The sequence below is a fragment of the Streptomyces sp. V3I8 genome, assembly GCF_030817535.1.
GTDB lineage: Bacteria > Actinomycetota > Actinomycetes > Streptomycetales > Streptomycetaceae > Streptomyces.
Genome location: NZ_JAUSZL010000001.1, coordinates 1 through 55,160, shown reverse-complemented (window position 1 = coordinate 55,160; position 55,160 = coordinate 1). Strand labels below are relative to the sequence as shown.

Below are 55,160 nucleotides of genomic sequence, written 5' to 3'. Positions count from 1 at the left end.
TTTCCGCTTACTGGGGAAAGGTTCGGATGAATTCAAATCCTGGCGGAAGGCAGAAGAAACTTTCACTGCGCAATCTACCGGGAACGGCATAGGAGCGCAGAGAAATCGCTTCAACCTGTGCACCCTTTGGTGCGCCCGTTCAGAATGGGAAAAGGCCACATCTGGATTACGTAATGAACTTTCCAAAAATCCACCTATGGGGCTGATTCGAGGCGCCTCGCTTGACCTGCGAGATATGCAGCGCACTCTAGCGCTCGACGAAGGCCGAACGATGATAATCCTGCGTATGCTGGAAACCTGCATGCCGACACCACCGGATAATGTCTGACCAGTTCACGCCGCGCCAAGCGCTGCTCGATTCACACAATAGCAAATTAAACAAATTCCATACGAAGCTATCGAGTCATACTGCGGCCGCATGCATCGAGGTAGGCGCTTTTCGGCGTTGGCAAGCGGCCTCTGTCAGGCGGCGAAGCCGATGTTGGTGACGTATTCGTACTGACCCCACTGACTGCCGAGGTCGACGACCTGGTCCACCCATGCCTCGTCCAGCTCCTGGTCGTTGCCGGCCACCCACGCGCCGACGATCCGGTCCCAGCGGCGGACGTTCATCGTGCGGAACTCCACTGCCCGCTGATGCGGCCGGTCGACGCGGGACTGGTTGACCGGGTGGACTTCCACGCGGGTGCCGCGGCCGTCACGGTTGAGGCGGGCGAGCAGGTAGCGGGCGACGTTCTCCCGCCGCACGGTCCGGTACGCCTGCTCGATCGCGGCGAGGTTCTTCCTCGAGGGCGTGCGGGTGCCGGCCTGCCAGGCGCGCAGGGTGCGGCCGGTGACCTTCAGGCCGGCGGCGCGGGCGGCATCGAGGGCGTGGGCGGTGCGGGTGAGGTAGTGCAGGCGTGCCTGCAGGCCGCGGCGTGCGGTGATGGGGGTGGCGATGTAGCCGGCGAGGTCGTCCAGCTGCCGGGCGACGGCTTCGTGGCCTTTGATGCCGTGGGCGCCGTACTTGCCGAACTCGATGTTCCGTTCAGGCATGGGCTCGGGGTCCTTGGGGTCGTGTGGATCTCTGTGCGGGCCGGTGGGGGCCGATCTTCCGACCCGGCGGGGGATTTACTGCCGGGACGGGCGTTCGGCGCTGTGTGGCGCTGCTGGGGGCGTCCTGGGGGACTGGTCAGGTCTGTGCCATGTCGACGAAGCGGGAGTAGTGCAGCTGTGAGGCGACGGTGATGGTGGCGGTGGGTCCGTTGCGGTGCTTGTCGAAGATGAGGTCGACTTCGCCGGCGCGGGGGGATTCGGCGGTGTAGGCGTCGTCGCGGTACAGCAGGATCACGATGTCGGCGTCCTGCTCGATGGATCCGGACTCGCGCAGGTCGGCCTTGGTGGGGCGTTTGTCGGTGCGGGATTCGGGGCCGCGGTTGAGTTGCGCGAGGGTGAGGATCGGTAGCTGGAGTTCCTTGGCCAGGCGCTTGAGGGAGGTGCTGATCTCGGAGACTTCCCGTTCGCGGGACTCGGGTCGCCGGCCGCTGATGGTGATGAGCTGCATGTAGTCGATGACGACCAGGCCGAGGCGGGGCTCGCGGGCTTTGAGGCGTCGCAGTTTGGCCTGGATGGCGCCGAGGGTGTTGGCGGAGTCGTTGATGTACAGCGGTGCGGCCTGGATGTCCGGCACGCGGCGCGCCATGCGTTCCCAGTCCTCGTCGGTGGTGCTTCCGGAGCGCAGGTGGTGCATGGCCACGCGGCTTTCGGCGGACAGCAGGCGCAGGTTGAGTTCGTCGATGCCCATCTCCAGCGAGAGGAAGGCGGCGGGGACGTTCTGCTCGATGGCGCAGGCGCGGGCCATGTCCATGGCCAGGGTGGATTTGCCCATGCCGGGACGGCCCGCGATGACGATCATCTGGCCGGGCTGGAGTCCGCTGGTGAGGGAGTCGATGTCGATGAACCCGGTGGACAGGCCGGTCAGGCCGCCGGTGCCGTTCTTGGCCCGGTCGATGATGTCCAGGGTGCCTTCGAGGGTGTCCTTGGGCAGCACGAAGTCGTGGTCCTGGTCGGAGCCTTCGACGACGTTGGCGATTTTCTGCGCGGCGCCGGCGACCAGTTCGTCGCTGTCGCCCTGCCCGGCGAAGGCGGCCTCGGTGATGGCCACGCCGGCTTCCGCCAGGCGGCGCAGCACGGCTTTTTCCTTGACGATCTGCGCGTGGTAGGGGCCGTTGGCGGGGGTGTCGACGGCCTGGATGAGGTCGTGCAGGTAGGTGGCGCCGCCGACCTTGGACAGCGCACCGCTCTTGGTGAGCGCGGCGGTCAGCGCGATGGGGTCGCTGGGCTCGTTCCTGCTGCGCAGGTCCAGGATCGCCTGGTGGATGATCTGGTGGCGCGGCACGAAATGGTCTTCGGGCCGCAGGATGTTCTGGCACTCGATGGCTGCCGCGTCGGACAGCATCATGCTGCCCAGGACGGACTGCTCCGCGGGCACCGCCTGCGGTGGTACCCGGCTGAATCCGGTGCCGGACTCCTCCGGCGCTAGAGTCGAGGTCATGGTCTCTCCTGAGATCTGCGGCGCCCGCACCCGGCCAAGGAACGTGGGCGCCGTTTTGATGTCTGCGGCCAGGGAGCAAGGCCTACAGGGCGGGCTGGTGCAGCAAGTCGAGCAGGTCGCGCAGGTTGCGGGTCGACGGCTGGGCACCGGAGGCCTCGGACGGGGCGGGCGGCTCACCGGGCGGGGCTGTCTGGGCGGGGACACCCGGGGCGTCCGGCTGGAGGTCGTGGCGGCACAGCGCGTACCGGCCGTCGATCTCGTACTGCCCCCAGGTGTCGCAGCGCGGGCAGGCATCGATGAGGTCCTGCTTGGGGGATGCGCCCGGGCGTGAGGGGCGGGCCGGGGCTGCCTTGCGGTAGGGCAGGCGGCCGATGCGGTGGGTTTCCAGCAGCAGCTCGTGGTTGTGGGCGCCGCCGGGGTTTTGCATGAGCTTGTCGCGCAGCTCCCCGTCGAACTTCCACCCGCGCTCGAGGGCCTTCGCCGCCAGGACGGGGGCCAGGCGCTGAGCGGACTCCGGGGACAGCTCCCACGGGCCCGTCAGCGACAGCAGCAGCTCGCGGGCCTTGACGACGGCCGCGGGGTCGAGCGGCTGCGCGGAGCCGGTTGCCTCGGGGCCGGGCGCAGGCGCCGGGGCGTCGGTGGCTTCGGGCAGCTGGGGCTGCCGGGGTGCTGGCGCACTGGCGGCGCGCGTGGCGGCATACCGGGGCAGGTCCTCGATGCGCTCGCGCAGCACCACCATCGGGTCCCTGCGGGCCCGGCGGGTCAGATGCGCGGCCAGGGCCCGGCCCAGCTCCCAGCCCTGCGCATCGGCTGCCTCCGCCAGCAGCGGCGCCAGCTCCCGCACCGTACGGCGCCCGCACGCCCACCGCCCGGGCAGAGTGGCCAGCAGCTCGGCTGCCACCGCGATGCGCGCGGGGTCGATGGCGACCAGTGCGCGCGCTGTTGCAGCGGAGGGGTTTGGGGAGGAGGAATCCTCCTCCTCCCTAAGGGGGGGAGTGGGGGGGGCGACACCGTGCACGTTGGAATCCAACGCATCAGCCTGACCTGCATAGACGTTGGAATGCAACGCGTCTGCCGCCGACGCGTTGGAAAGCGACGCGTCGGAATCCAACGCATCGGCCTGACCTGCATAGACGTTGGAATGCAACGCGTCGGAAACGAGTGACGGACGCCGATCCGTTGAAAATCCACGTGTCCTGCTGACCTGCGGTGATGCCGCAGGGCGGTCACGGTGCTCAGGGTTGTTCTGAGGGTTGCGGTAGACCGCGAACGCCCACCTGGGACGTCCGCTCTCGGAGTCGTAGCCGTCGCGGTCTCGGTGCACGTGCCCGGCTGCACGCAGACGCCGCATCACACCGCGCAGCCGGCTGTCGCCCATCTTCCAGCCCGATGCCTGGAACTCTTCGCTGAGAGCCTTGACGCTGGAGGGCTTCTCCGGATCACGCAGCAACAGACGGATCAGAACGCCGTAGTCCTCGGGTTGCAGCTGCGGCGAGTACGCCAGACCAGCTGGAACAACGACCTCTTCAGGAGGCTCCCAAGCCCGACGGATCGAGGAGGACGCAAAGTCTGCGTTGGACATCTTCATGCCGCCACCCCCAACGAGGATGGAGCGGCGCTGAACAGGCGGTGCAACTGGGTCATCTCCCCATATCGGGGAGTCGTGACCAGCAGATGTGACCTGGTAGTACACGCGGATAGTGGCGTAGCGCGAGATACCGCGCTTATCCTTGGGTACAGGTGACCACGCAGGCCTTCGGGCCTACGGGCATCACCCAGCGAGGTCACCTCGCTGATCACGACTCGGAGCTTTAACAGGGTGAGCGAGTCGACTGCTGGGAAGCGGCTTCCGTTGTGGCGACGGGGGCCGCTTCGGCGTTTACGGGGGCATCACGTCAGGCTCCCTGCGGAAACTTGGTGGCGAGAGCGTGCAGGAGCCGGGCGTACGTCTGACGGTGCGGCTGCCGGGGCTCGGCCCGCCCGGTCTCCCACCTGGCGACCTGAACGCGGTGAACACCAAGAGCGTCGGCTACTTCGGCCTGCGTCAGGTTTCCAGCCAGGCGTAGCCGAGCCCTTTCGGCAGGGCCAGGGAGTCCAACGGCCCGGTTCAGCAAGGACTCGATCGGCGTAGGCAGTTCTTGCGCGGTCGACATGTGCCTCCCCCAGTTGATTGGCATCCCGAACGCTACACGGAAGTGACGTGTTGTGTTCGGGATGGCATTCGAGTTGGTGGCGTGTCACTGAAATTCGAGCTCAACTCATTGACTCGCTGCACGCCGGGCCTGAATGACGTACGCGTACGCGGAACCAAGGTTCCCGTACTGCGCATTGCCCTCTGTAACGAGAGCAGCGTCGGCGGCATCGGCTGCTGTCCTCAGCTGGCGAGCGACGGCGGCTGGCATGGTCGAGGCCGCCGCGAACTCCTGCATCCGTGTGACTACCGCTTCCAGCGCTATCCCTCTGGGCAGACCGGCGGGTCCGCTGGAGCCTACGAGAGCGGGGATCCAACCGTTGTCCGCGTCAAGCGCGCTGCGGAGCTCTTCCACCAGTTCTTCAACAGTCAGGCGCTTTTCGGCGGTCATACGGGACTCAGTCTCCAGGAGTTCAAGAAGAGAGGCTCGCAGGTGCCCTGCCCCTGGCAGGGCACCTGCAGGGAACTAACGGACCTAGGCGAGCGGAACGGAGTACTGCAGCGTCCAGCCCTTCGCGAGTACGTGCTGGGTTACCTCCACAACCCGCCCGTCGGCCGTTGCACGACCAATGTGGTTGATGGTCAGCACGTCCGATCCCTCCGCCAGACCGAGGCGTGCTGCCTCGTCTGCCGTAGCCGGCCGCAATGCGACGTCCTCGGTGGCAGCGTCGCCCTGGTCGAAGCCTGCCTCCTTCATGCGGCTGATGATTCCGCCGATGCCTGTGTCCACCTGCTCAATCCCAGCGGCTTCAGCCACGTCGACCGGGATGAACGTAGTGGCGAGCTGTACCAGGCGGTCACCGGCGAACATCTGGCGATCGCGAACGACGACCTCGCCGTCAGTGCCCAACAGCTCGGCAACGTCGGCCGGAGCGGTAGCACGGCTGACGGAGACTTCGGAACGCGGCGCCAGGCCGCTCCGCTGCAGCTCAGCGTCGAAAGCGCCGCGCGCGCCGTTCTCCTCACGCTGAGCAGTGGCGTACCGGGTGCGGGCGTCGCGCACGATCGTGCCGGTCTCGTTGATCTCGTTGGTAGCCATGTGGCGCAGACTCCTAGCTCTTGTAGTCAATGGATATTCGGTCTGTCCAAGCAGGGCGCAAGTTCCTACTGGTCACGCAGGTTCCGCGGTGTCGATGACCCACTCGTAAGCCAGCCTCCACTTCGACCGAGGCAGGACGTGCAGGCCGATCTCAACGACGCGGCCCTCTGTAGTCAACCCCTTATGCGTGATCTCCATTACAGCCTGTTCAGCCGGGATGCCGAGCGCCTTCGCCTCCGCCGCGGTTGGAGATCTGACCTCGATCTCCTCTCGGAGCCGGACCTGCTTGAATCCGGCCTCTGCCATGCGGGACTTGCTGCCTCCTGTACCCGTGTTCTCCACAGCAAGTGCTGGGCAGGCGTCCACTACGTCGGGAGGGAACCACGACGTGGCAACCTGAACGACTTCCTCTGCCTCATCGTTGCCTGGCATTCCCACGGGCATGATCCGTTCTCGCTTGAGCGTCTTCGCTCGATGGTGCATCCCGAAGGTCTCGGCGACCTTTCTGGGCGGCACGTCCTTAGCGATGGTGAGGATCACCGGAAGCGGCTCGAACCCCATCGCTCGCATCTCTGCTTCAAATGCTCCGACCGCTCCGCCAGCCTCCCTCAACTTCGGGAGGTAGCGCTGGTTTCGCTCAGACACGATCTTGGCGAGCACCAAGGAGACATAGGTGCCCTTTCCCTGCCGAGAGAACAGCAGGCCTTCGCTCTCCAGCAGGCCGTAGATGTCGCGGGCCGTCTGGTACGCGATGCCGTGCTCCCTCTGGAGTTGAGGCACGCCAGGCAGTCGCGACCCAGGCGCGAGTACACCCCGCGCGATCTTGTCCCGGATCTCGGACGCGATTCGTTCGACCTTCCCGGGCTCCTTCTGCTTAGCGGCCACTGCTCCCCCTCTCGTGCGCATCGTGTGGCTAACGGATCTCGCTATCCAACCCGCACAGCATCGCATGTCTAGTTGTCTCCTGAAAGTCGAGACTCGATCACGTTTAATCTGCACGCTAAAGTTGCAGGTCAGATGGCATGTAGCAAACTACTTAGCTAGACAGGTTGACCTAGGGTGGATAGCAGAGTTCTAATCGAGGTGCCCCGACAAGCGGTGAGTAGCCGGATGCGGGGCGTAGCCGGTCGTGTGTCCGCACACTCCAGGACCTTCGGCCGGCCGAAAGACCGCAGGACGTCGTCCGCCTCGCAAGAGGGGGCCGGGATGTGGCACCACCAAACTCCCGGGATCTCGACTCCCTGCTTGCACATGCAGCGCCATGCGCTGTCCGTCCTCCAGGACGCCGATATTCGGCGCCTGGCGGGCGGAGAGAGCACCGCGCGCAGCCCCATCCCGCCGCACACAGGAGAATCCATATGACCATCACGTCCGCGATGCCCAAAGCCGTTGAGCGGAAGCGCCGGACCCGCACGAAGCGGGTCAGCAGCCTCCCCGCGATCAAGCTCAGCGATCTCCTGCCGTCCCACATCGACTTACGGGATCCGCTGCAGGCTGTTCTCGTCTGCCCGTCCTGCACGACCTGGTGTCCGATCACCGGTACGCCGGGCAAGATCCAGAAACTAGTTCCGCACCACACCGGCAAGGCCGGTGAGGCCGACGCGATCCGCTGCCGTAGCAGCAACCGCCTCATCGACTTCGACGTGACGATCACCGGCTGGTACCAGGCCCTGACCGACGCCAGCACCGAAGCCTCCAGTCGCCAGGCCACCACGGTGCTCCCCAAGGCCTTCAGCCCGGCGACCGACCGGACCCTGCGGGCCCGCGCGCAGCGCACACCGGCCGGCCGCACGGCGGACTGGAACACGGCACTGCGCAATGTGGTGGCCACCGACGCGATGCGCCGGTCGGTGCCTGCCGGAGATGCACCGGCTGAGGCTCCGGCCGTGCCACTGACTCCGCTTCACCCTCAGCGCTCTGCGCGCTGAGCCGGCCCGCACGAACGACCACGGCCCCGGCCACCCCAACTCGTGGGGTGGCCGGGGCCGTGGCTGCTCGTACGACAGCCGCCCTGCCGCACTGACGAACCCCCAGGGATTGCGCCCCTGGGGGGTTCTTGGTGCGGCGGGCACCCTTCCAGCGAAAGGGACCACCACATGCCCAGCATGACCGACGCCCCCGTGGCCGTCACCGCCGCTACCCGCCCGCAGCTGCCGAAGCGGCCGATCCCGCACGAGAAGACCCCGGACCGCCCCAACCCGGGCAGCCCGCGCCCTCACGCGCGCACCGTCGTGGACCGTGAGGTCGGCCCCCGGCGCCCCGGCGCGATCTACCAGAACGTCGACGGGCGCTTCGAGGTCCTGGTGCTCGTCACCGACCCGGGTGAGGCCGCGCAGATGCTGCGCCGCAAGTGCGCGCGGTGGGCGCTGATCGTCCGCGACACCTTGCGTGCCGACGGACAGCCCTTCGTGGTGGGAACGGTGTGGACGGATTCGGATCACTTGGTCCGTGAAGGCCACACCGCGTACGCGCCGGCTGCCTGACGATCCGCCACGGTCCCTCTCCCACCCCGCGCACCGGACGGGTGTGGGAGGCGGGCCGTGGTTGGCCGTCCGGCCCGCCACGGCGACAGCCCCGGAGTTGCTGCTCCGGGGCTGTCTGGTCACCAGGAATGAGGCTCCCTATGACCGCTCAGATCATCGCACGCACCCGCCCCGCCACGGCAGACACCGACGCCGCGAACCGCAAGCTCGGGCAGCACCTGCTGGACGTCGTCCGCCGCCAGGACGCCGCGATCCCCGCCGACCGGCGCGCCCCGCGCACGCTCGCGGACATGCGGGCCCGGCTCGCCGCGGCCAGCGCCGCGCAGGAGGACGTGTGCCCGATGTGCGAGTACTGGCAGTGCCGCTGCGGGACGGCCACCACGGTCCCCACCGGCCCGGCGGCCACGGCCCGGTGCTGACGTGAGCAGCTGCGGACACCCGCCGAAGCTGATCACCGTCAACTGCACCGGCGCGGACGGCAAGTCGTTCCAGTCCGTGCGGCACGAGCCGTGCACGTGCGGAGGGAAGAAGTAGCCGCCCGTGCATCCGATACGCCGTGCCCGGACCGCGCAGCACCGCGCGGTCCGGGCCATCGCGCAGCGCGGCCTGGCCCATCCCGGCAGCCGCGCCCTGCTCGCCGCGGCCGCCCTGGCGGCCACGGCCGCGTGGGAGGCCGGCCACCGCGTCGCCGACCTCCACACGCTCCTGTCCCACGATCACGAAAGCCGCTCGCGTGACTGCTGAAGACCTGTACGAGCGCTACCAGACCGCATCCACCGCACACCGCACCCACCACGGCACCTGCACCACGTGCACGGACACCGAACGCTGCCCGGCCGGGCAGCGGCTGTTCGAGTCGTTCACGCGTCTGCAGGACGCCTACCTCAACCGTCAGCGCGCGCAACGGCGCTGACCTTCGCACAGTTCGGCACCGCCACCTCTGCCGACTGCCTGACCCGCCCGGCCCGGCCCGGCCCGGCCCCGCCCCCGTCGGCGGCCGGTCCGGGCGCGGTCCAGGGGAGCCGCGCAGCCACGCGACCTCACCCCACGCCGACCTTCCGGAGGTTTTGATGCGCACCCTCACCCCGCCGGCCGCTCCGGCCCGCCAGCCGCGCAGCCTGTGCACGCACCGCCCGGCCTGCCCCACCGTCGATGCCTCCGACCGAGACGCCGCGGTCGTGGTCGCAGCCCACCCCGAGCAGGGCTGGAGCCTGCTGTCCAACGGCGTCGTGCTCTTCGACGACACCGGTGAACTGCTCCCCGACGGCCGGGTCGTCGCGCCGCACCGCCCTCTCGCCTCGGTCTGACGGCCGCCCGTCACCGCCCGCCTCTCACCCGCCCGTTCACCACGGCGGCTGGAGTCGGGCGATGGCGGACGGCCGGACAGCCCGGCCCAGAGGGAGGACCGCATGCCCATCCAGACCGCAGCTCAGCAGAGCACCATGTTCCGCAACGGTGACTTCGTGCTCTACCGCGATCCGGTCAGGTTCTGGCGCGGCGAGCCGAACCACACGTTCGTCTGCCGGATCGACAACGTCCTCGACTACACGAGCGGCCAGACCCGCTACCGGCTGACCCCCTTGACCGGTGAGCGCGGGGCGATCCGCGAGGTCTGCGGCGAGTACATGCGGCTGCTGCCGCCGGTCGACGCGATGCGCGACATCGACACCGCGCCGCTCAACACCGACCTGGTCGCCGACGACATGACCCCGGCCGCCGTCGCCTGGCTCACCCAGCAGCACGCCACCGCCAACCGGGCGCCCCAACTGCCCGCGCACGACTGACCCGCCCCCGCACAGCGCACGGCCCCGGCCTTATCGGTGCGGGACCGCGCGCCGATCTGGAAGGACCGCCGCCGTGGCCGCCACCCGAACCCGCAGCAAGCGGGCCCCCGCCCGCAAGAAGCCGACCACCCCGCCTCCGGCCGCTTCCGCTGCCGCCCCGGCCCCTGTCGCCGAACCGGCCGGCCACGACGTCACCACCCCCGAGGTCCCGGCCTCGTTCACGGACGCCCGGGACCGGGCCGCGGACGTCGTCGACCTCGTCCGCGAGCAGGCCGCCGTCCTGCAGACGCAGGCCGAACACGATGCGGCGCGCACCATCGCCGACACCCACGACCAGGTCACCGCGCTGCTGTCCCAGGCGCAGACGCGCGCCGCGGGCATCACCGCCGACGCCGACCAGGACGCCGCCGCCCGCCGCGCGCGGGCCGACGAGCACCTGGCGGCCGCGCGGGGTGAGGCCGACCAGCTGCTGGCCGACGCCCGTGAACGCGCCGCGGCTCTGCTTGCCGAGGCCCGTGTGCGGGTGGCTGAGTTGACCGAGCTGGCCGCCGCCGACCACCAGGCCACCGGCCGCGCGGTCGCCGAACTGCGCCGCCTCGCGGAAACCGACCTCGCCGACCTCGCTGCTCTGGTCGACCGGCGGCGCACCGAGGCCGGCGCCATCCTGTCCCGCGCCCGCGAGGAGGCCGACCTCCTGGTGGCCGCCGCGCGCGGCGAGGTCGAGCAGGCACGTGAGCGGGCCGGCCAGCTGTCCCGCACCGCGGCCGCCGCCTACGACGCCCGCCGCGCGGAAGCCGAGACCCTCTACACCGACACCCTCGCCGCGGCCGATGCCCGCCGGCGCGAGGCCGACCAGGCCGTCGCCGCCGCGCAGAGCGAAGCCGAAGAAGCCCGCACCACACTGCGCGAGCAGCTGCGCGAGATGGGCGAGGCCTTCGACCGCCAGGCCGCCGACAAGCGCGCCGCCCTGGACGCCGACCTGGTCAAGCTGCGCGCCGCGTGCGAGCAGCAGCGCGAGCGGATCACCCGCGAGGCCGCCCCCCTCGCCGCGTCCCTGAAAGGAGCCGCGCAGACGGAGGCCGCGCGGATCGTCAGCGACGCGGAGAAGAAGGCCAAGGGCATCACTGAACGGGCGCAGGCCGATGAGGCCCGGGCCCGCCGGCTGCTGGACGAAGCCCGCGAGGCCAAGAAGGCCAACTCGCGCTGGCACGGCTGGCAGAGCAGGGTCGGCCGCAAGGCATGGACGCTCGCACCGTGGGTCGCGCTCGCGGCCGGCGTCGGGCTCGCCGCGTCCGGTGAGTACTCGCTGGCCACCATGGTCGGCATCAGCCCCTACGTCGCCCCGCTGCTGCCGGTGTCGCTGGACATCTACTGCATCACCGCCTTCCGCGCCAAGAGGGACATCCCCTACGCGCTCGCGCTGATGGCGTCCGCGAACGTGATCTACCACCTGTGCGAGCAGGCCCACGTCGTCAAGGAAGGACAGGCGGCGCCGTGGCAGCTGACCACGTTCGTCGTGCTGATCTTCGTGGCCGTCATCTGGCGCGTCCACGCACTCATGCACGGAACCGGTACGGACGGACACGACGGTACGGACACGGCGCCCGGTACGCACGGGCGTACCGGTACGGACAACGGAAACGGAACGCCCGCCCGTACAGGTACACCCCGCCGTACAGACGGTACGCACGCCACATCGTCCACCCGTACAGGGTCCGCCGGAGGCGACCTGTACGCCGCGCACGACTCGGTACGGCCGGGCGGGACGGGCACCGGACACGACGGCAGGGACCCTGTACGCGCCGCCTCCCACCCGCCGCACGACAGCGACACGAATGCGGCGGCGACCAGGGCGAACAGTGGGCGTACAGGCGGCGTACATACCGCCCCTGACGGGGGCTCGCGTACAGGTACACCGGCTGCCAGGCGTACAGGTACGGCCGGTGCGGCTGTACAGGGGCGTACCGGTTCGGTCAGCGCCCGTACACAGTCCGGCCGTACCGGCGTACCGACGGCCCGTACAGGTACGGCCGCCGCACCCTCTCCCGCAACCGGAACCGCCGGTACGGCGGGCGCGGACCGTACCGGTACGGCTGTACGGACGGACGCCGAACTGCTGCCGCTCGTACAGGACCTGCCGCGCGACGCGGACGGCTTCGTCACCCTCTACCAGGCCCGCACCAAGCTCAGCGTCAACCAGCCCCGCGCGATCCGGCTGCTGAAGGAGGCCGGCCTGCTGCGCCCCGAGGACGCGGACAAGTACCTCGGCTGATCCACCGTCCGGCACACATCAGTGAAGGCCAGCAGCCCAATCGACGTGGGCTGCTGGCCTTCGCTGCGACTGCCGGAAGCAGTCACAGAACCCCCAGTACACCAGGAGGAATCCCCACCGTGAACAGCACCGACCCGACTCACTCGCCGCTGCGCGATGTCGCTGCGTCCCCGGCGGCCACCGCCCACTACCTGGCCAACGTCCAGCGGGTCCTGCTGGACATCAGCAAGAACCTGGAGACCCTCGCCCACGAGACCCGCGTGCATCTGCGCGACACCCACGTGGACGGGGACCGCTGGTACCACGCCCGGCTGCGCGCCCGGCCCGTCGAAACGGCCCTCGGGGACGTCCTCAAAAGCCTGAACAGCCTGACGGAGGGTCTGGAAAAGACTGCTTACAAGCGCCGCGCGCACGACGAGAAAGTCGTGAATACGACGCGGGAAAGGAAAGCGAAAGTGCTGGAAAAGGAGCGTAAGAAGCACCCGCAGATTCCGGCCGCCCCGAATTATGCTCCGCAGGAGGGTGGACAGCAGGCGCCGGGTGCTGGTTACAGTGCTCCGGGGTCGATTTACGACCTCGGGCAGCGCCGGGAATCCGCGTGAATCGCCCCCTGAGCAGTGTGGAACGCTCCATTCGCGGGCGTAACACCTGGCTGCAGGAAGAAGAACGCAAAGCGATCGAATCCCGTGGTGAAACGGGCCGGATGGAATTTTGGCTCCGCGTCACCCGGTCCCGGATCGCCAAGGACGTCAAAGCCGGGCGCACGGACGTCATCGCCGGATTCACCAGCGTGTGCCGCCTGTTCCGGCTCGCGGTCGACAAGCGGGCCGAAGGCGATGCTCGGCTGTGGAACCACCTCATGCAGTACGCGCAGCAGGTGCTGGACCAGCACGGCCCGCGTCACTGAACGTCACCAGCGAAGGCCCCGCCGGGCTCCGGCGGGGCCTCGCGCGCGTAAAGCGTGCACACGTGCACGTGCACACGCGTGCACACAAGAGATCACGTTCTGTCAAGCCCTCTTGGAGGGAGGTGCACCGTGTCCGACACCGACAACGACTCCCGCACCAACCTGGTCCGCGGCCCCTGGAGCGGTGATTCCTCATACGCCCCGCCCCCCACCCCCGACTTCGCCGACACCCTTCCCCCGGCAGACGAAAACCCCGACGCGCCGCCGGAATCGCCGGAAGAAACCACCATGGAACTCCCCGCGATTCCGGCCGCGCCCGACCCCCGCTCGTCTCTTCGGTCGGAAGGCGTAACGGCCCCCAATCCGCAGTCCGACAGTTCCGAGGAAGGAGAGAGTGCATATCAGCAGTCCCGCTCTCTCGCTGACCGCCTCGGTGACTGGCTCGAATACCGGATCGAACTCGCCCGGTCCCGCATGGAAGGCGATTCGGCATTTCGTGAGGCGGAAATCGCGCGGAAAGTCGCCCTGCTGGAAGCGCAGACCGAGCGGGAAACCGGACTGCTGGAAGCGCAGAACAAACTGCGCCAGGCCCAGACGAAGGCGAAGGCGGACCGTACGGCGGCGCGCGGTAAATCCGACGCGTCGGCGGCCGGCTTCGGCGCGGACAAGGGCCGCGGCAAGGGCTCCGGCGGTGGCCGCTCCGGCGGCTCCGGCTCCGGTGGCGGCCGCGGTCCGGGTTCGGGTTCGGGTGGTGACGCAGGGCGCGGGTCCGGCAGTAGCCGCACCGGTGGGGGCGGGGCGAAGAACTCCCCGAACAGCGCCGGAAAGGGCGCTGATCGCTCTTCTGGTGGCCGTAGGAATCCCGGCGCCAAGAACGAGTCCGCCGCCGGTCCCAAGGGCCGTCAGAACCGCTCTGACGGCGCCGGTAAGGGCCAGCGAAACGGTTCCGGAAAGGACAGCGGAGGCAGCTCCGGCAAGGGCAACGGCTCCGGCTCCGGCTCCGGGAAGGAGTCAGGCAAGGGCGGTGCGAAGGACAACGGCCGCAAGGACCGCAAGCAGTCCCCGCCGGCTGATGCCCGCTCCGAGCGGTCCCGTGGTCGCCAGGAGCGGGCCGCGGCCCGCCAGGCGGCCCGTCAGCAGCACCGCGGCGCCAACCAGGCCGCCCACCTCGCGGACCGCAGCAAGGACCGCGACCAGGCCCGCGCCGACAAGCAGGCTGCGCGGGAGCGGAAAGCGGAGCGGAAGGCCGCGCGCAGGGACAAGCAGACCGTCGCCAAGCGCACGGGGCCGGAGCGCATCACCCTGGGCAGGGCCGTCGCCGACACCGTGCAGGAGCGCTGGGACAGGCGCCGCGCCGCTGCCGAGGACAAGAAGACCAAGGCCAAGGACAAGGACGACAAGGGCAGGAAGAACGAGGACAGCAAGAAGAACGACGGCAGCGAAGGCAAGGACAAGGACGCCGGCGCCAAGGAGGCGCCCAAGGACACCGCTGGTGACTGGTCCGAGGGCGACGCCGACCAGCTGCGCAAACGCATCGCGGAGGAACGGGCCCGCCGCGCCGCCCAGGCCGCCAAGGACGGATCCGAGAAAGACAACAAGGGCGGATCCGGCAAGGACGCCAAGGACGGAGCCGACGACCCGCACTGGTTCTCCGAGGACGACCAGGAAACGCGCGACCGGTTTGCCGAGGCACAGGCCCGCCGCCGGGCCGCGGAAGCCGAAGCCGCGAAGGACCAGGCCGCGAAGGGCGATGCCGGCGCCGTGCCGGGCAAGGACGGCGCGGCGACATCTGACGCTGATGCCGCCAAACCCGACGCCTCCACGAAGGACAGCGGCGCTGACACGGGCGGGTCCGACGGCAGCTCCGATGTCTGGGACGACTGGACGTATGACCACGTCCACCGCTTCGCCCAGACACGCGAGCGGGAGCAAGCGGTGCGGGAGGAAACCCGGCGCGCGGAGGAAGCCCGGCAGGCGGAGGAAACCGCGGCGCGGGCATGGCAGGACACCGCCACCGGTACCCCCACCCCCGATTTCCCGGGCCGTCCTGCCCGGCCGCCCAAGCGGCCTGAGCAGCACGACGACATCCACGACGGGGATTTCAGGGAGGCGGCAGAGGGGTGGGCGCTTCCGCCCGCGCCACAGCAGCACACCTCGCGTCCTGGAACCACCCGACCCCACCCCATAGAAGGAGACGGCGTGTCCGAGCCCGTCCGTACCCCGTCCGCGGCGGGCGGCCTGGCCGCCCAGCACCAGACGGACATCACCTTCGACGAGTACCTGATGCGCATGGCGCGCATCGCCCTGAAGGCAGCCTCCAACCAGGAGCGCGCGGAAGCCCTGATGCAGGTACTGGGCAGGGTCGCCGACGCGCTGCGGGACATGGCCGCCGACCTGGTCGGTGACCACAACATCTCCACCGACGTCACCAACCTGATCACGGACCTCGCCGACTCCGCGGACCGCATGAAGCAGCAGGCGCAGCGGTGCGCGCAGCAGTGCGCGCTGGCGAATGAGTCCGCCCGCCTGGCCGCGGTTCAGGTCGCCCGCGTGTACGGCCAGGACATGGCCGCCAAGGAAGACGCCGGCCTCACCTACACATCCGCCGCCGCCCACCACGACTGACCTCGAAGGGACATCTGCCGATGAGCAGTGAACTCGAGCCCCGCGCCAACAGCGGATCACCCGCCCCGGCCGATGGCGACAACCGCTACAAGGCCGTCCAGCGCAAGCTGCTGGATCTGAGCCGGGCGCTGGACGACGCCACCTTCGAACTCGCATCCCTGCGGCGCAGCATGAAGTCCAACGCCGGCCAGACCGAGGACACCGCCCGCGACATCGCCGACGCCGACCTGGACGTGCGGTTCGTGGAGCTGACGAACCTGGTTGCGGTCTCCCTGGGAGGCGCCGCGGTGGAGGTGCGCAAGCTGCACGACAGCGCGCAGGAGACCGCTGAACTTGCCCATGTGACCCTGCGCTCCCACGAGCAGCTGTACGGGGCGCTGGACGACATCCGTTCCAACCGGCGGGAGAAGACGCCCAAGCCCGCGTTCTTCAACCGCTGACCCCAGCTCACCCCTCCCCCACCACACCCTCTTACGGCGGCCCCGCGACCTTCGCGGGGCCGCCCGTCCTGCTTCCCCTGCTCCCGAAGGAGACCCTCGCCGTGTCCACGCCGCGCAGTGTCGCGCTCGAACGCCTCGCCTACACGCTCGCCGCGCCCGTGCTGGCCGTGGCCCCCAACATCACCCCCGACAGTCCCGTCAACCAGGTCGTGCAGCTGGCCGGCGCCGCCGGGGTCGGCGGCTGGTTCCTCGCCTGCCGCGACGGCGGGCAGGGCTCCGGCCGCAAGATCCTGCGCTGGTCCCCGCTCGTGCTCGCCGCCGCGGTCGACGTCGCCGCCAAGTCGACGACCGGGTGGGGGCCGTGGTGGCTGGACGGCCTGCTCGCCGCCTCATGGGCGGCCGCCGGCCTGGTCGTGCTGCCGTTCTCCCGGCACGCCCGCACCCGCCACCGCCCCGCCCTCGGTATCCCCGCCGCGCAGCTGCAGCCCGCCCCGACGGGACCGCCCCCGGCACCGGACGGCGCGGACCTGCTCACCCGCGACGCCCGGCTGCTGTGGGAGGCCGCGGGGATGCCCGCCCGCACCCACATCGTCAGTGCCACCCGCCACCCCCACATGCAGCACGACCTCACCATCGTGCTGCGCGCCTCGGAGACCGGGCGGCCTATCACCGGCCTGACCGAGGCGATCGTGGGCGCTGCATTCGGTGTCTCTGCGCATGACGTCACTCTCGCGGAGGTGGCGATCCAGCCCGGCCGCAAGGGCGGGCCCGGCTGGATGGAAGCCCACATCACCCCGGACGCCAATCAGCGGCGCCGCAAGAAGCCGACCGATCAGGAACGCTGGACGGACAAGGTCGCCGGACCCAAGGGCGGCGCGCCCGGCTCGGTCCTGGTCCACAAGAGCCGTGACACGGTGCGCGGGGTGACGTTCTACCGGGCGAAGATGGCCGACCCCACGGAGACGCCGCGCATCGACCTGAGCAAGGTCTGCCGCGGGCTGGAACTGCCTGAGGACGACTCGTGCGTGTTCGTCCTCATCGACGGCACCGAGTTCCTGATCAGCGCCTTCGACAAGCCGCCGCTGTCGCAGATCTTCACTGCCACCCGCGAGCTGCTGACCCCGGACGCCAAGGGCATGTACGTGTGCGGGTTCACCATCACCGGCCAGCCGGTCAAGACCATGGTGTACCAGCACGACAAGAACGCCGCCGCCCACGGCCTGATCCTCGGGGTCAGCCGCTCGGGCAAGACGCAGTACTTCGCGATCAACATGGCCGCTCAGTCCCTCAACGGCCAGGTGGTGTGGCTGTCCACCGTCCGCAAGGACGAAAAGACCACCGTGCTGGGCAAGTACATCGACCGCCAGGGCTCGAATGCCCTGTGGATGGCCCGCCAGCTGCGCGCGGCGAACGCCCTGTGCGAGATCCGCGCGGAGATGCCCTGGCCGCACGACGGCCAGCCGCACGACTACAAGCCCGGCGATGCACGCTGCCCCTACCGGCAGCTGAACATCTACGCGGATGAATTCATGACCGCAGCCCAGGACGCCCTGTTCGGCGAGTTCATCCAAAAAGACGGCGACGACCTGACCGTCACCGGCCTGAAGTACGGCATCGGCTTCAACCCCGCCGGACAGTCCCCGTTCGCGCACAACGGGTTCTCCACCGAGATGAAGGACAACCTGCGCCAGAACAGCCGGCCCATCACCTTCAACATGGGATCCCCCGGCGCCACCCGCAAGGCCGTCGAAGGCACCATGGAAAACGCCTTCGACGTGCCGACCATCCCGGCCCGCTACTCCCGCCAGGAGGGATCCGCGATCGAGCGGGCCATGAAGGGCGAAGCCGCCCCGGAGAACGGCGTCTCCACCGGCGGCGTCGCGGTCATGGTCCTGGACAACGGCCGCGCCGTGCTCATGCGGTCGCTGTACGCGGACTTCGACACCGACCTCGCCGGCCTGTTCCCCGACGAGGTCAACCGGCTCACCGACCACGAAATCCGGGAGCTGGAAAAGCGCGGCCTGTGGTTCGACTGGAACGAACCGGTGCGGCCCGGCGAGTTCTGGCCTGCCAAGAAGGACGACGACGAGGGCGAGAGCGACAGCGAGGACCGGCCCCGCCGACGCGGTGCGAGCGGCGGCAAACGGCGTATCAAGTCCGGCGGCCGCCGTGCCGAACCACAGGTCACCTCACCCCGCCAGGCACTCGAAGCGATCAAGAACCTCACCAACACCTGACCCCGACCCGCTCGCGCGCCGCGCCCCGACCTCCCCGGGGCGCGGCGCCCTGCATTTGGGAGCTCCCGTGACCGCGCCAGCGTCCCTGTCCCCCACCATTCCCGGGCCCACGACGACCGCCGGCCCCGCCCGCGACACCGCCCTGAGCCTGGAGGCGCGGCTGGCGGCCACGGACGCGGCGATGACCGTACGGCTGGACGAAGCCAAGGTCGCCTACGAGGTCAACACCGCCCGCCCCGACACGGTCGTCGACCTGGCCGACGTCGTCACCGTCCCGCTCACCCCCACCCTCCAACCCACCCCGGCCCCGGCCGACGACCTCTCGCCCGTCGGCGTCGCCGGGCTCCTCGAGCGCGCCCACCACCGCATGCAGACCAGCGGATGGTGCGCGGGCTCCCTCACCGACGAGAACGGCGCGGTCTGCCTGCTCGGAGCCATCCGCAAAGAAGCCGGCGGCAACCGCGGCCTGGAAGCCGACGCCGCGGCGGTGGTGCTGGACGCGATCCGCCGCCAGTTCGGCGACGACGTCGACTCCGTGCCCGCCTTCAACGACGCCCACGGCAGCGACCGCGCCCCGATGCGCATCCTCGCCGACGCCGCCCGCCTGGCCGACACCCGCGGCCTGTAAAGCGCCCACACCCCACTCCCCGCCCCGACCCCATGCAACGACGTCGGCGGCGCATCCGTAGTGCCCCGCACAGCCACATCCGCGAGCGCCGCGACCGACCAGGACGCGGCGCGACTTCGATGCGAACGGAAACCCTGATGAAGAAGAAGCTGCAGCCCAACGAGTTGTGGACCGGCACCTACCACGGCCGCCACGACGGACGCTCCGTCACGGTCACCGCCACCCGCGACGACACCCGCCCCGAGCCCTACGCCTGGACGTGCACCTGCGGTGCCTCCCAGACCTTCCCCGCCGAGGACGGCGTGGACCGCACCGCCTGGCGGCACACCCACCCCACCCTCTGGGACCAGGTGCGCCAGCGCATCACCCGGCTGCTCCCCACCCGCTGAGACCTGACGCCCTGCCCGGCCCTCGCCCGCCCCACACACGGGGGCGAGGGCCGGACAGGCCGCCTGGCCGAACGCACCACCTGCTGCGCCCCGCCGACACCAGCACCACATCGGCGGGGCGCAGCGCTGTCCCCGACGCCCGGAGGAACTGCCCATGCTCATTCCCCGCCCGCGCCGCCGGATCGGCCGGCCCCGCCCCTTTCGCCCGGGCCCCCGCTACCCGCACCGCCCCGCCCGGCTGCCCGGCTCCTGGATCCGGTGATGCGCCAGCACACGCGTCCTCGCGGCTGCCCGCAGATACGCACACCCCGCGGGGCCGCCGGGCTGCCGGAGTACGACCGCGGCCGCGACTGTCCCGACCACCTCCTCACCCGCCGCCAGCTTCGGGAGCGCAACGTCAGCCCCGGCCGGGGCGGTGTGGTGGGCATCCTGCGCTGCACGCGCTGCCGCTACACCCCGCAGTGGTCCTGCCTGCCCGGGCACCGCGGCCGCGCCTGGCTCTACGACGTCCACCTGGCCCGGCCCAAGCGGGTGCCGACGCTCGCTCAGGAGTGGGCGCTGGACCGGGCGATGGCCGCCAGGTCCACCTGTCCCCTCTGCCGTCGCCGGTACATGTTCTGTCTTCCGCTGCGCACCCTCGGCAGCTGCCTGGAATGCGCGGAGGGCATCCCCGCCGACCCGGCCACCTACACCCTCCCGGCCAGCCCCGCCCACTACCTCGCCGCCTGACTCAAGGAGAGCCGCCATGGCCCTGCCCGCCCTGACCCTTCCCGACCACTCCAGCGCCCACACCGACCGCAACCTGGACGCGGCCTGCGCCCACGTCAGCATGGAGATCGCCCGCACCGACGGAAAATCCAGCCTGCTGCTCGCGTTCACCGGCGCGGTCCTGGCCGGCCTCGCCTCGCTCGCAGGCCAACCGCTGCCCCTCTTCACACAGGCCTGCGTCATGGCGGCCGTCCTGGCACTGATGGCGGCCTCCGTGCTGCTGCTCATGGTCGTGCGCCCCCGGTTACACGGTGGCGGCCCGGAGTCGTTCCCGGCCTGGGCACGCATGAGCGAAACCGACATCCGCGAGGTGCTGCACGGCGACATCCGCGCCGCCCGCATCCGCATCCTGTCCACGATCGCCGTGCGCAAGTTCGGCCACCTGCAGTGGGCGGTCGACCTGATCCTCACCGCCCTCACCCTGCTCCTGCTCGCCGTGATCGGCGCCCTGGTCTGACGCTCCTGCGCCGGGCCCCGCACCCTCGCCGACATCCCGGCGGCCGGTGCGGGGCCCGGCGCAGGACCGGACAGCCCGGCCCGAGCACGACCTGCCCCGGACAGGAGAGCCGATGACCCACACCCTGAACACTCCGGCCTGCCCGTACGAGCCGGACTCCCCGCTGGCACACCTGATGGAGATCGCCGCCGCAGCGGTCGGCGAGGCGTCCGAGGACGAAGAGCGCGACGCAGCCGAGACGACGGCCGCACACCTGATCTTCAACACGTACACGTACACACTCGAACAGGCCGTCGACCCCGACATCTGGCACGGCTACCCGTCCGTGCGCGAGCGCGGAACCCGCCGCTTGGAGTCCGCTGCGGTGGCGTCCTTGGGCGGGGGCCTGTGGCTGCACCACACGCTGCGCATCTCGGAGTCCGACGGGGCGAGCGACGTACTGACGCTGATCGCGCCGTGCACCTGCGGGCGCGGCTACACCGACATCGTCCTCGACACGGAAGAGCACCTCATCGACATCCTCGCGGAGCTCCGGCCAACCCACGGCCGCTCCCCGCACGACCCGCTCACGCCGGACTGCCACAGCATCCAGCCGGTACCCGCGCTGAGCGGATGGCCCCGGGGCGCCCGCAGCATCGACTAAGAGGCAGGCCGGCCACCCCGGGGAATCGCTCCCGTCCCCGTCACAAGACGCAAGCACCTTCCAGCATGCCCGACCGCAGGTCAGGCCGGAAACCAAAAGATCCAAAAGCAAGAAGGTGCACCAGTCCTGAACAGCCGAGGCGCGCCTTTCAGCTACGGCGGGTGAAAACAACCGCTCTTCACTGCCCGAAGTACGGTTCGCAGGCCACCCCGTCGCCATCGCGGTCCAGGTGCGGTCCATAGCCGGGATCCCCCTGGTACACCGGGGCTGCGCCGGCGTCTCGAGCCGCGTCGCAATTCTCGTAGTACACATCCGCAGTCGGCGGTGGCTCTTCACGACTCGGCTCCGCCGTGGTCTCCTCGCGACCTGGTTCCGTGACCGTTGTGTCGGATTCCGCAGGACGTGAGGGAGGCGTGACGGCTGGGCTGCTCGGCACCGACTCGGAAGGTGTCTCCACGGCAGTTACGTCGCCGGTGGGCGTGGGCGTTCGGGTGGGGCCGTCAGAGGTGGCCGGTTCTGAGGACACAGCGGGAGTGCTGGACGGGACAGGCATCTGAGGCTCGTCCTCCCCCGCGCCGCATGCGCTGAGGATGCCACCCAGAGCGAGGAACAGCACAAGGAGACCCACAACGGCGGCGATGACAGCCGTGACGATCCGGCCGAACAGTCCCATGGCGGCCCACCGCCGCCGCGCGCGCCATACCCGCCCCCGCTTTGGCTGCCTGCCGGTGCTGGCCATGGCCACTCCTATGGAACCGCGTCAACAGCTCACCTCAGTGCAGCACGCGTCTTCACCAAGCGCACGATGACCTTGTCCCTCTGATCACACCTACACAGCAAGAGGCGCACCCCCTACGCCGTGGAAAGCCGGGGTGCGCCTCTCTCGTACCCGCCCCCGCGAGGGGGCGAGATCTGGAGACCATCATGCCCGGATCCGCAGTCTTACGGCTGCCGACCCGCACATTCGCTCTCGCCGCGGCTGCCGTGCCGCTCGCCCTGGCCGCCGTCGTCGACGACGTGAGGGTGCGCCGCCAGCTGCACACCGCCCGCCGCGACCCCCTCACCGGCCTGCCCGGCCGCGACCTCCTGATGGAGCGCATCGACCGCACCCGCCGTGAGGCGCTGCACGTGCTGGTCGCCGACGCCGACGGACTCAAGGCCGTCAACGACAGCCTCGGGCACGCGGCCGGCGACGTGCTGATCGCCGCGATCGGCCGCCGACTGAGCGTGTGGGCGGCTGCCCGCAGCGGGCTCGCCGCGCGCCTGGGCGGTGACGAGTTCGGCGTTGCACTGCTGCTGCCCCCGGCCGTAGCGGTCCGCGAGGTCCTCGCCCTGCGCGAGGTTCTGGCGCAGCCCGTCCCGTACGACGGGCAGCTGCTGCGCGACCCTGCCGGGCAGATCGTGCGCCCGGTGGTGTCCATCGGTATCGCCCGCGCCGCCGACCTGCCGGACGCGGCTGGCGCCTCAAGGCTTTTGCGGGGCGCGGACATGGCGATGTACCGCGTCAAGAGCGGCCAGGAGCCGCTCGGCTACATGGCGACCCGCCAGGACGCGTATGCGCCCGCAGTCCACGGACGCCGCCCCGGCCGCCCCGGCACCCACCTGCCGCTCGGATGAAGGCCCGGGCCCGCAAGAAACCGCTGTGGGAGCCGGGCCTGATCCCCGCACCCGGCGAACTCCTGGACTGGCGCGACGCCCGACACTTCGAGCGCTGGCAGGACCTGCCCTGTGTGCTGTGCGGGCGGGACACCCCGATGCGCTCTCACCACGGCGAGCCCGTCCACAAGGTCTGCGCGGAGAACTGGATCACAGCCGATCCGGTGAAAGCCCGCCAGGGCCGGTTCGCCTCCGACGTGCAGCCCAAGCGCGGCAAGGCCTACGGCGACCACGCCTGAGGCCGCGTCGTCCCTCCGCTCTTCCCTCTTCTTCGACCACTGTGCAAGGAGAGCTCATCCATGCGCACGAACGCATCCATCTTCGAGGCCGATCCCCGCATCCCCTTCCCCCACGCCAACACGACGCTGGCCTGCCGCGTCGATCCGGCGCTGTTCGTCCACGAGTACGGCCACCACAGCAGCAAGGCCGCGCAGGAACGCATCGAGGGCGCCCGCGCGGCGTGCCGCCGCTGCCCGATCGCGGCCGGCTGCCTCAAATGGGCGCTCGCCAATCCGGAGCTGACCCCCACCGGCATCTGGGCTGCAACCATCCCCCGCGAGCGCAAGGTGCTGCGCCGTCGCCTGCAGGAGCGCCACGGACTCGACTGGGTCGGTGTCGTCGCCGCGGCCGACCGCGCCCGCGCCCTGCGCAACCAGTCCCGGCCGTCGGCCCCCGACCCGGCCCCGGCCGCGAGCGCCATGTGGGCCCGCCCGTACGAGCCATGGCGCGAGCCCCGCACCCCCGACCGGCAGCAGCGCAACCGCGAACTCCTCAACCAGACCTGAGCCCAGGTCTGCACCCCGATGCGGCCCGGGGCAGCTGTCGACTTCGCGTCCGGCTGCCCCGGCTGCCCTCCCCATTGATCTGACGTGGGGCGTGCACGGGGGGCAAAGCTGCACGCCCCACTGCCCCCGCCCCGGGGGTGACGGAGGTTCCACGAGATGACCACGAACGGTGCCGGGGCGACAAGCCACTTACCGGCACTCCTGCGCATCGCCGAAGACGAACTGCAGCACCTGCGCGGCCAGTTGGCCGCCACCGCCGCCTTCATCCACGACCCCGCCCACGACCTGTCCGCCCGCCAGGCGCTCGCGCAGCTGCTGAAGCTGCCCCACCCGGCCCCCGCACCCGTCGGCCGCGCCGAACGTGCGGCCCACCCCGTGCCCGAACCCGCATCACCAGCCGCCCCGCACCACCGCCCTCGAGGAAGGACCGCCCCATGCCCGCCGTCGACCAGCTCATCGGCCCCGAGCGCACCGCCCGCGTCATCAACCCCCTCGTACGCGAGCTGATGCGCGAAGACCTGCTGCCCGAGGCGACCGCGTACCAGATCGTCTGCGAGGGCGTCCTGGCCGGCGACCCGTGGTGGCTGGCCGAACCCGGCCAGGCCTGGCAGCGCAGGGCCGACGCCGATCCCGCCTGTGGCCCGCAGCTGCTGTTCATCGCCCACCGAGACCGCGACCAGCTCAGTGTCGAACTCGAAGACGACGACGCGACGCGCATGCACCTGCCGCTGTGCACGCTCACCTCCTACGAGCTGACGTCGTGGTGGTGGATGCGCGACGACGACAACCCCCGTCCCACGTCCTAACCCCCGCTGCACACCTCACCGCCCGGGTGGGGCCGCCCACACCCACGGGCGGCCCCACCCGGGCCCGACCCCTTCATCACCGAGCAGGAGGCTTCCTTGCACACTCCGGCTGATCTCATTCGGCTACCTGCACCTGCCCACCGGCCCGGACAACTCCCCCGTCCCGCCCGCCGCGGACCGGATCGAAGACGTCCGCGACTGCCTGCGCGACCCGGCCGCCGCCCGCGACATCCTCGACCTCGACGGCCTCAACCCCCGTGTCCAGGACGTTGTCCTCGCCACGCCCGGCGCCCGCGAACTGTTCGCCAACCTCACCCACTACGCGACGCTGCCCGCCGGCCCCCGCCGCATCGCCATTGGGTGCGCAGGCGGGAAGCGCAGAGTCGTTGACCGGACTACGGAAGGACACGCCGGGCGGGTACGCATCGCCCGCTGGTCTAGTCGGTAGACGTTGCGCACCCCGACGACGAAGGAGCGCAACGGAGTTGAACGAGCAATCCCGTGACGTCCGCGCCATCCATCTCCCGAGCTGAGGGCGGGTGGCAACGGACCCAGGTGTCGTGCGCGGCGGCGGCCCGGAGGTGTGGGCCCGTAAGTCGCGGTTGGGCCTTGCGTTCCGACCAGCTTGCGCAATGTGCTGACGCCCGAGCTGGAGGTGGGCATTCTTTTGATCTATGCCGACGACCGATGCAGAACAGCAGCCCGCTCCGGACAAAGGGCCCGCAACCAAGGTTCTCGCATGGTTGGACGCGGTCATTCTCGTATGTACTGGCCTGGTGATCTTCTCGTCGCCCGCCGTAGTGCTCACCGCTGATCACACTGGGTCCATACCGGTTGGTGCGGCGCTTGGTATCGGCTCGGTCGTGGCGGCAAGCTTCGCTGTCGGGATTCGGTCATCGCTCCAGAGGCGCGCAGAGCGCCAGACCGTGGGCGAGAGCCGTCAGCGGCTGACTCGCGCGGAGAGCCGTTTGGAGACTGCTCTCCGTGGTGACGCTAAGTTCCACTTCAACGCGTCGACCGGTCGGTTTGAAGTGGTCTCGGGCCCCCGCTCGGAGCAGGGTCAGCAGCATAACGATGAGGCTGTCGCTCGCGCTCAGCGTGCGCTGACATTGGCAGAGTTGTGGGAGACCACACACGCACGACTGGGCTTGTATCACGACATCGCGACCGGGCAGGCGAAGGTGTCTTTCCGGAACGCGCAGGTATCGATGGTGATCGGGTTTGTGCTGCTGGTGTTCTTCGTTCTTCTCGCGCTGAATGCAAGCACGACGGCGGGTGTGATCGTCGCCGGTGGGTTGGGGGCAGTGTCGGCGGCCCTGGCCGGGTTCGTGAGCAAAACGTTCATCAGATCTCAGGAGGCGGCTGCGACTCACCTCCGCTCGTACTTCGATCAGCCGTTGGAGCTGTCGCGGTATCTGGCTGCGGAGCGGCTGATCTCGGGCGGCGATCTGTCGCAGGAGCAGCGCGCTGAGGTGCTGTCGGCTCTCGTGCAAGCCATGGTCGCTCCCCCGGCCCCGCCGACGGCCGGGGGCCCTGCTGCTGGGCAGTAGGCGAGCGCTTGGCCGAACAGGGAGGGCGGGCGTGCGCAGGGACACGAATCGGCCGTCTCATCCAGTCCGGTCAAGTCGAAGTCTGGCGCGGCCCCGCACGCTCGCGTCAGTCGCACCACCCCGGTGTGCGAGCCCCACCCGACACCGTGACGGAGACCCTCGCCTTGGTCGCCACCGGACCCGGTAGTCCAGTAAAGGGCATCCGCGCTCACCGAACTCCTTGCGCAACAAGTCCGCGCCCGCGGTGTCCAGGCCGACGTCGACTACCTGCACGTCCATCTGCCGCGCGTCCTTTGAAGTACAGCAGGGGCGCTGGATACCCCGGATGATCCCCACCCCTCTACTGATGTCCGCCGTCCACGAAGGGACCCCGTGCGTCAGCACACCTCCGACGACACCACTGACCCGGTCGGCTCCCGCCCGCCGATCGTCGTCCTGTGCGGATCGACCCGCTACTGGGAGCAGATCGCCGAAGCCGCCCTGTACGAGACCGCGGCCGGCCGCATCGTCCTCGCCCCCGGCTGCAACCTCAAGCAGCCCCACCCCCTATGGGCGCAACCCGCGCAAGCCGAGCGCCTCAAGCAGCTCCTGGACGGCCTCCACCTGTGGAAGATCGACCTCGCCGACGACGTCCTGGTCGTCAACCCGCACGGCTACATCGGTGAGAGCACGAGCCGTGAAATCGCCTACGCCCGCAGCCTCGGCAAACCCATCCGCTACACCCACCCCGCCTGACACGAGCACAGCGAAGCGCCCTTCCCACGGGAGAGGGGCGCTTTTTTGCGTTTCGGGCCGCTCACATCTTCAGGACCAGCATCAGCGCCGTGAACGCCGCCAGGGCCACCCCGAGCACCGGCAGGAGCGCGGGTGCGACCACCACGGCGACGCCGGCCACAGCGGCGCCGATGGCAGCCACCGTGATGATCAAGGTGCGGTCGTTGGACGGCATGGATGTCTCCTCAGTCTCCAGGAAAAGGTGTCCCCTCCGGACACCCCGCACTGTCGGGGAGGCGGGGGGTAGCCGCGCAACTGCCTTCTGCGGCCGGGCTGTCGCTAGGAAGCCCCTTCAGGCAGCCAGGCCACAGCAAGAGAAACCGTTGCCGGCACGGGAACGCCAACAGCAGAGAGAAGTCCTTCGGGAGCCGGGCCTGTCACACCTCTGAAGTGCACCGTGCTGCCAGAGAACACTGCTCCCCGGAAGTTCACTGTGCCGCCGGAGAACACCGCGTCGCGAAAGTGGACCGTCCCGCTGGAGAACACTGCCCCGCGAAAGTACACCGCGCCGCCAGGGAACATCGCGTCGCGGAAGTGCACCGCGCTACCGGAGAACACGACATCGCTGAAGTGCACCACACCGCTGGAGAAGATGGCGTCGCTGAAGTGCACCGTGCCGCCGGAAAAGGCTGCCCCGCTGAAGTACACCGTGCCGCCGGAGAACATCGCGTCGCTGAAGTACACCGCGCTGCCGGAGAACGTCGCCCCGCTGAAGTACACCGCGCTGCCAGAAAATACCGCTCCGCTGAAGTGGATCGTGCCGTCGGAGAACACTGCATGGTTGAGGTGCAGCGCGCCGCTAGGGAACATCGCTCCGCTGAAGTTCAGCGTGCCGCCGGAGAAGACCGCGCCGCTGAGGTCCATGTCGCAGTCGATGGTGACGCCGCTGAGGTCGAGGTCGCAGCCCTGCCAGGATCGGTGGGTTCCGGCGGGGCGCCGGTAGTGGTCGCTGATGATGTGCAGGATCGTGTGCCGCACTTTGCGCAGGGCTAGATAGTGGTGGTGCTTCTCCTGGTGCGTCGGGCTGCTGTCGCCGGGATCAGGAGTGAAGGGGAGTTGGAGATAGGCGCACAGCACGTCGATGCAGGTCTGGCGGAGGTGTTGTGTAGGGGCATCGTCGGCCAGGCCTGCTAAGGCGTGGACGCCGCCAAGTCGGACTGCGGGCGAGTCTGATCCGAGCTTGTCGACGGCTTGGGAGAAGCGTTCGGCGTGCAAGCGGGTGGCTTCACGGTGGGCGCCGGCCTCGTCGACGCGCTGACGACGGTAGGCGACGACCAGGGCGACGAGCGCGCCGGCCCCGGCGACCACGCCGAAGGAAAGTTTCACCAGGTCGAAGAGCGTGCTGGCGTCGAGGTCAGCACTGGTGTCGATCTCTTTGAAGCCGAGCAGGATCACCAGCCCGTAGAAGATGCCTCCGGAGATCATGACTGCAGCGGCGAAGGTCCAGGTCAGTGCCCGGCCGACCCTCCATAGCCGCAACTCCCGATCGTTCGAGGTCGGCTGTGACCTCCGATTGGCTGCCATGACAATGAAGACAGGGCGCGGAAGCCGGTGGTTGCGGAGAGCGCCAGAGCCCGTTGCGCGTGCCGGGCTGCGGATCCTCCCACGCGCCCTGAAACGAGGCCGCTCCCCCTGCGAGCTCCGCCGATGGCTTCGTGGCTGCGCACATCCCGTCGGGCAGGGGCTGCTCGGCGCACGTGGCAGGGGCCGCAGCATCCCGGCTTGCCGGAGACCTGCGGCCCTCTGCTGTGCAGTCCGATGTCGCGCCAACACGCCAGGTCAGAATTTCTGACCTGGCGCTCCAGGGTCGGCCTCGAGGTCAGAATTTCTGACCTGGTCCTCTTAAGCGCCCGCGGTCCCCTCGGCAAACGCGACGGCGCGCTGAGCCGCCGTCAGCCGCTTCGCGACGCGCTGCAGCTCGGCCTCCAGCTCTGTCACGCTTGCATGCGCTGCTGCAGGGTCGGCGTCCACGGCAGCCCGCACCGCGGCCGGCGCCAGTGCCGGGTACACCCGCTCCTTGAGCGAAGTGATCGCGCGTTCCAGGGACGCAATCGCGGTGGCAGGTGCGGAAGGCGCCGCCGACGACGGCGAGGCTCCCGACCGCTTCTCCTGCTGATGCGGGATGGGCGGTCCGGTCAGTTCCTTTGCGATCGAGGCGAGCAGGGAGGCGGTCGGCCGCTTCAGGCCCTGCTGCGTGGCCTGGGCCACGCCCTCGGTCATCACGACCTGCGCTGCGTCCAGGCCCTGCGTGGCGATGACGTCCGCCATCACCTTGCGTGCCGAGGCGCGCGTGAGGTGCTGCGTCAGATCAGGTCCCAGCTCGCTGACGGCCCGGATGCGCGCTGCGTCATTCAGCAGCTCGAACACGTACTTCGGCTGGATACCCAGCACGCCCGCTGCCCACAGCGAGAAGTTGTTCTCGCCGGCCACCACGTGGAGCTCGCGCTCCCGGGCCACTTCCAGGAGGACCGCCTTGTTCAGGACGATGAAGTCTTCGGCGCGCTTGCCTGCGTCGTCGATTTCCAAGAGCCGGTCGGTGACGTACGCCAGCTGTTCTTCGGGGGTGCCCTGGATGTCATCGGCAGAAAGAACCCGCGCCCCGGAGAAGGCGCTGCTGGCCGCCGCGAGAACAGGAAGCGCGTCGGAGCTCTGCTGCGAGCTGGCGCTCTCCGCTGCGTGGCTCTGCAGCTCGGCAGGCACCGCCGGATCGACGGCCGCGTCGGCCGCCTTCCGCAGCCGGCTCGTGCCCGCCTTGATCAGTTTGTTGTTGCTCACTCCGCTACTCCTGCTGCGATGAGAATCCGGTCGTAGGCGTCCGTGAGAGCCTGCGCCTCACGGCCGGGTGCATCGGTGATGGGCACGCACGCGAAACGAGTCTGCTGGCGCACCGAGTGCCGGGGGATCACCAGGTCGTCGCGGTACAGCGGCCCGTACTCGTCGGCGAGGAACTCCCCTATGGCGTCCTTGAGGGTGCTGCGCCCGCCCGGCACTATCGACGGCACGATCCCCACCACCCGCAAGTCGGGGTTCATCCCCAGGTCCTTGACGAGTTTGATCGTGTTGAGGGCTTCCTTCGCCCCGATGCGCCCGTCTTCGTCGAGCGTGGCAGGGATGATCACGTCGGAGGCGGCGACCAGCGCCGACGTGACGAGTTTGCCGCCGGCCCGGGGCGGCAGGTCCAGGATGCCGACCGCGCCGGGTCCGACGACACCCTTCAAGCCGAGCCGGAGCCGGAACTCCAGGCCGACCGCCACGTTGTCAGTCTCCCGGTTGGCGAGCGCCCGCTCTGCTGCGATGACCTGCACGCCGGACCAGGCGTCCGAGGCGGGAACGAACGCATCGGCAGCCAGGCCAGTCTCGCCCTGAGGATCCAGCGCGAGCAGGTCGTTCATGGAGAACGCTGGCGCTTCCTCGGCAGAGATGCCCAGCTCCGCGCTGAACGTCCCCCGCGGATCGAGGTCGCCCGCGATGACATCGAGCTTCCGTTTCCGTGCAGCCGCGACCAGACCTGCGGACAGGGCACTCTTGCCCACGCCGCCCTTCTCGCTGTACACCGCCAGCACTCTGCTCATGTCAGAACCTTCATCAGTCGATACGCCCGATTCACGGGCGAAGCGTATCGACAGGGAGCCGCTTGACTAGAGGGCGACTGGCACTTACGGCGCACTGTGCGTCCGAGTCCAGGCGTCAGCAAGGTTATGAACGCGAGGCGCGAGCGCTGCCGGATCCGGCAGGTGCGGTTCGGCCGGGTCCTGGTCGCTCTTGGAGCGGTTGCTGCGCGCGGTGACCGCCACCAGGGAGCGCTGCGCGTCGAGGTCGTTGGCGTAGGCCTCGCGCCGGGCCGGTGTCCAGGTGTGGGCGCCGGAGTCCCAGGCTTCGGCGAGAGGCACCATGTGGTCGATGTCCAGCCCGCCCGGCGCGGTGAGGGTGACACCGTCGTAGTAGGAGTACCACTCGCCTGCCGTCACCTTGCAACCTGCTTCGATGATCGGCTCGGTGCGGGATTCGGCGATGAGGACTTCGGCGCGAGTGGAGCAGCCGTCGCGGTCGGCGTCCACCCAGTGCTTGAAGCTGCTGCGCTGGTAGCCGTCGCGGGATTCGGCTGCCGATGGCAGCAGGTGCACGGCCTGGGCCAGCGGCAGGGTTTCCGCCCGAGCCTCGTGCGCGGCAGCGGGTGCGCTGGTGAGGGGGAAGGCGAACAGGAGGGCGGCAGCGGCCGCGATCTTCGAGAGCATGAGTTCTTGCTATCGGCACACGGCCGCGGCCCGCCCGGCTTTCGGCCGCCCGTCATCCGGGAGAGGGTATTGGTCGTACCGCGCGGCGGGCCGTGTCCCAAGGGGGTTGTCGGGCCAGGGCTCGCCGCCAGAATGCCGCGGGCTGCGGCAGGCCGTGCAGGTTGCCGGTCACCTGCACGACCTGTGGGAGTGCGGTGGACCGGTCCGTGACGGGCAGCGGCGCACTTCGGCCCGGCTGCGGTCTGTCCGGCCGCAGCCAGGCCGGGACGCGGGGTTCACAGCAGGGAGGTGAGGTGGCGTAGTTGCTGGACGAGGGTGGGTTGGGGGAGGGGGACGGCGCCGATCTCGGGGTGGTGGGGGTAGGTGATGTGGGAGTGGACCTGGTCGATGTGGGTGGGGTTGATCAGGGGTGCGGTGGCGCGGTCGCCGCACAGCAGGGCGGGTTCGAAGTGGTGGTGCATGAGCTGGGTGCGCCAGTAGCCGGCGTCGTGGTACTCGCCGCTGTGGGCGTGTTCGAGGAAGAGGCAGTATTCCGCGACGAGGTGGCCCACACCGGCGGCGAAGCGCCACCAGAAGCGGGCGCCGCTGCTGTCTCCGGCTAGGTGGAGCAGGCAGGCGAAGACGAGGGCGCCGGCTTTGTCGGCGTACTGGCTGGCGATGAAGTCCTTGAGGTGGCAGTCGGCGTCGGGGCCGAACAGGATGAGGAGGCTGACAGCGTTGAGGTCCCACCAGGCGCGATCGGCGTCGGGGGTGTATTCGTCCTGGGGCCGGGTCCACTCTTTGTGAGCCAGGGCGAGGACTGTGTTGGTGGTGCGCTGGCGCGGCGGGCGGTGACGGGAGGCCTGGCGGGCGCGCAGGCGGGCTTCGGCGGCCGCGACGTCGTAGTTGCTGTAGCGGTCGCGGGTACGGGCTGAGGCCAGCAGGTCGTTGAGGGTGGGGGGCTGGGACGGTGTGGTGCTCATGAAGGGTTCTTCCCGTCGGGGTGCTCCGGGCGGCGGATTTTGAGCAGGGTCGCGAGGCGGCGGCGTCCGGTGCGCAGCTGCGAGCGGACGGTGGCTTCCTCGTTGCCCATCAGCACGGCGGCCTCAGCGGTCGTGAAGCCCATGCCGTAGTAGAGGACGATCGCGTCGCGCTGACGCTCGCTCAGGGCGGCGACCGCGGCGTAGAGCGTGATGGCGTCGGTGAGCGTGTCGAAGGGATCGTCGGCGGGCTCGCTGAGCGCGGCCTCGAACGCGGCGGTCTCCATCAGCGCCGGCCGGCGCCGGCGCTTGCGGTGCAGGTCGATGATGCGCCGCTTGAGGATGGTCCAGGCGTATCCCTCCAGGTTCTCCAGCTGCAGCATCCACAGCCAGCGGTCCATGACCTGATCGAAAGTCAGGTCAACAGCTTCTTCGGTGTCTGCGTCCGAGCCGAGCTGCAGGTAGGCGTAGCGCATGTAGTTCTGGCGGTGCTGCTGGTGAAAACCCCAGAACGCCATCTGCGCGGCCGGCGGCCACTGATCGATGGGCACCACCTTCGGCACCCCGATCGCCCCGCCGCTCTCCTCCGTCCCGCCCTCGCCGCTCATGGCACGTCCCGCATCGACTCAGGGGCCTGGGACACAGCCCGGCTACCGGTCAGCCCTGTGATGCCGATCCGCACGCCGACGGTCAAAAGCCGGCGGCATCCGCGCACCACATCCGGGCCGAACACCCTGAAGGCGAGCGCGATCTCGACACACCACGCGGCAGCAGTCTGCTGCACGAGGTCCTCCCCTGTACCTGGTTCCTGTCGCCGGGCGCCGTAACCCCGCCCCCGGCACCAGAAGCACCGTGCGCCTCCACCCATAAAGCGCCCGCCGCACCTTAAAAGTGCAGCCGCACCTGTAGAAAAAATTACGTTCAGTACTGGTCATGTAACAGCTGGTTCAATCATTGACCGCTCCCCTGCAGGAAGAAGAGGGGCTGCCGAAAACGGCGAGTTGCGCTTGTCCGGATCAGAGCCGGCGCCCGGAGTGCGCGCAGCAGCCCCGCCTCGCTGAAGAGACCAGCTCCTGACAGACCACCCTCCGATCCCCCTACCGGGTTTCCTACCGTTCCCCCTACCAACTCCCCTACCGGCAGCCCCGGTAGACTGCACACAGTTCGCGCAGCTCAGACCCCTTGACCAGCCCCGACCATCACTCACGACAACCCTCTTCTCTCTCCTTACCTACCTGCCTTTTGGGTGATGTGGTGTCTGTAGTGGGTGGCAGGCTGGATGCGTCGTGAGCCGAGGGCCCGGGCGGCGCAGCTCTTGGGTTGCGGCCCGGCGCGGCCGGTCCGCTCGCCGACGGCGGCCAGGAGCCGCCGCGGCACGAGACGCGGGGCGGGGAAGGGGCGAGGGGCGGGGCGATGGGTGGTTCGAAGGCGTATCCGTACGGGTCCACGGCGGCGGTGCGCGGGCACGTCCTGGCCGCACTCGGGGTCCTGAAGGTGACGACGGCCGATCAGGTCCACCGGCTGATGGCGCCGGGGCACAAGGACAACAAGGCGTTCCGCAACGCCCTGCTCGACTTGTCCCGGCACGGCCTGACCGTCTCGGAGGGCAGTGCGCGCGACGGGAACAAGCTGTGGGGGTTGACGCCGCTCGGCTTGGACGCGGCCGCCGAAGTCCTCGGGCGCCCCGCGGGCGAGATGGGCTCGACCGCCCGTGGCGCTGCCCGTTCGGGAGCTCCGCACGCGATGGCGGTCAACGAGACCATCATCGCGATCACCCGTACGCCTGCGGAGCCGACCCGCCCGGTACGCCGCACCGCCCCCGCCGCGGCGACCGTGCCGGTGCCGGCGGGATCCGCAGACAACGCCCCGGCCGGCCCCGCCCGCCCCGCTGCTCCGGCCAGCCTCCTGGCCGTTCCTGTGGTGCGGGCCGGGGTGGGTTCGGTGAGCTCCTGGTCGACGGAGGTGGTGATGGCGTTGCCGAGCGCGGGCCGTAACCGGGCCAGCGTGCAAAGCGACGCGGTGCTGCACGCGCCCGAGGCCGGGGTGCCGGTGCTGCTGTTCGAGGTGGACAACTGCACCGAGTCCGCGGACGTCCTGGCGGCGAAGTTCGACCGCTACCGCCGCTTCTTCCGCCACCAGACCAAGGACCACCGGGGCCGGGAGCTGCCGGTGTGGCGCACCCTGTTCCCGCCCACCAGCCGCGAGGGCCACCCGCCCATAGCAGTGGTATTCAACCCCGGTATCCGTACCGGTGAGCAGGCACTGAAGAACCGCATGAACCGCGTCCTGGACCTCACCCGCGAGATCTGGTCCGGCCGGTGGGAAAGCATGGGCAGCCACGGCAGTGAGCCGGCCGACGGGTACCGCGACTACAGCGACGCGATCCCGCTGCTGATCACCACCCTGCCCCGCCTGCAGCAGCACGGGCCGCTGGGGGAGGTGTGGTGGCGCTGCGGGCACCGCCGGTGGGAGACCCCCACCGACGCCCTCGCCAACCCGGACGACCACGACGCCTGGGCACACCGCGACGCCGAACGCCAACGCCGGCGCCAGGAACAGCAGGAGCAGGAGCGGGAACGCGCCCGGCAGCAGGCACCGGAGTCCGGCTGGGGCCAAAAGCGCGAGACCTGGCAGACGCAAGACGACCAGGACGATAAAGGCGCGCCCGCGCCCGCACTGCCTGGTCCGCGCTGTGAGCGGTGCGGCGGGCCCCGCGCCAGCGAGCGGGGCCTGCACCACGAGTTCGCCCCGGACGAGGACGGCCGCCACTGCCCCCAGTGCCGCATCAACGAGCAACTGATCCCCACCACGCTGCGCCAGTCGCTCTTCGGCCGCCGCAACAAGTAACCCCCGAGGGCCGGCCGGTTGCTCGCGTACGCCACTGCCCCCGCACCCGCAGGCCCGTACGGGAGCAGCCGCTCAGCCGCTGGCGGCCGCCTTTCCTCTGCGCTCGGGCCCTGACCGGCACCAGTTCGTTCGAAGGCGCGTCGCCGGCAGTCGGGGCCGGGTAGAACCTTCCGCATGAGCAGTTCTCGTACGCGCCCCGACCACCCCGTGGTTCTGCCCTCCAGCTCTGCCTGGAATGCCGACGCCCGGTTGGTCGGCGAGGTCCTGCAGACCGTGGGGTCGGCGGCCGCGTGCACCAGCGACGACACCCGCTACCTCCATCCGACCCTGACCTGGCAGATCGCTGCCGAGACAGTCCTTGACTGCGCCACCAACGACTACCGTCCCGGGCGCGTGAGGGCCCTGCCCCTGCGCGGCTACGCCCTTAACGCGGTATGGGCCTGCCATGCCGCCCTCCTCCAGGCCGCTGACACCGCCCCCGACAGCGACGACGACGCCGGGCGCCTGGCCGGCCTGCTGGCGTTCTACCTCGACAGCGTCCACCACATCGAGGTACCCGCCCTGATCGGTGCGGTGGAAAGAGTCCTGGCGGTGCTCAGCCTTGATCTGCCCGCCGCCCGCACGCTGATCACCCACCTCGTACTGAACCCCGACGTCGGCCCGGAGGCACGGTCGGCCTACGACGACGTCCGGGCGGCTTGGCGCAGAGCCGGGGTCGTTGGCTGAGCGCCGTCCCGGCCGCGCCCGCCGCGTGCACTCCGTGTCGCCGGGGCCCCGGTGACGTCCCGCTGTAGCCGGCCGTATTTCAATCGGCGAGGGCGTCCTGGTGCAGGTCGATGAAGCAGCGCAGTCGTACGCCGGGCTCACCGAGATCCCGAGTCGTACGTTCCGCGGGCGCGATGGCGCAGTGTGCGGCGAGCAGGCGCTGGACGGCGAAGGCGGTGGCGTCGTCGGCGGCCGCGATCTCCACCACGGCCAGGCCCGGACGGGCGACGTGGGCGTCGTTGATCGGTTTCATGTCTGGCACGACGTGCTGGCGCCTGCAACGGTTCTCCTGCCCGGGCGCCTTCACCCGACCGGGGTCCGGCTGCCGGGGCCGGGCCGGGCCCGTCCCGGGGACCGCCGTCCGTAGGTGGGCGAGCTCTGGAGCGGGGCCAAGGAGGGGAGAGGTTACGGCGCCGGCTGGTAGTCGACGCTCTCCTGCCCGCAGCCGGCGGCCAGTTCGGTGAGCGCGGTCTGCTCGCGGTCGTCGACGGCCAGCTGCCAGCGCAGTTTGGTGGCGACCCAGTCGGCGGCGTAGGTGCAGCGGGCGTCGGCGAGCGGAGGCTGCCAGTCGGCGGGGTCCTGGTCGGACTTGGAGCGGTTGCTGCGCGCGGTGACCGCCACCAGGGAGCGCTGCGCGTCGAGGTCGTTGGCGTAGGCCTCGCGCCGGGCCGGTGTCCAGGTGTGGGCGCCGGAGTCCCAGGCTTCGGCGAGAGGCACCATGTGGTCGATGTCCAAGCCGCCCGGCGCGGTAAGGGTGACGCCGTCGTAGTACGAGAACCACTCGCCCGCCACGATCTTGCAGCCCGCTTCGATAGTCGGCTTGGTGCGGGATTCGGCGATGAGGACTTCGGCGCGGGTCGAGCAGCCGTCGCGGTCGGCGTCCACCCAGTGCTTGAAAGAACTGCGCTGGTAGCCGTCACGGGATTCGGCTGCCGAAGACAGCAGGTGCACGGCCTGGGCCAGCGGCAGGGTTTCCGCCCGAGCCTCGTGCGCGGCAGCGGGTGCGCTGGTGAGGGGGAAGGCGAACAGGAGGGCGGCAGCGGCCGCGATCTTCGAGAGCATGAGCTCTTGCTATCGGTGCGCGACCGCGGCCCGCCCGGCTTTCGGCCGCCCGTCATCCGGGCGAGTGCATTGGTCGTACCGCACGCTGCGGGCCCGCGCCTGGGCCGGCGGCGCGGCCGCTTCGTCCGTCACGCATGCCGACGGCGCGCCAACCCCTGGCTGGGGCTGGCGCGCCGCGTTCTTGCTACGGCCGGGGCGTCACCGCCAGCAGCTCGGCTGGTGGGTCAGCGGCGGTGGTGGCCGCCGCCGTGACCGCCGTGGCCGCGGCCCCAGGACTCGGTGTCGACGCGGCGGTTGTTGTCGTTGCGCAGGGTGGCGGTGTCGGAGCGGTTGTCCCACACGTAGGCGCGGCGGTCCTGGAAGACGTGGCCGCGGCTGTCGCGGCCTTCGCCGGTGTGGACGCGGACGCTTTCGTGGCCGCGCAGGCGGTAGTGGCTGAAGGTGTAGGTGTGGCCGTCCTCGTCGGCCAGGGTCCAGCCCTCGAGGTTGACGCCGCGGCGGCCTTCGTTGGTGATCTCGACCCACTCCTTGTTCAGGGAGCGGTTGGAGCGGTCGTCGCGGCCGGGCGAGTCGTACTGCACGGCCGTGATCTTCACGTGGGAGGGGCGGGCCTGCTGTCGGCCGCTGTCCGCGGCGGCCGGCAGGGCGGCAGCGCCCAGGGCGGCTGTGGTCAGGAGTGCGGCGGCGATACGGCGGGTGGTGCGTGAAGACATGAACGTCCCCCCTGGTGCGCGCCCCTGGCAGTGCGGGTGTTGGCCGGTCTGCCGGTGACGGTGTGCGGGTCCCGGCGAGTGCCGAGGACCCACAGCTTGGTCACATCCCGCCCACGACGGCAGGTGTCCTGCTTGATGTTGCTGTATGCAGACATTTCAGTGACCGTCACGTGCAGTGCCCAATCAACTGGCGTCCCGGAACGTGGCAGTTCGGTGGCCTGTGCATCCAGGGCCGGATCTCAGCGCGGAAGCGGTTTCCAGCTCCCCGCACGCCCCCGTCACGCTCCCTGCGCGCCCGGGGCCGGCGCTCGCGCGGGCCTGTAACAGACCCATACTTCGCACCTTCGGACGGCTGTTCCCGCCCGTAGGCGATGTTCGATGCTCCTGCGGTGGGCCACCGTGCAGGCGGCCCTCGTGAGGTCATGTGGCTGAGGTGCTGAGGAGCTGCTGTTGCGGTCTGTTTCCTTGCCCGGGCGCAAGGACGCGCTCGGGCGGGGCGTCGACGGTCCGCCGTGTTTGCCCTCTGTGGGCAGATGCCATGGCCCATTCATGACCTCGGTCCGGCGGCCCGCCTGCCCGACGGCGGTGAACGGGCGCCGTGCCGATGGGCGGGCGGGCCAGGCCGGGGCCGAGTGCGGTGTCGGCGGTCGGGTGCTCAGGTGAGATCCCGGCTGCCGTACGAGAGCGTGCTGCAGGTGCACCCCTGTCGGTGCGCCGGTCGGGGCGGGACCTGGCAGGGTGGCAAGGAAACGGGTGCGGCGGTGTGTGCAGTGCCGGGCGCTGCTGCCCAAGGACGCGGGGCCCTGGCAGCGGTTCTGCGACACGGCGTGCCGCAGCCGCCACTGGCGACGCGTGCAGCGGCTCGAGCAGATCTACCAGCGGGTCGTGAGTCAGAGCCTGGATCTGATCCGGGGCGGGATGGTGTGGGGGCAGGGCCGGTGTCCGGCGTGCGGGCTGATGGTGTCGGTGCGCAAGCGCACTGATGCGGTGTACTGCTCGCCGAGGTGCCGCACCAGGGCATGGAGAGGGCGCCGCGAAGCAGCTGGCAGCGGCCCGTGACGCGTGCGCGTTGCCGTATGCGTCACCGCGTGACGCCTGTCCATTACGCGCACGCGGCCGATCAGCAGCTCCCCGCCGGCAACGGCTCGCTCCGGGGCTGTCCTCTGCCGTCGAATGTGGACGGCTTGTCAGCGAAGTTGGACCGGGCCGCTGGGTCAGGCGGGTTCGGGGGCGGTGGCGGGGCGGGCGTTCATCGCGGCGTCGGTGTCAGGGTAGGACTGCATGATGGTGCTGAGGCCGGTCAGGTCGAGCATGCGCAGCATGCGGTCGGGGACTGCGGCCAGGGTCAGGGAGCCGTGTGCGGCTGTCGCGCAGCGCATGATGCCGATCAGGGCGTTGAAGCCGGAGGAGTCGCAGAAGGTGATTCCGGTCAGGTCCAGGATCAGGTGCGGGTGTCCTTGGGCGATGACGTCCAGGGCTTCTTTGCGCAGCGCGGGGGCGGTCTGCATGGCGATGTCCCCGCCGATGCGCAGGACGGCCAGGGGCCCGGCGGTGTGGGTGGTGGTGAGGGTGAGGTCGTCGGTCACGGGTCAGTGCTCCTGGCCGGTGCGGGCCGTGTCATCGGCGGGCGGGGTGGCCAGGGTGTGGGCCGTCGATGCGGTGGCCGGTCGCCCGGGGGCCGGCGTCAGGGGTACGGACAGGGCGAGCAGGGCGACGTCGTCGCCGGGGCCTGCGGGCAGACCGGCGATCAGCGCGATGGTGTCCTCGATCAGGCGGCTGGCGTCGGGGGTGGTGCGGGTGGTGAGGAAGGTGGCTACGCCTTGTTCACCCAGCATGGTCCCGTCCGGCAGGCGGGCCTCGGTGAGTCCGTCGGTGTAGAGGAGCAGGCCGTGGCCCGGGGCGAGGTGGAAGGTGTGGGAGGCGAACTGGGCGCCTTCCAGGGCGCCCACGAGCATGCCGCCCCGGGGACGCACCCCCTGCACCGTCAGCCCGGTGCCGTCACCCTCGGCGTGCTGGACGTGGAAGGCGGGTGGATGGCCTCCCATGGCCACGGTCACGGTGAAGCCGCCGCCGGGTGCGGGGTGCAGGGTGCCGAAGACGCAGGTGCAGTAGCGGCTGCCCATCGAGGGATCGAGCAGCAGGGCGCTGTTGAGGGCGGTGAGGACTTCGGTGGGGTCCTGGTGGTGCTGGGCGGCTGCGCGCAGGGTGTAGCGGGTCAGGCTGGTGACGACGGCGGCTTCGGCGCCCTTGCCGCACACGTCGCCCAGGAAGAACGCCCACTGCTGGCCGCCCAGGGGGAAGACATCGTAGAAGTCACCGCCGACGTCGCGGGGCGAGTCGGTCTGGTAGTGGCAGGCCAGCTCCAGCCCCGGCACCACCGGCAGGGCGGGGGGGCAGCAGGGTCCGCTGGAGGGTGGTGGCGAACGCGGTGATCGCCTCCGTGTCCCGCTCAGCCTGTGCCCGCGCCTCCTCCTGCGCCTTGCGGCGTTCCTGCTCCTGGCGCAGCAGGCGCAGGCCCGACAGGCGCAGTTCCATGGCGTCCAGGACCATCGCGGCCAGGTCGGCCAGAGTTTCGGTGTCGGCCTCGGTGATCAGGCGCGGCTTGGTGTCCAGGATGTTGACCGTGCCCAGCCGGTGCCCGTCCGACGTGATGATCGGCGCCCCGGCGTAGAACCGCACGCCCAGAGGGCCGGTCACCAGCGGGTTGGTGCAGGCGGCCGGATCGGTCAGGGTGTCGGGGATCACCAGCGTGTCATCGCGCAGGATCGCCGACCCGCACAGCCCCGGGTCCCGCCCGATCTGGGCGACCCCCTCCAGGCCGTGGATGGCCTTGAACCAGATCCGGTCGGCATCGACGATCGTCACACTGGCCACGGGAACGTCGAACAGACGGGCAGCCATCGCCGCGACCCGGTCGAACGCCCCGTCGGGTGGGGTGTCGAGGATGTCGTAGCGGCGCACCGCCTTCATCCGCGCCGCCTCCGCATCAGCCGGCGGCACCGGCCTCAGCCGGGGACCGTCCGGCGAAGCGGCAGGAAGACCTGACATCGCTCAGCTCCTGCTCTGCGCTATGGAACCGGTTCCAGCGCCCAGCTCTCGACCACAGACCCTACGGCAGCAGGGAAAACGCCGAAACCCGCGCATCCACACAGCCAACTCGTCCGCGCCGCCTCCTCACCTGCACGCGCGTCAACGGTCCAACTCCGATGGCAATCGGTCCAGGTTCACTGTCACGGGACAGGGGTGGTCACTCGGACTGCGGGCGGGTGCTGTTGAAGCGCACGGCCGGTCCCCAGTTCTCCCGGGCGCCGGCAAGACACCACTGGCACAGCGGGAGTCCGCCGCTGCCGTACTTGTGGGTGGGCCGCTGGCAGCCGGAGCAGGGTCCGACATAGCTGCTGGAGGTGGCGAAGGTCGACGGATCCGGTTCGCTGATCGGTGGCGGGGGAGTGCTGGTCATCGCTGGCTGTCCTGTCGGGGGCGGTGAAGGGTGGGGATCACCGCGGTGCAGCGTGAAGAACCCTCAGGGGCCGTCAGCGCGCCGCAGTGGCAGGGACCGGGCGGCCGGATAACGGGATCTCCAGGGTGATGTCGGCGGTGCGGTGGCTGCAGACGCGCACGCGCGCGGCGAGAAGCCGGCGGACGTCGGCGCGGTGGACGGCCTGGCGTCGTTTCCCGAGGACATAGCAGCAGCCGGCATGGACTTCGATGGGCCGGCGCCCGTCACCGATGCCGAACGCGACTGCCCCGTCCGGCTGTGGCGGCCGGGCCCGCTGGACATGCGCCTGCGCGGCTTCGCGCCGCTGCACGGCGGCGTTCAGGGCGTCGATGCGCAGCAGCCACATGGCGTGCCAGATCCTCAGCGTGGTCAGTCGTGCCGGATCGGGAGGCAGGTCCTCGAACATACCCGCGCTCTCCCCTCCGGATCCCCCGTGGCAGCCCGCCCGGCGCATGACGGTGGCTTTCCCGGCGCGCTTTCGCGACCGTCTTCGGCTTCCGATCACTGCGGCCTTCTTCTACGCTGAGAGAAGGTTGCGCCGGGCCAGGGCCCGGTACCGCAGGCTCCCAGCCCTTGAGCCGTGACCGACTGTTGAGGCCGGCTGGAGCCGCGCCGCCGACAACGCAGCTCCAGCCTCCGCTCTCCGGGCGCGCTCAGCGGGGCACCTCCCGCTGCCTCGCGCCGCCGGGAGAGCTCCTCGCGCGAGGCCCGACCGGGGAGGCATCCCGGTCCCTCGCGCTCTCCGGCCGTCGCCGCTCCCGCAGGCGGCGGCCGGACACAAATTAAGCGTCCCACCACGAGTGCCCCCTGTCCGCGCATTCACAGGGCACATTCATCTGTCCCGCTCTGAGCACCGCATCGCTGCGGAAACCGGCGCTTCGTGGCCTGTCGGCTTCAGCGGCCGCTCCAAGGTGGGGATGTGAGGTGCTGGTGGATGGTCCGGGAGGTGGTGAGTGTGCTTGTGGCGGAGCGCAGGGCCCATTCGAGGACGTCGGGGACGTGGAGGGCGCCGGTTCCGTCGGGCGGGGTGATCCATTCCAGGTGGCCGGCTTCCTGGTAGGGCGGGGGAGTGGGGATCCAGCTTCCTTTGCCGACGTGGCGCACTCCGGCCCCGATCCACTGGGAGTGAGGGCCGGAGGGCAGGAGGAATCCCACGCGGTGGGCTTTGCTGTGCCTGAGCGCGGGGGCGGGGATGCGCAGCGGGTCGCTCCAGAGGACGTCCAGGGCCGCCAGACCGAGTTCTTCCGGGACGGACAGGACGTTCCAGAGGCGTCCTGCTTGAAGTAAGGCGACCCCGGTGCCGTGTTCCCATTGCCGTTTGCAGGCCCGGGGGTCGGCCGCGGCTGCGGCGAGCCACTCGACACTGCGCATCCATGCTGCGTCCCACATGATTTTTTGTCCTGAGTATCGAGGGCTTCCTCTGCCCGTGGTTGATTGGCGCGATGCATGACCTGTGCATTGTTCGTGCAGGTCAGCGCGTTGTGATCATGCTGGTTGATGTTCGACGCTGCGGGGAAGGGTGGCGCACCCTGGCGTTTTGTCTGTGACCTGCGAACAAGTGGCAAAAGGCTGCTGGCAGCAGTTGCGCATACAAAGGCACAGTGCTTCTCGGTGGCGTGCAGGCCGTCTGCTGTGTCCCTTCCTGCTGGGGTGAAGACGTGGCAACGGGTGCTCAGGGTCCAGGCCGCTGCGGCCGCGGCCGCAGCGGGCACGGTCGGTGTCGTCCGTGCCCGCTGTCTGCCCGCCGGCTCAAGCCGGCGGGCAGACAGCGGGGTGTGAGGCGCTCGGGAGGAAAGCCGACTCCGGGGTTCGCCGCGCGTCCTAGGAACGGTGCCCCAGGATCATGGTTATGGTCGCGGCGACGATGGCGGCCGCGGCGAGGATGATCAGCACCGCTCGTGCCGCCGTCACCCACCGGCTCGCACACGAAGCGCTTCGCGGACCGGTCCCGGGCCGAGCCCTTCGCGGCGTGTCAGGACGGCTTGCCCTGCCCGTCGGCGTTTGGGCCGGGCCGTTGGTGTCGCCCATCTGCACACACCGGGCGCAGGTGTCTTCTTCACGGCCGGTGTGCTGGTTGCCGGGATGAGGATCACTGCAGTTTCCGAAGACTCCCATGACCGCTCAACGACCCGTTGCCGGTCATGGCCACCGTGTCACCGGCCAAGAGCCCTACAGCTCTGCTTGCGCTGCACACGCTATACAGGCGGCCGCTGTTTCGGGCGCACCGTCACGGAAACCGGCTGACCGGTGCTGGCAGGGCCGGACCCATGTCAGCAGCGCCAGGGGTTGCTGTTGAGGCGCAGTACCGGCCGGCCCGCGGCGCGCTGCAGTGTGTCGGCGAGGACTTCGGGCCGGTTCAGGGTGCCGGCGCCATCGGGGCGCACCAGCCAGCGCAGCGGGCCCCAGCGCTGATGCGGTCCCGGAGCTGCGATCCATGCGCCTTCGCCCGCGCAGCGCGCGCCGGTGCACAAACAGCGTGCTGTCGTGCCCGGCGGCACGAAGAACCCCACCCGATGTCGCTGCACGTTCCACAGGACGGGGCCGCACCGCAGCAACGGCAGGTCCTCCAGGACTTCGGCGGCCAACACTCCCAGCGCCTCGGGAACGATCACCACATCCCACAGGCGTCCCGCGGGAAGCAGCGTGATCCCGCTCAGCCCCAGCAGCCATTCGCGCCTGCAGGAGCGCGGATCCTGCGACGCGGAGGCAAGCCACCGCGAGGCACGAGACCCCTTCCACATGCCGCACCGTCCTCATCGGATCCATCACCGCCGGCTGCCGCACCGCCTCATGGTCCAAAAGCGCATGCCCGCACGCCGGCGTGCACCGTGCCATCTGGATGACATCCCTCAGTGCATCGGGCGCGTCACGGGTCCCGCTAGTCACCGGATGCACATGTCGCTCCATAGAGTGAGCGCACCACACGATCAGGGGCGGCCACGGCGCGAACGCGCCCCGGTCCGCGTCCGTGCACGGACGGTCAGGATCAGTCGTCCAGGTGACGAAAGCGCTCTCATGTTGCCGAACACTGCGGCACAGACACCGAAATACGGTAGGTACCCCGGCAAAAGCATGCCGGCGGCGCGTGCCGCAGAAAGGCACGGCATGCCCAGGGCCCTCACCCCCGCTGCCCGGCGCAGCTACAGCACCTACGTACACCACCTGGAAAAATGCCTGGAATGCCCGAAAGGGCGAGGGCGGTGCCCGGTCGGCGCGAACCTGGCCCGGGCCTACCTGACGGCCACGAAGAAGCACTGACCGGCACCCGGCGACCGCCGAACAGCCCCGGCAGCCGACCATCGCTGTGAGTGGGCATGCTGATGGCAGCGACTGCGCGTCAGCCGCGTTCTGCTGTTGATTTCCTGGTCATGTGTGTAGAGGCCAGCCTGGTCCGCTGTCATGAGAGGACCAAGTGGCTGCTGCTCTTTGACCGACATATAGTTGATCGGCTGCCATGGGAGCGACTGCTTACACACCGGCACGATGATCCGTGCGACCTTCGTGGGTGATGATCTGTGGGTTTTTGGCGGTGGTGGTTCGGCATCGCGATGTCAGTGTGGTGCGTGTCGGGTCTGGGCTGTTCAGTTGGGTGTGGTGAGGGTTTCGACTGGTGACATGAATGCCGGTGTGGGGCTGACGTTTTTGGTGACTGGGCAGGTCAGTTGGTTGCCGGTCGGTACCCGCCCTGGCGTCAATTCTCTCGCCGGGCCGGGGGATCGGCCCTTACAGCCCCGTACAGCTGATCTTGGAGGACCGCCTCCTGATGGCTTCTGTCTCCGACGGTCTGGACCGCGCCGTGCACAAGGCGTTCACCCGCCCCATCCCCAAGTCCGCGGGCGCGCAGATGCGCTATCTGGTCATGCAGCTCAAGGGCACCCGCGCGGTCGCCACAACGCTCGGCGTCTCCCAGCGTACCGTCGAAGCCATGGTGGGGGCCGGGGCTGCCCTCGCGGCGGTGCTGGTCCGCCCGCCTGGCGGGCGCGGTCCGGGCCCGCTGGCAGCCCCGCATCCGCGAGCGCGCCCGCCGCCAGGCCGCCACGAGCACCGGCCTGGTCATCGACACCCGGGCCCGGTTCGGGTTCACCGCGGCGCCCGGCAGCAGCGACGACGCCCGCCTGCGCCACCTCATCCTCGTGCTGCCGCCCGGCTACGCGGCCCGCCTGTTCGACGCCCAGCAGGCCGGCGCCGGCGAGCAGCAGCTGCGCGCCATCGCCGCCGAAGGCCTCGCCCACGTGTACTTCCGCGACGGCGGCCGGCGCGCCCAGGACCTGATGGTGGAGTTCACCGACGTCGAGCAGCTGGAGTTCGGCCTGTAGGTGCCCGGAAGAGTGAGCGGCGACTACGTGGCCACCGGCTTGCGGCACCCCTGAAGAGCGCGGGCTGGCTGCCGGTGCGGTACGGCCCGATGGGCGGCACCTGTCTGAACAGCCGACCGTCCCGTTCACTGCGGCACCGGGACGCCATGCGGTCAAATGGCTCGCCCGACACGAAGCGCTCGACCGGGAATCCCGGCCGAGCGCGTGTTCGAACGTACTTGCCATCCGTCAGTGATCAGCGATCACCGGGCGCGACGCCCCGGGGGACACGTCTCCTGGTCACACTTGATCCTCAGCAGGGGAGGGTGGTCTTGCCGGCAGCGCCGGTGGCGCCGGTGACACCGTCCGCGGTGAACGTGGCGTTGGTGCCGTTGCCGCCGGGCTTGCCGGGGCACACCGGGCTCGCGGCGCCGCCGGCACCGCCGGTTCCGCCCGTGTGGCCGCCTCCGGCCGTGGAGGCGCCGCCGTTGCCGCCTTTACCGCCGGCGATGCCGACCCCGGCGTCGCCGACGCCGCCCACGCCGCCCTTGCCGCCGGTGCCGCCCAGGGTGGCTTTGCCGCCGGCGCCCCCGGCGCCGCCGTTGCCGTTGGCGCCCCCGGCGCCGCCGGTACCGCCCTTGCCGCCGACGCTCGCGCTGCCGTCGGCGTTGCCGCCGTTGCCTCCGTTACCGCCGTTGCCGTTGGCGCCGGCAGCGCCGCCTGTGCCGCCCAGTCCGCCCAGGCCACCGTTGGTCCCTATTCCGTTGAATCCGTTGAACCCAGGGAAGCCGAGGACGCCGAAGCTGGTCTCGGTCCGGACGCTGCCCGCGTCGGCACGGGGGGTTGCGGAGGCGAGGGTGGGGACGCTGAGACTGACGACGGCGATCGCGGCGACCAGGAGGGTCCGGGGAACAGCAGGAGTGCGCGTGAAGCGCATGGGGGCGACCTCTCGATTCGCGCGGCCGGAGATGCTCTCCGGCCGGCACACCACCAACGTAGGCCGCACCGGGCCCGCACCGAGCTCCACGGAATGATCCAATGGCTACAAATAAGCTATTTGCCCGAAGTTTGGCCTTAAGTGAATTTATTTATGGTTCATGCATTTGTGAATTGGCATGCTGATAGCAGCAGGTGAGCGTCAGCAGCGTGGAGCGCTGGCTGCCTGATGGTAGGGCGTGCGGGAGGGGTGTTCTGCTGTCATGAAGTGACCAGGTGGCTGCTGCTGTCCGGTCGGCACCGGGTTGGCTGGCTGTTGCGGAGACCGCTACTCACACCACACCTACTCCGCAGGCGGGTAGCTCTCGGGGTCCTTGGCGGCGAGGCGGGCTGCGACCGCCGGTGCGATGTGTCGACTTCATGTCGGTGCGCTGGTGGCAGTCATGGGTGATCGGGCAGGGCGTTTTCTTGCAGGTCTCTGGGTTATGGCGACGGCTGGCTGCTGACACGAGGTGGTGCTTTGTGTTCCGGTGGCTGACGTAGAGCGGTACATGCGCGGGTGGCTCACTGTCGTGAAGGTGGTACATCGCACCGGCGGGGCTGATTCGGCGGCCCAACGCGGGTCGGACGTGCCGCCTGCGCGCGATCGCACGCACGTACGCGTGAGGGCGCGCTCCGGTACGGGTCGGCCAGGATCTGGCTGTCACGGCGTCATGTCACCGCCGCTGTCACCGCCCAGTGCGGCGGGTCCGGCCCCGAGCACGCGGCGCCCGGTGGCTGCCGGGCGCGGCTTCGGCTCGGCAGCCGCGGCGGGAGGCAGGCGTTCCGCGGCGAACTGGGCGCGCGGCGCGGCGCCCAGCTCGGTGTCGGCGGGATAGTTCGGTCCGGTGCCCAGCGTTCGGCGGTCGGTGTTCACCGGCTGAATTCTCGCCGGTTTCCGCGCAGCTTCATCATCACGGCCCGGCGCGGTGAATCCCGGCGCCCAAGGCACGCGTGCACGCGTACGCGTGTCAGGCCGCCGGCACGTTCATCCGCGGTGCAGGAATCACCACCAGGAACAGCTGCTCGCCAACGGCCGCGGGGACTTCTTCACCACCCCGGCCCCGCGCTCCGGGAGGTCCCAAGGCGCACGCGTGTCGCGCACGCGCGAGGCGGTGAACTTCCGCCGGCCGCGCCGGGCGGCTGCCCGTGCTCCTGGCCGTCGTCGGCGTCGGGGTCCGGCGTGCCGGTTCGGCGCAGTACGGCGCCCTGCAGAGCGCCCTCGCAGCTCCGGCAGATAGCCGCGGGCGCCTGATCCTCTATCGCTGCGGCGATATCGCTACAGCGATGGAGGCGGGCCTGCAGTGGCCCGAGACTCCCTCTGGCAGCCACGCAGGCAAGTGCCCGCCACAGACGTCAGGGAACCGACTCGCTATGCCTTTCACCCGCTCGACTCACTAGAGCCAGGGTGAGCCTCCTACCGGACCGGCGGCCTGCACTCAATGCTCTGCGCATTCGCGTTTGTGTAGGTCAGGCATTGAATGCGCGACTCGGGCCGGGAAGGGTCGGGGATTGCGCAACCTTCTGAGCAGCCTCTTCGCACTGCGCACCGGCCTGCCGACACGGCGGGCCGGTGCGGTCGTCGCCGCTTAACAGCCCGCCTCTCTGGAGCAGTGGGGCCAGTTCCGCCCACCCGTGTGACCGGGACCACAGCGTCTGTAAACGGCCTGGTCAGAGCGGGGGTTGCGGGGCTAACCCCCGCGCCAAGCACTCTGAGCCGCCCTGTCGCCGCGCCTCCCCGAGACGCAAGGGCCAGGGAGGCACGACCTTCTGCCGCCCAACCACCGCACGCCCCGGCCTTCGGGGCGTGCTGATCCCTAGGGGAACCTGTATGTCCACGCTCACCGCGCTGGTTGTTCTGCTGCTGGTCCTGGTCGGCCTGCTCGTCGTCGGCGGCCTCGGCTACGTCGTCCACCGCCGTCCGGCGCTCATCGGCCCGCTGACGATCGCGATCGCCGCGGCGGCGCTCCTGGTCGCCATGGTCGGCACCGTGGCCAGCGCCACCGGCTGATGACCCGCACCGGCGCTGTGGTCGGGGTGGTGGTCGGGCCCGACCACCACCCCGACCACGACACCGTGAACGGCGGCTCCTTGAGGAAGCCCGGCTCCGGGCGGGCCCGCCCGGAGCCGAAGGCTTACGCCCTGGCCCGTGCCCGGATCCAGCGCTGCAGCGGCTGCGCCTCGTCGGTGAGGGCTTCCAGGAGGAGGTCGACAGCCTGGTCGGGACTGATTCCCGAGCGCTGCGCCTCGGCAGCGAGTCAGGCGCTCAGCCGGTCGGCCTGCTCGCCGCTCAGGGCCCACTGGCCCCGCTCGGCAGCCCCGGCCGGGGCTGTAGGCCCTGAGCAGGTGAGGCGCCGCCTCCAGCTTGCTCAGCCCGGCGCCCAGGAACCGGAAGCCCGCGCCGACCGCGGCCTGACGCCAGCAACACCACTCGGCCCCACGCCACGCCCCGGCAAGGGGGCCGACCCCGGACCTGAAAGCTACTAATGGGTTACCTGCCGCGCGCTGCGCGCCTGGCAGGTCGGCACCCGGATTCCCTCCCGCAAGAACCTCGCCGCGATCGAGCAGCTACGCGATGGGCGGCTCGATGCGGGTGGTCTCCGCGCCGGTGGTTGAGGACCACCACTGCCCGTCGTCGTCCTGCCAACGAACCTCCACCGCAGCCTTGATGGGCAGCTGCGGCAGATGGGCGTCGTTCTCGTCCAGCAGCCACAGGGCGGCCGTCTCGTCCTGGCCCGGGTGCAGGAGCGGCCACACTGTGGTGGACAGCTTGCGTCCCACGTTCGGGTTGGGCTTCCAGGACCGCCAGGTCCCCACGTCCTCCGGCCTGACGTCCACGATGGTCACGTCGCTGATGGTCCGCAGGCTGTGGTTGGTGACCTTCACAGTCAGGGAGCCGCCGTTGCTGCTAAGCACGATCTGTACCTTGTCTGCCTCGCGTTGCGCGGCCTTGTAAGCCTCGGCGTCGGTCTGGCGGTCCTTGACGGCCTGCTGGGCCATCTGCTGCCGGGTGAGCTCGTTGGCCTCCCGGGCGAATTTGGCGGAGTCCTTCGCCGTCTTGGCCTGGTGGATGCTGACTGCGGCGGCCGCGACGGAGATGGCGACGGCGGCCACAGCGATCCATGCTTCGAGGTCCATACAGGAACGCTACTTGGACTCTCCGCCGTCTCCGATGTCCGGTGTGTCCCACAGGCCGGTGTGCGCTATCGCGTCCGCGGTAACGGATGGTTCCCGGTCGGCGAGGGTCGGCAGCGTCACGGTCCGGGTGCTGCACGCAGTGAGGCTTTTCCAACCTCAGGTTGAGGCGAGTTGCAGGACGAGGACGGCCTTCACGATCTCGGTGATGCGGTTCGTGCTGCACCGGAGCTTTCGGAGTAGGCGCCAGCCCTTGAGGACGGCCATGGCCTGCTCGACGAGGCAGCGGATCTTGGCGTGGCTGCTGTTGTGGCGTCGCTTCCATCGCTCGAGCCGGCGACCTCGAAACGGCACGCGGACGTGACTGCCGGCGCCCTGGTAGGCCTTGATGCTCCTATAGAAGTCAAGTCGACGGAGTGGTGCTGCCGTTGTGGGTGCGGGTGAGCGCGTGGTAGACCTCGCGGGCTATGAAGCGTTTGAGGCAACGGATGATGTCCTTCTTGGAGAGTCCCTGCTGGGTGCGGCGCGCAACGTAGGCGCGAGTGCGGGGGCAGTAGCGCATCCGCACCACCGCGATCATGTGGAGGGCGCGGTTGGCCTGGCGGTCTCCGCCTCGCTGAGTCGATGTCGGTCGGTGCGTCCGGAGGAAGCCGGAACTGGAGCGGCGCCGCACAGAGCGGCGAACGCGGCTTCCGTGCGCAGGCGTTCGGGGTTGTCGCCGGCCGTGACCAGGAGCTGACCGGCGGTCTCGGTGTCCACGCCAAATAGTGCGACGAGCTCAGGGCCGGCGGACGTGGTGAGCATTGTCAGGCGTTCGGTGACCTCGTCGATCTCCTCGGTGAGCATGCGGATGCGGCGTGCCAGTTGCCGCAGTGCGTAGCGGGCGGCCTCTGTGGGACAGGTGAGGTCAGCTCCTGGCCTCAGCCGAAGGCAGCGGTTGACCAGGGTGGTGCGGGTGAGCCCTGTGAGCGATGCGCGCAGAGGTTCGGGAGCGGTTACCCGCAGGCCGATGAGTTGGTTGATCGCCCTGCGTTCTGGCCTTGATCGCGGACGCGCGGGCCACACGCAGCTGGCGAAGGGCTTCCACCGTGCCGGTGTGGGACTTGGGGATGGCCGTGGCTCGTCCTGAGGCTGCTGCGCGGGCGGCAGCGTAGGCGTCGATTGGGTCGGATTTGCCGCGGGTGTGTCGGGTGCCCCGGTCGGGGGCGTTGACCTCGACCACCGTCAGGTCGGCCGCGCTCAGCACCGTCGTCAGTCCGGCGCCGTAGGAGCCGGTGCACTCCACACCCACCGCTTGTACGTGGCCGAACGTGATGAGCCACATCAACAGGGCGCGGTATCCCTTGGTGGTCGTGGGAAATTCTCGGTCGGCGAGTGGACGTCCCAGCGGGTCCACGACGGCGGCGTGTGTGGGTGTCGGTGTGGGTGTCGACTCCGGCGAAGACTTCCTTCTCGGGCTGCTGGTTGATCATGTTGGAGCTGCTGCCTTCTCATCGCGCTGACAGGGCAATACGGGCCAGTCGAGGCAGGCGGACACGACAGTGACGGGTCTTCTCGTACAAGCACCTATGAAGTCACGATGCCCCTGGCCGACCACGTGCGATGGCGTCACCGACAGACCGACGGATCAAGGCAAGGACACGAGATTCCGGTCAGTCGGCCCAAGGGACAGATCTGTCGGTGACGCCATCACCCATCATCACTGTCCGCCCAGCACTTCAGCCCTGCACCGGCGAGCGCGTCGATGATTCCGTGAGTTCTCGCGGCAGTGAGGTCGTGGGTGGATCCGGGCAGCGCCGGGGATGCCCACAGCAGTCGGCCGAACGGGTCGGTGAGGACCTGGACGTTCATGCCGTGACGCTTGTGCTTGCCCGAGTAGTACGGGGTTGTCGGCGGCGATCCGGTCGATCGGTAGCAGGGTGCCGTCCAGCAGCACGAACGCCTTCGTCCGCGCCGACCTCATCGCCTCGGTGAGTGACGGGGCGAGGGCTGCCAGGATGTCGACGGCCTCACGTATGTAGCGGTACACCGTCGCGATGCCGATGCGGAACCCGGCGGCGAGCTGGGCGTAGGTATCGCCGCACCGCAGGTGAGCCAGGGCGAGCAGTGCTTGTCGCCCGGTCGTGAGGCGTCGCCACCGGGTCCCGATCTCCAGCCGCCGGGAACGAAGGTGCCGGGCCAGGAAGCACAGAGTGCGGCTGGACAGATCGATCGACGACGGGTAGACAAGCACGCGAGGCTCCTGACGGACATGGATGATCTTGGTAGAGGACCCGTCTACCAGGAGCTTCGTCGTGTTGTACAGCAGCCCAACTCCGTGGCGTCGAGCTCAGGTTGCAAAGGGCTCGTCGTCAGAAAATCTTGAAGGTGGGGGACTGTGAACGTCAAGCTCTTCTTTGTCGCTGTGGGCCTCATGATGCTCGCGGGCTTGTTCTTCTTCTTCACTCTCGGCTCCTTCGACGTCCCTCGGGAAGGCGACGGTATGAAATCGTCGCTCTGTGGCTCTGCCTGGGATTGGCCTCTCTGGGGTCTTCGATCTACATAATCTCCGTGACCTGAGTCGGAGACTCGTCGGCAGCGAGCGGCGGCCTTGTCGATCACGGACGTCGCGCACACACCGCGTCCGTGAGAGTCGCCGGAACGTCGGACGGAGAACGTGCGCCACAGCGCCAATCCCGCGCCTCCGTGTGCTGGAGCAGAAGCCGGATCACCGAGATCGTGAAGGCTGCCCTCGTCCTACAACTTGCCTCAGCCTGAGGTTGAAAAAGGCTCAGTGGCGAGAGCGCCTGCGATTTACGTTGACGGCGCGGTCCCGTGGTGAAGGGGCCCGATGCGCTGGGTCTGACCGAAGGCGCCTCCGCTGCCATGCCACACCCATTCGGGCGTGGCTGACGTTGGCTTCGAGAGGAGCCAGGGATGAACGTCAGTCTTCCGGTGACGGCAATACGGCGATGTGCTGTACCGGAATTTGGAGGGACTTCTCCTGTCTGCCGTTCAGGTTGGTGCACGTTGCGGTCCACCGGATGATAGTGCTGTCTCCCACGATGTCTCGCCCGAATAGAATGATCGCAGGCAGAGGCTCCGAAGCGTGCGCACGCAGGTCCACCGGTGGGAACTGGATGGAAATTCCCTCTGCGGACCGAAGAATCTCGGGCCGCTCAATCACAGGCTGGCGGCTCGCATGGGCCGCACTCATCACAGCGGCCAACCCGAGGGAATTTTAGCCGAAGCGCTAAAAGGCGTCGGGGTCTTCTTGCCGTATGCGGATGGAGGCTCGGGCCAGGGCATAACGAATTGATTGGATGCGGCGCTGTTGCGTGCGACATTCATTATGGGGATCTGACCCGGACTCAAAGTTACGGTGACCTGGACTTTATGAAGCATCAGGTCCGTCTGGTTATCGATATGGAGCAGCAAGGGTGTTTCACGCGATGCCGCCATGACGCAGAGGGAAGACGGAAGCTGTTGTCGGCACTTCTCGATGTAGGCGTCAACTTCTGCCTGATACACATCTGGCGACCGCATGTCCCTGGTCATGACTGACCGCATAGTCATGGCGCCGATGGACTCCCAACGTTCCCGGTGATGGTCGAGTGCCTGCTGCTCCTCATCCGAAAGCGCCTCGCCGGCCTGGCTTCGACGCCCCAACTCCTCCAGGTCCTTCAACGACAAGCCACGCTGCCCGCTCACCTTGGCTCGGAGCCGGTCCTCACTGGATTTGATCTTGATGACCCCATCCGAAGACGACGTGCGTCGTGGGCGCGGCAGAGACGACAACAGCTCATCCCGCTTCGCCCCCAGGATCTCTCCGAGTTGCAGTTCATCGATGTGAAGACTGGACAAGGCCCCATTGGCAACAGCGAGTTCGATATCCATCTGATGCTCGCGCCGGATCAGCCTTGTGGAAAGCGCCTCGAGGTCGACAACACGGTTGGGGATCGTCTGGCTCGGCAACCGGACGAAAATCGTTCCGTTCCGGAAAGCATCATAATCCTTCTGCAGGGGGTGTATGGGATCCCCCCATTGCGGAGGGGCTACATCAATGAACAAGACCTTTTTGGTACCTGATCCAGCGTCAAACGGCACGTAAGTCGCGTCGAAGCGCACTGACTCACCTGTGTATTTATGAATCCAGGGAAACAGGTCCGCGCCGTCATGCTGAGGAGTCCCACAGAGGTTGCTTGGCTCCACACCCACGAGGAGGTAGGCGTGGCCTTCGGCCCACCTACGGGCGGTATCCGGCATGCGGTTGGCAAATCCGAGGATTCCCTTGGCCACCGTGAATTGCCCATGCGCCTTAGGAATTTCCAGCGACGACTTCCACTCCAACCACTGGGTCTCGTCAGCAGCTGACGCGCCCAGCACAGCCCCGATGAGCCGTTGCCGCTCCGGCAAGCCCATCACAGCCCGCGAGGAGTCGAAATCGAGCATGACTTTCTCCGTTCATCGGATCTGAGACCAGCATGCCCGACTCCTGAGCCGCGCTCATCCCCCTTTCCCCAACCCCCGCCCGTCACAGAGCTCCTGGGACCGGTCGGGCGGTTCCAGAAGCCCCATCCACACGTCACCCAGCTCCCGGTTGCAGCCAGCCACTCACGCGCCGACGATGCATTTCGACGACCCCGGCAGTAGTGCCCGCTTCGATCAGGAGTACGACCTGTCCCCAGGAGCCTGACACGCGCGCCTGCACGCCGGGCACCGGATCGGAAGGGCACAACACCGGCCCTGGCGCCCGGGCCTTACGCTGCGACGCTATGAACTGGATCCTGAGCACGCTACTGGCGCTCGTGGCCGGCAGCGTCGGCAGCGTGGGACTCACACCCGTCTCCGCACGCCCTCGGCGAAGGCAACCAAACTGCGTCATGCTGCTGAACGACGTCTGCACGCACTGCTGTGCACATACCGGCAAGAGCTGGAATACCAGCACGACCGGTCCCACACTGAGCAACACGGATACCCTCGCAATACGCATCCGTAGAAAGCCAAGAAAAGCTAGCAGAGGCGTACTGCGTAACCTTCCAGACCTGAGAAAGCACAAAGCGAAGAACCTACGCGAAGACCTACAGAAACTGGTCGGACCGACCATGCTCACATTCTCAGAGGGACGCATGTACGTGCCGGAAAACATTCGACAAAATGCCACTGAACAAGGCCGATTGGAATTGATGCTACACAGAATCACCCGCGAACCCGAACGCTATTGTGAGGGGCATCTCCAAAGGCTGCTTTCCGAGCAAAATAACCATCACGAGCATCAAAGCAACTACCAACAGGCTCGTGCTATTCTGGATGAAATGTCAAAACGAGTAGCGCCTTAACCCGAAGACGCCAAACCGGGGATCTTTCAGCTAAGATCGCTGCGGAGCTACTCGGTAATAAACCCAGAACCTATCCGGGTATCAAGAGTGACGCACACGACAGCACGACGCGATGCCAGCCGCGAAAACCCAATTCTCAACCGACCCCGCACCTACTGCTGCATCCTTCCTGCCACGCGCGGAGCGCGTGGCAGGACCCCGTACGGGCCTGCCCTGCAGGCCCGTACGGGGTGAGGATCCGGCGCAGCCGGATCCGTCCCGGATCGCGGAGCGATTCCGGGCAGGCGGAACGGAGTTCCGCCGCATTGCGCGGAGCGCAATGCTCCGTGGCGTAGCCACGGTAACGCCGCGTAGCGGCGTCGCGTCGTGTCTGCGGAGCAGACCGCGCGC

General features: G+C 69.3%; 59 protein-coding genes and 5 pseudogenes (1 of these 64 running past the window's edge). 31 read left to right on the top strand and 33 right to left on the bottom strand.

The features are described from left to right. On the top strand, positions 1-328 hold part of the coding region annotated (locus QFZ75_RS00320; RefSeq protein WP_307533090.1) for a tetratricopeptide repeat protein (this coding region is incomplete at its 5' end). 1,413 nt of the annotated region lie to the left of the window's left edge; 328 of 1,741 annotated nt are visible. A 134-nt stretch (positions 329-462) separates the two neighbouring features. On the opposite strand, the gene QFZ75_RS00315 is transcribed toward QFZ75_RS00320, so the two are convergent. From QFZ75_RS00315 to QFZ75_RS00290, 6 genes are all read right to left on the bottom strand, one after another. After that, entirely contained in the window at positions 463-1,035 is a 573-nt protein-coding gene (locus QFZ75_RS00315) for a transcriptional regulator (protein WP_307533089.1), read from the bottom strand. 136 nt (positions 1,036-1,171) lie between these two features. After that, on the bottom strand, positions 1,172-2,533 hold the full coding sequence (gene dnaB, locus QFZ75_RS00310) for a replicative DNA helicase (RefSeq protein WP_307533087.1): 1,362 nt from the start codon (positions 2,531-2,533) through the stop codon (positions 1,172-1,174). A gap of 82 nt (positions 2,534-2,615) precedes the next feature. Then, a complete protein-coding gene (locus QFZ75_RS00305) occupies positions 2,616-3,434 on the bottom strand; it encodes a hypothetical protein (RefSeq protein ID WP_307533085.1) in 819 nt (272 codons plus the stop codon). Positions 3,435-4,428: 994 nt separating this feature from the next. Next, positions 4,429-4,686, bottom strand: a complete 258-nt coding sequence (locus QFZ75_RS00300; RefSeq protein WP_307533083.1) for a helix-turn-helix transcriptional regulator — start codon at positions 4,684-4,686, stop codon at positions 4,429-4,431. Positions 4,687-5,199: 513 nt separating this feature from the next. After that, positions 5,200-5,763 carry a UTRA domain-containing protein gene (locus QFZ75_RS00295; RefSeq protein ID WP_307533082.1) on the bottom strand — a complete coding sequence of 188 codons (564 nt, stop codon included), beginning with the start codon at positions 5,761-5,763 and terminating at the stop codon, positions 5,200-5,202. 72 nt (positions 5,764-5,835) lie between these two features. Next, positions 5,836-6,648, bottom strand: a complete 813-nt coding sequence (locus QFZ75_RS00290; RefSeq protein WP_307533080.1) for a GntR family transcriptional regulator — start codon at positions 6,646-6,648, stop codon at positions 5,836-5,838. 473 nt (positions 6,649-7,121) lie between these two features. Between QFZ75_RS00290 and QFZ75_RS00285 the strand changes: the two genes are divergently transcribed. The 18 genes from QFZ75_RS00285 (at position 7,122) to QFZ75_RS00200 (ending at position 21,396) form a co-directional block, all read left to right on the top strand. After that, a complete protein-coding gene (locus QFZ75_RS00285) occupies positions 7,122-7,691 on the top strand; it encodes a hypothetical protein (RefSeq protein ID WP_307533077.1) in 570 nt (189 codons plus the stop codon). Between the two features lie 168 nt (positions 7,692-7,859). Then, the gene (locus QFZ75_RS00280) at positions 7,860-8,246 is read left to right on the top strand and encodes a hypothetical protein (protein ID WP_307533075.1); all 387 of its coding nucleotides are present in this window, start codon (positions 7,860-7,862) and stop codon (positions 8,244-8,246) included. 140 nt (positions 8,247-8,386) lie between these two features. Then, a complete protein-coding gene (locus tag QFZ75_RS00275; protein WP_307533074.1) occupies positions 8,387-8,665 on the top strand; it encodes a hypothetical protein in 279 nt (92 codons plus the stop codon). A 121-nt stretch (positions 8,666-8,786) separates the two neighbouring features. Further along, positions 8,787-8,990 (top strand): hypothetical protein, encoded by a 204-nt coding sequence (locus QFZ75_RS00270; protein WP_307533072.1) that lies wholly within the window; start codon positions 8,787-8,789, stop codon positions 8,988-8,990. Then, positions 8,980-9,159 carry a hypothetical protein gene (locus QFZ75_RS00265; RefSeq protein ID WP_307533070.1) on the top strand — a complete coding sequence of 60 codons (180 nt, stop codon included), beginning with the start codon at positions 8,980-8,982 and terminating at the stop codon, positions 9,157-9,159. Before QFZ75_RS00270 ends, QFZ75_RS00265 begins: the two co-directional genes overlap by 11 nt. A gap of 205 nt (positions 9,160-9,364) precedes the next feature. Next, complete coding sequence (locus QFZ75_RS00260) at positions 9,365-9,553, top strand: DUF5999 family protein (RefSeq protein WP_307533091.1); 189 nt, start codon at positions 9,365-9,367, stop codon at positions 9,551-9,553. A gap of 102 nt (positions 9,554-9,655) precedes the next feature. Then, positions 9,656-10,030 (top strand): hypothetical protein, encoded by a 375-nt coding sequence (locus QFZ75_RS00255; protein ID WP_307533068.1) that lies wholly within the window; start codon positions 9,656-9,658, stop codon positions 10,028-10,030. A 73-nt stretch (positions 10,031-10,103) separates the two neighbouring features. Next, positions 10,104-12,302, top strand: a complete 2,199-nt coding sequence (locus tag QFZ75_RS00250; RefSeq protein WP_307533066.1) for a hypothetical protein — start codon at positions 10,104-10,106, stop codon at positions 12,300-12,302. 119 nt (positions 12,303-12,421) lie between these two features. Then, entirely contained in the window at positions 12,422-12,904 is a 483-nt protein-coding gene (locus tag QFZ75_RS00245) for a hypothetical protein (protein WP_307533064.1), read from the top strand. Further along, on the top strand, positions 12,901-13,209 hold the full coding sequence (locus tag QFZ75_RS00240; RefSeq protein WP_307533063.1) for a hypothetical protein: 309 nt from the start codon (positions 12,901-12,903) through the stop codon (positions 13,207-13,209). The genes QFZ75_RS00245 and QFZ75_RS00240 overlap by 4 nt, the downstream gene beginning before the upstream one ends. Positions 13,210-13,683: 474 nt before the next feature. Further along, positions 13,684-15,834 (top strand): ATP/GTP-binding protein, encoded by a 2,151-nt coding sequence (locus tag QFZ75_RS00235; RefSeq protein WP_307533061.1) that lies wholly within the window; start codon positions 13,684-13,686, stop codon positions 15,832-15,834. A 20-nt stretch (positions 15,835-15,854) separates the two neighbouring features. Beyond that, positions 15,855-16,274, top strand: coding sequence for a conjugal transfer protein TraB (locus QFZ75_RS00230; protein ID WP_307533059.1), 420 nt, complete (start codon positions 15,855-15,857; stop codon positions 16,272-16,274). A gap of 101 nt (positions 16,275-16,375) precedes the next feature. Then, a complete protein-coding gene (locus tag QFZ75_RS00225; RefSeq protein ID WP_307533057.1) occupies positions 16,376-18,511 on the top strand; it encodes a chromosome segregation protein ParM in 2,136 nt (711 codons plus the stop codon). A gap of 67 nt (positions 18,512-18,578) precedes the next feature. Continuing rightward, on the top strand, positions 18,579-19,139 hold the full coding sequence (locus QFZ75_RS00220; RefSeq protein ID WP_307533055.1) for a hypothetical protein: 561 nt from the start codon (positions 18,579-18,581) through the stop codon (positions 19,137-19,139). A gap of 137 nt (positions 19,140-19,276) precedes the next feature. After that, positions 19,277-19,528, top strand: coding sequence for a hypothetical protein (locus QFZ75_RS00215; RefSeq protein WP_307533053.1), 252 nt, complete (start codon positions 19,277-19,279; stop codon positions 19,526-19,528). 261 nt (positions 19,529-19,789) lie between these two features. Next, a complete protein-coding gene (locus QFZ75_RS00210) occupies positions 19,790-20,257 on the top strand; it encodes an RRQRL motif-containing zinc-binding protein (RefSeq protein WP_307533051.1) in 468 nt (155 codons plus the stop codon). Positions 20,258-20,273: 16 nt separating this feature from the next. Then, the gene (locus tag QFZ75_RS00205; RefSeq protein ID WP_307533050.1) at positions 20,274-20,753 is read left to right on the top strand and encodes a Pycsar system effector family protein; all 480 of its coding nucleotides are present in this window, start codon (positions 20,274-20,276) and stop codon (positions 20,751-20,753) included. A 112-nt stretch (positions 20,754-20,865) separates the two neighbouring features. Continuing rightward, the gene (locus QFZ75_RS00200; RefSeq protein WP_307533048.1) at positions 20,866-21,396 is read left to right on the top strand and encodes a hypothetical protein; all 531 of its coding nucleotides are present in this window, start codon (positions 20,866-20,868) and stop codon (positions 21,394-21,396) included. A 178-nt stretch (positions 21,397-21,574) separates the two neighbouring features. Here QFZ75_RS00200 and QFZ75_RS00195 read toward each other — a convergent pair. Further along, a pseudogene (locus QFZ75_RS00195) lies at positions 21,575-21,706 on the bottom strand (excalibur calcium-binding domain-containing protein); the annotation flags it as partial. Between the two features lie 614 nt (positions 21,707-22,320). Between QFZ75_RS00195 and QFZ75_RS00190 the strand changes: the two are divergent. From QFZ75_RS00190 to QFZ75_RS00180, 3 genes are read left to right on the top strand one after another with little or no spacing between them, the layout of a single operon-like run. Then, entirely contained in the window at positions 22,321-23,013 is a 693-nt protein-coding gene (locus QFZ75_RS00190) for a GGDEF domain-containing protein (RefSeq protein ID WP_307533046.1), read from the top strand. Beyond that, positions 23,010-23,291 (top strand): hypothetical protein, encoded by a 282-nt coding sequence (locus tag QFZ75_RS00185; RefSeq protein WP_307533044.1) that lies wholly within the window; start codon positions 23,010-23,012, stop codon positions 23,289-23,291. The genes QFZ75_RS00190 and QFZ75_RS00185 overlap by 4 nt, the downstream gene beginning before the upstream one ends. A 60-nt stretch (positions 23,292-23,351) precedes the next feature. After that, positions 23,352-23,837 carry a WhiB family transcriptional regulator gene (locus tag QFZ75_RS00180; protein WP_307533042.1) on the top strand — a complete coding sequence of 162 codons (486 nt, stop codon included), beginning with the start codon at positions 23,352-23,354 and terminating at the stop codon, positions 23,835-23,837. A 189-nt stretch (positions 23,838-24,026) separates the two neighbouring features. On the opposite strand, the gene QFZ75_RS00175 is transcribed toward QFZ75_RS00180, so the two are convergent. Next, positions 24,027-24,167 carry a hypothetical protein gene (locus tag QFZ75_RS00175; protein WP_307533041.1) on the bottom strand — a complete coding sequence of 47 codons (141 nt, stop codon included), beginning with the start codon at positions 24,165-24,167 and terminating at the stop codon, positions 24,027-24,029. 104 nt (positions 24,168-24,271) lie between these two features. Between QFZ75_RS00175 and QFZ75_RS00170 the strand changes: the two genes are divergently transcribed. From QFZ75_RS00170 to QFZ75_RS00155, 4 genes are all read left to right on the top strand, one after another. Further along, on the top strand, positions 24,272-24,643 hold the full coding sequence (locus QFZ75_RS00170) for a hypothetical protein (RefSeq protein ID WP_307533039.1): 372 nt from the start codon (positions 24,272-24,274) through the stop codon (positions 24,641-24,643). Positions 24,644-24,752: 109 nt separating this feature from the next. Continuing rightward, positions 24,753-25,091: a hypothetical protein gene (locus QFZ75_RS40995; protein WP_373465787.1), complete on the top strand. Its 339-nt coding sequence runs from the start codon at positions 24,753-24,755 to the stop codon at positions 25,089-25,091. A 226-nt stretch (positions 25,092-25,317) separates the two neighbouring features. Further along, positions 25,318-26,193: a hypothetical protein gene (locus QFZ75_RS00160; protein ID WP_307533035.1), complete on the top strand. Its 876-nt coding sequence runs from the start codon at positions 25,318-25,320 to the stop codon at positions 26,191-26,193. Positions 26,194-26,565: 372 nt separating this feature from the next. Beyond that, positions 26,566-26,928, top strand: coding sequence for a hypothetical protein (locus tag QFZ75_RS00155; protein WP_307533033.1), 363 nt, complete (start codon positions 26,566-26,568; stop codon positions 26,926-26,928). A 61-nt stretch (positions 26,929-26,989) separates the two neighbouring features. On the opposite strand, the gene QFZ75_RS00150 is transcribed toward QFZ75_RS00155, so the two are convergent. The 8 genes from QFZ75_RS00150 to QFZ75_RS00115 form a co-directional block, all read right to left on the bottom strand. Further along, positions 26,990-27,142, bottom strand: a complete 153-nt coding sequence (locus QFZ75_RS00150) for a hypothetical protein (protein ID WP_307533031.1) — start codon at positions 27,140-27,142, stop codon at positions 26,990-26,992. Between the two features lie 104 nt (positions 27,143-27,246). Beyond that, a complete protein-coding gene (locus QFZ75_RS00145) occupies positions 27,247-28,491 on the bottom strand; it encodes a pentapeptide repeat-containing protein (protein WP_307533029.1) in 1,245 nt (414 codons plus the stop codon). 318 nt (positions 28,492-28,809) lie between these two features. Beyond that, positions 28,810-29,742, bottom strand: coding sequence for a hypothetical protein (locus QFZ75_RS00140; RefSeq protein WP_307533027.1), 933 nt, complete (start codon positions 29,740-29,742; stop codon positions 28,810-28,812). Next, positions 29,739-30,539 (bottom strand): ParA family protein, encoded by an 801-nt coding sequence (locus QFZ75_RS00135; RefSeq protein ID WP_307533025.1) that lies wholly within the window; start codon positions 30,537-30,539, stop codon positions 29,739-29,741. The genes QFZ75_RS00140 and QFZ75_RS00135 overlap by 4 nt, the downstream gene beginning before the upstream one ends. A gap of 84 nt (positions 30,540-30,623) precedes the next feature. Further along, positions 30,624-31,202, bottom strand: coding sequence for a DUF1524 domain-containing protein (locus tag QFZ75_RS00130; RefSeq protein WP_307533024.1), 579 nt, complete (start codon positions 31,200-31,202; stop codon positions 30,624-30,626). A gap of 275 nt (positions 31,203-31,477) precedes the next feature. Continuing rightward, positions 31,478-32,164: a hypothetical protein gene (locus QFZ75_RS00125; RefSeq protein WP_307533023.1), complete on the bottom strand. Its 687-nt coding sequence runs from the start codon at positions 32,162-32,164 to the stop codon at positions 31,478-31,480. Then, a complete protein-coding gene (locus QFZ75_RS00120; protein ID WP_307533021.1) occupies positions 32,161-32,769 on the bottom strand; it encodes an RNA polymerase sigma factor in 609 nt (202 codons plus the stop codon). The genes QFZ75_RS00125 and QFZ75_RS00120 overlap by 4 nt, the downstream gene beginning before the upstream one ends. After that, a complete protein-coding gene (locus QFZ75_RS00115) occupies positions 32,766-32,945 on the bottom strand; it encodes a hypothetical protein (RefSeq protein WP_307533019.1) in 180 nt (59 codons plus the stop codon). Before QFZ75_RS00115 ends, QFZ75_RS00120 begins: the two co-directional genes overlap by 4 nt. A 629-nt stretch (positions 32,946-33,574) precedes the next feature. On the opposite strand from QFZ75_RS00115, the gene QFZ75_RS00110 reads away from it, so the two are divergent. Both QFZ75_RS00110 and QFZ75_RS00105 read left to right on the top strand, forming a co-directional pair. After that, positions 33,575-35,008, top strand: coding sequence for a replication-relaxation family protein (locus QFZ75_RS00110; protein WP_307533017.1), 1,434 nt, complete (start codon positions 33,575-33,577; stop codon positions 35,006-35,008). 174 nt (positions 35,009-35,182) lie between these two features. Next, a complete protein-coding gene (locus QFZ75_RS00105; protein ID WP_307533015.1) occupies positions 35,183-35,734 on the top strand; it encodes a hypothetical protein in 552 nt (183 codons plus the stop codon). Between the two features lie 79 nt (positions 35,735-35,813). On the opposite strand, the gene QFZ75_RS00100 is transcribed toward QFZ75_RS00105, so the two are convergent. The 10 genes from QFZ75_RS00100 to QFZ75_RS00055 all read right to left on the bottom strand — a co-directional run bounded on the left by QFZ75_RS00100 (position 35,814) and on the right by QFZ75_RS00055 (position 43,788). Then, positions 35,814-36,026, bottom strand: coding sequence for a DUF6207 family protein (locus QFZ75_RS00100; RefSeq protein WP_307533013.1), 213 nt, complete (start codon positions 36,024-36,026; stop codon positions 35,814-35,816). 152 nt (positions 36,027-36,178) lie between these two features. Next, entirely contained in the window at positions 36,179-36,835 is a 657-nt protein-coding gene (locus QFZ75_RS00095) for an HNH endonuclease family protein (RefSeq protein ID WP_307533011.1), read from the bottom strand. A 224-nt stretch (positions 36,836-37,059) separates the two neighbouring features. Continuing rightward, positions 37,060-37,548 carry a lamin tail domain-containing protein gene (locus QFZ75_RS00090; protein WP_307533009.1) on the bottom strand — a complete coding sequence of 163 codons (489 nt, stop codon included), beginning with the start codon at positions 37,546-37,548 and terminating at the stop codon, positions 37,060-37,062. Positions 37,549-38,762: 1,214 nt separating this feature from the next. Then, the gene (locus tag QFZ75_RS00085) at positions 38,763-39,134 is read right to left on the bottom strand and encodes an STAS domain-containing protein (RefSeq protein ID WP_307533007.1); all 372 of its coding nucleotides are present in this window, start codon (positions 39,132-39,134) and stop codon (positions 38,763-38,765) included. A 3-nt stretch (positions 39,135-39,137) separates the two neighbouring features. Then, entirely contained in the window at positions 39,138-39,923 is a 786-nt protein-coding gene (locus QFZ75_RS00080) for a PP2C family protein-serine/threonine phosphatase (protein WP_307533005.1), read from the bottom strand. Continuing rightward, the gene (locus QFZ75_RS00075) at positions 39,862-40,596 is read right to left on the bottom strand and encodes a GAF domain-containing protein (RefSeq protein WP_307533003.1); all 735 of its coding nucleotides are present in this window, start codon (positions 40,594-40,596) and stop codon (positions 39,862-39,864) included. Before QFZ75_RS00075 ends, QFZ75_RS00080 begins: the two co-directional genes overlap by 62 nt. Before the next feature lie 199 nt (positions 40,597-40,795). Further along, entirely contained in the window at positions 40,796-41,008 is a 213-nt protein-coding gene (locus QFZ75_RS00070; protein ID WP_307533001.1) for a hypothetical protein, read from the bottom strand. A 73-nt stretch (positions 41,009-41,081) separates the two neighbouring features. Further along, complete coding sequence (locus QFZ75_RS00065) at positions 41,082-41,453, bottom strand: DUF6233 domain-containing protein (RefSeq protein ID WP_307532999.1); 372 nt, start codon at positions 41,451-41,453, stop codon at positions 41,082-41,084. Positions 41,454-41,941: 488 nt separating this feature from the next. After that, a complete protein-coding gene (locus tag QFZ75_RS00060; RefSeq protein WP_307532997.1) occupies positions 41,942-42,436 on the bottom strand; it encodes a hypothetical protein in 495 nt (164 codons plus the stop codon). 881 nt (positions 42,437-43,317) lie between these two features. After that, positions 43,318-43,788 (bottom strand): hypothetical protein, encoded by a 471-nt coding sequence (locus QFZ75_RS00055; protein ID WP_307532995.1) that lies wholly within the window; start codon positions 43,786-43,788, stop codon positions 43,318-43,320. Positions 43,789-44,810: 1,022 nt separating this feature from the next. Here QFZ75_RS00055 and QFZ75_RS00050 point away from each other — a divergent pair. Continuing rightward, a pseudogene (locus QFZ75_RS00050) lies at positions 44,811-45,363 on the top strand (XRE family transcriptional regulator). A gap of 292 nt (positions 45,364-45,655) precedes the next feature. Here the strand turns inward: QFZ75_RS00050 and QFZ75_RS00045 are convergent. Next, on the bottom strand, positions 45,656-46,279 hold the full coding sequence (locus QFZ75_RS00045; RefSeq protein ID WP_307532993.1) for a hypothetical protein: 624 nt from the start codon (positions 46,277-46,279) through the stop codon (positions 45,656-45,658). A gap of 702 nt (positions 46,280-46,981) precedes the next feature. Then, positions 46,982-47,194: a hypothetical protein gene (locus QFZ75_RS00040; protein WP_307532991.1), complete on the bottom strand. Its 213-nt coding sequence runs from the start codon at positions 47,192-47,194 to the stop codon at positions 46,982-46,984. A 954-nt stretch (positions 47,195-48,148) separates the two neighbouring features. Between QFZ75_RS00040 and QFZ75_RS00035 the strand changes: the two genes are divergently transcribed. Next, a complete protein-coding gene (locus tag QFZ75_RS00035; protein WP_307532989.1) occupies positions 48,149-48,328 on the top strand; it encodes a hypothetical protein in 180 nt (59 codons plus the stop codon). A 557-nt stretch (positions 48,329-48,885) separates the two neighbouring features. Here the strand turns inward: QFZ75_RS00035 and QFZ75_RS00030 are convergent. The 5 genes and pseudogenes from QFZ75_RS00030 to QFZ75_RS00010 form a co-directional block, all read right to left on the bottom strand. Continuing rightward, positions 48,886-49,455, bottom strand: coding sequence for a hypothetical protein (locus QFZ75_RS00030; protein ID WP_307532987.1), 570 nt, complete (start codon positions 49,453-49,455; stop codon positions 48,886-48,888). Positions 49,456-49,611: 156 nt separating this feature from the next. Then, a pseudogene (locus tag QFZ75_RS00025) lies at positions 49,612-49,839 on the bottom strand (transposase family protein); the annotation flags it as partial. 16 nt (positions 49,840-49,855) lie between these two features. Continuing rightward, positions 49,856-50,924, bottom strand: a pseudogene (locus QFZ75_RS00020) (IS110 family transposase). 232 nt (positions 50,925-51,156) lie between these two features. Next, a pseudogene (locus QFZ75_RS00015) lies at positions 51,157-51,685 on the bottom strand (transposase family protein); the annotation flags it as partial. A 962-nt stretch (positions 51,686-52,647) separates the two neighbouring features. Next, complete coding sequence (locus QFZ75_RS00010) at positions 52,648-53,883, bottom strand: helix-turn-helix domain-containing protein (RefSeq protein WP_307532984.1); 1,236 nt, start codon at positions 53,881-53,883, stop codon at positions 52,648-52,650. Between the two features lie 323 nt (positions 53,884-54,206). Here QFZ75_RS00010 and QFZ75_RS00005 point away from each other — a divergent pair, with 323 nt between their 5' ends. Continuing rightward, positions 54,207-54,770, top strand: coding sequence for a hypothetical protein (locus tag QFZ75_RS00005; protein ID WP_307532982.1), 564 nt, complete (start codon positions 54,207-54,209; stop codon positions 54,768-54,770). The last annotated feature ends 390 nt before the right edge of the window (positions 54,771-55,160 follow it).

What these genes read in the sequence shown, in the direction of transcription:
- QFZ75_RS00315 (WP_307533089.1), bottom strand. Translation starts at nt 1,035, where the DNA reads ATGCCTGAACGGAACATCGAGTTCGGCAAGTACGGCGCCCACGGCATC.
- dnaB (WP_307533087.1), bottom strand. Translation starts at nt 2,533, where the DNA reads ATGACCTCGACTCTAGCGCCGGAGGAGTCCGGCACCGGATTCAGCCGG.
- QFZ75_RS00300 (WP_307533083.1), bottom strand. Translation starts at nt 4,686, where the DNA reads ATGTCGACCGCGCAAGAACTGCCTACGCCGATCGAGTCCTTGCTGAAC.
- QFZ75_RS00295 (WP_307533082.1), bottom strand. Translation starts at nt 5,763, where the DNA reads ATGGCTACCAACGAGATCAACGAGACCGGCACGATCGTGCGCGACGCC.
- QFZ75_RS00285 (WP_307533077.1), top strand. Translation starts at nt 7,122, where the DNA reads ATGACCATCACGTCCGCGATGCCCAAAGCCGTTGAGCGGAAGCGCCGG.
- QFZ75_RS00280 (WP_307533075.1), top strand. Translation starts at nt 7,860, where the DNA reads ATGCCCAGCATGACCGACGCCCCCGTGGCCGTCACCGCCGCTACCCGC.
- QFZ75_RS00275 (WP_307533074.1), top strand. Translation starts at nt 8,387, where the DNA reads ATGACCGCTCAGATCATCGCACGCACCCGCCCCGCCACGGCAGACACC.
- QFZ75_RS00255 (WP_307533068.1), top strand. Translation starts at nt 9,656, where the DNA reads ATGCCCATCCAGACCGCAGCTCAGCAGAGCACCATGTTCCGCAACGGT.
- QFZ75_RS00235 (WP_307533061.1), top strand. Translation starts at nt 13,684, where the DNA reads ATGGAAGGCGATTCGGCATTTCGTGAGGCGGAAATCGCGCGGAAAGTC.
- QFZ75_RS00230 (WP_307533059.1), top strand. Translation starts at nt 15,855, where the DNA reads ATGAGCAGTGAACTCGAGCCCCGCGCCAACAGCGGATCACCCGCCCCG.
- QFZ75_RS00215 (WP_307533053.1), top strand. Translation starts at nt 19,277, where the DNA reads ATGAAGAAGAAGCTGCAGCCCAACGAGTTGTGGACCGGCACCTACCAC.
- QFZ75_RS00210 (WP_307533051.1), top strand. Translation starts at nt 19,790, where the DNA reads ATGCGCCAGCACACGCGTCCTCGCGGCTGCCCGCAGATACGCACACCC.
- QFZ75_RS00205 (WP_307533050.1), top strand. Translation starts at nt 20,274, where the DNA reads ATGGCCCTGCCCGCCCTGACCCTTCCCGACCACTCCAGCGCCCACACC.
- QFZ75_RS00200 (WP_307533048.1), top strand. Translation starts at nt 20,866, where the DNA reads ATGACCCACACCCTGAACACTCCGGCCTGCCCGTACGAGCCGGACTCC.
- QFZ75_RS00190 (WP_307533046.1), top strand. Translation starts at nt 22,321, where the DNA reads ATGCCCGGATCCGCAGTCTTACGGCTGCCGACCCGCACATTCGCTCTC.
- QFZ75_RS00185 (WP_307533044.1), top strand. Translation starts at nt 23,010, where the DNA reads ATGAAGGCCCGGGCCCGCAAGAAACCGCTGTGGGAGCCGGGCCTGATC.
- QFZ75_RS00180 (WP_307533042.1), top strand. Translation starts at nt 23,352, where the DNA reads ATGCGCACGAACGCATCCATCTTCGAGGCCGATCCCCGCATCCCCTTC.
- QFZ75_RS00170 (WP_307533039.1), top strand. Translation starts at nt 24,272, where the DNA reads ATGCCCGCCGTCGACCAGCTCATCGGCCCCGAGCGCACCGCCCGCGTC.
- QFZ75_RS00160 (WP_307533035.1), top strand. Translation starts at nt 25,318, where the DNA reads ATGCCGACGACCGATGCAGAACAGCAGCCCGCTCCGGACAAAGGGCCC.
- QFZ75_RS00150 (WP_307533031.1), bottom strand. Translation starts at nt 27,142, where the DNA reads ATGCCGTCCAACGACCGCACCTTGATCATCACGGTGGCTGCCATCGGC.
- QFZ75_RS00145 (WP_307533029.1), bottom strand. Translation starts at nt 28,491, where the DNA reads ATGGCAGCCAATCGGAGGTCACAGCCGACCTCGAACGATCGGGAGTTG.
- QFZ75_RS00135 (WP_307533025.1), bottom strand. Translation starts at nt 30,539, where the DNA reads ATGAGCAGAGTGCTGGCGGTGTACAGCGAGAAGGGCGGCGTGGGCAAG.
- QFZ75_RS00130 (WP_307533024.1), bottom strand. Translation starts at nt 31,202, where the DNA reads ATGCTCTCGAAGATCGCGGCCGCTGCCGCCCTCCTGTTCGCCTTCCCC.
- QFZ75_RS00125 (WP_307533023.1), bottom strand. Translation starts at nt 32,164, where the DNA reads ATGAGCACCACACCGTCCCAGCCCCCCACCCTCAACGACCTGCTGGCC.
- QFZ75_RS00120 (WP_307533021.1), bottom strand. Translation starts at nt 32,769, where the DNA reads ATGAGCGGCGAGGGCGGGACGGAGGAGAGCGGCGGGGCGATCGGGGTG.
- QFZ75_RS00110 (WP_307533017.1), top strand. Translation starts at nt 33,575, where the DNA reads ATGGGTGGTTCGAAGGCGTATCCGTACGGGTCCACGGCGGCGGTGCGC.
- QFZ75_RS00105 (WP_307533015.1), top strand. Translation starts at nt 35,183, where the DNA reads ATGAGCAGTTCTCGTACGCGCCCCGACCACCCCGTGGTTCTGCCCTCC.
- QFZ75_RS00100 (WP_307533013.1), bottom strand. Translation starts at nt 36,026, where the DNA reads ATGAAACCGATCAACGACGCCCACGTCGCCCGTCCGGGCCTGGCCGTG.
- QFZ75_RS00095 (WP_307533011.1), bottom strand. Translation starts at nt 36,835, where the DNA reads ATGCTCTCGAAGATCGCGGCCGCTGCCGCCCTCCTGTTCGCCTTCCCC.
- QFZ75_RS00090 (WP_307533009.1), bottom strand. Translation starts at nt 37,548, where the DNA reads ATGTCTTCACGCACCACCCGCCGTATCGCCGCCGCACTCCTGACCACA.
- QFZ75_RS00075 (WP_307533003.1), bottom strand. Translation starts at nt 40,596, where the DNA reads ATGTCAGGTCTTCCTGCCGCTTCGCCGGACGGTCCCCGGCTGAGGCCG.
- QFZ75_RS00070 (WP_307533001.1), bottom strand. Translation starts at nt 41,008, where the DNA reads ATGACCAGCACTCCCCCGCCACCGATCAGCGAACCGGATCCGTCGACC.
- QFZ75_RS00065 (WP_307532999.1), bottom strand. Translation starts at nt 41,453, where the DNA reads ATGTTCGAGGACCTGCCTCCCGATCCGGCACGACTGACCACGCTGAGG.
- QFZ75_RS00060 (WP_307532997.1), bottom strand. Translation starts at nt 42,436, where the DNA reads ATGTGGGACGCAGCATGGATGCGCAGTGTCGAGTGGCTCGCCGCAGCC.
- QFZ75_RS00055 (WP_307532995.1), bottom strand. Translation starts at nt 43,788, where the DNA reads ATGTGGAAGGGGTCTCGTGCCTCGCGGTGGCTTGCCTCCGCGTCGCAG.
- QFZ75_RS00045 (WP_307532993.1), bottom strand. Translation starts at nt 46,279, where the DNA reads ATGCGCTTCACGCGCACTCCTGCTGTTCCCCGGACCCTCCTGGTCGCC.
- QFZ75_RS00035 (WP_307532989.1), top strand. Translation starts at nt 48,149, where the DNA reads ATGTCCACGCTCACCGCGCTGGTTGTTCTGCTGCTGGTCCTGGTCGGC.
- QFZ75_RS00030 (WP_307532987.1), bottom strand. Translation starts at nt 49,455, where the DNA reads ATGGACCTCGAAGCATGGATCGCTGTGGCCGCCGTCGCCATCTCCGTC.
- QFZ75_RS00010 (WP_307532984.1), bottom strand. Translation starts at nt 53,883, where the DNA reads ATGCTCGATTTCGACTCCTCGCGGGCTGTGATGGGCTTGCCGGAGCGG.
- QFZ75_RS00005 (WP_307532982.1), top strand. Translation starts at nt 54,207, where the DNA reads ATGAACTGGATCCTGAGCACGCTACTGGCGCTCGTGGCCGGCAGCGTC.